The organism is Streptomyces viridifaciens (genome assembly GCF_001888885.2).
Lineage (GTDB): Bacteria > Actinomycetota > Actinomycetes > Streptomycetales > Streptomycetaceae > Kitasatospora > Kitasatospora aureofaciens.
Window position 1 is genome coordinate 56,551 of record NZ_CP090842.1, and the last position, 53,067, is coordinate 109,617.

General features: G+C 74.7%; 64 protein-coding genes and 2 pseudogenes (2 of these 66 cut by a window edge). 39 read left to right on the forward strand and 27 right to left on the reverse strand.

Features of this window, described 5'->3' with window-relative positions; genetic code table 11:
* From BOQ63_RS42995 to BOQ63_RS43010, 4 genes and pseudogenes are all read left to right on the forward strand, one after another.
* Positions 1-214: pseudogene (locus BOQ63_RS42995) on the forward strand (ATP-binding protein); its annotated part reaches 14 nt to the left of the window's first position; the annotation flags it as partial.
* Positions 215-296: 82 nt separating this feature from the next.
* Complete coding sequence (locus BOQ63_RS43000; protein WP_499504987.1) at positions 297-659, forward strand: hypothetical protein; 363 nt, start codon at positions 297-299, stop codon at positions 657-659.
* A 139-nt stretch (positions 660-798) separates the two neighbouring features.
* Complete coding sequence (locus BOQ63_RS43005) at positions 799-2,193, forward strand: uracil-xanthine permease family protein (protein WP_072656152.1); 1,395 nt, start codon at positions 799-801, stop codon at positions 2,191-2,193.
* 134 nt (positions 2,194-2,327) lie between these two features.
* On the forward strand, positions 2,328-3,059 hold the full coding sequence (locus BOQ63_RS43010) for a heparin lyase I family protein (protein WP_046386180.1): 732 nt from the start codon (positions 2,328-2,330) through the stop codon (positions 3,057-3,059).
* 65 nt (positions 3,060-3,124) lie between these two features.
* Here BOQ63_RS43010 and BOQ63_RS43015 read toward each other — a convergent pair whose 3' ends face one another.
* Both BOQ63_RS43015 and BOQ63_RS43020 read right to left on the reverse strand, forming a co-directional pair.
* Entirely contained in the window at positions 3,125-3,337 is a 213-nt protein-coding gene (locus tag BOQ63_RS43015) for a DUF397 domain-containing protein (RefSeq protein ID WP_030290097.1), read from the reverse strand.
* On the reverse strand, positions 3,334-4,332 hold the full coding sequence (locus BOQ63_RS43020; RefSeq protein ID WP_308436529.1) for a helix-turn-helix domain-containing protein: 999 nt from the start codon (positions 4,330-4,332) through the stop codon (positions 3,334-3,336). Before BOQ63_RS43020 ends, BOQ63_RS43015 begins: the two co-directional genes overlap by 4 nt.
* On the opposite strand from BOQ63_RS43020, the gene BOQ63_RS43025 reads away from it, so the two are divergent.
* The 4 genes from BOQ63_RS43025 to BOQ63_RS43040 all read left to right on the forward strand — a co-directional run bounded on the left by BOQ63_RS43025 (position 4,306) and on the right by BOQ63_RS43040 (position 7,981).
* Positions 4,306-4,551, forward strand: coding sequence for a hypothetical protein (locus BOQ63_RS43025; protein ID WP_030290094.1), 246 nt, complete (start codon positions 4,306-4,308; stop codon positions 4,549-4,551). The genes BOQ63_RS43020 and BOQ63_RS43025 overlap by 27 nt on opposite strands.
* Positions 4,552-4,588: 37 nt before the next feature.
* The gene (locus tag BOQ63_RS43030) at positions 4,589-5,095 is read left to right on the forward strand and encodes an NUDIX domain-containing protein (protein WP_072656151.1); all 507 of its coding nucleotides are present in this window, start codon (positions 4,589-4,591) and stop codon (positions 5,093-5,095) included.
* A gap of 89 nt (positions 5,096-5,184) precedes the next feature.
* On the forward strand, positions 5,185-6,033 hold the full coding sequence (locus tag BOQ63_RS43035; RefSeq protein WP_072656150.1) for a LamG-like jellyroll fold domain-containing protein: 849 nt from the start codon (positions 5,185-5,187) through the stop codon (positions 6,031-6,033).
* Between the two features lie 550 nt (positions 6,034-6,583).
* Positions 6,584-7,981: an MFS transporter gene (locus BOQ63_RS43040; RefSeq protein WP_046386582.1), complete on the forward strand. Its 1,398-nt coding sequence runs from the start codon at positions 6,584-6,586 to the stop codon at positions 7,979-7,981.
* Positions 7,982-8,045: 64 nt separating this feature from the next.
* On the opposite strand, the gene BOQ63_RS43045 is transcribed toward BOQ63_RS43040, so the two are convergent.
* On the reverse strand, positions 8,046-9,026 hold the full coding sequence (locus BOQ63_RS43045; RefSeq protein WP_141763912.1) for a hypothetical protein: 981 nt from the start codon (positions 9,024-9,026) through the stop codon (positions 8,046-8,048).
* A gap of 196 nt (positions 9,027-9,222) precedes the next feature.
* Here BOQ63_RS43045 and BOQ63_RS43050 point away from each other — a divergent pair, with 196 nt between their 5' ends.
* Positions 9,223-11,976 (forward strand): ATP-binding protein, encoded by a 2,754-nt coding sequence (locus tag BOQ63_RS43050; RefSeq protein ID WP_454129607.1) that lies wholly within the window; start codon positions 9,223-9,225, stop codon positions 11,974-11,976.
* Positions 11,977-12,022: 46 nt separating this feature from the next.
* Here the strand turns inward: BOQ63_RS43050 and BOQ63_RS43055 are convergent, their stop codons facing one another.
* The gene (locus tag BOQ63_RS43055; protein ID WP_030290087.1) at positions 12,023-12,457 is read right to left on the reverse strand and encodes a DoxX family protein; all 435 of its coding nucleotides are present in this window, start codon (positions 12,455-12,457) and stop codon (positions 12,023-12,025) included.
* Positions 12,458-12,798: 341 nt separating this feature from the next.
* Here BOQ63_RS43055 and BOQ63_RS43060 point away from each other — a divergent pair, with 341 nt between their 5' ends.
* Complete coding sequence (locus tag BOQ63_RS43060; RefSeq protein ID WP_072656149.1) at positions 12,799-13,902, forward strand: NADH:flavin oxidoreductase/NADH oxidase; 1,104 nt, start codon at positions 12,799-12,801, stop codon at positions 13,900-13,902.
* 272 nt (positions 13,903-14,174) lie between these two features.
* On the opposite strand, the gene BOQ63_RS43065 is transcribed toward BOQ63_RS43060, so the two are convergent.
* From BOQ63_RS43065 to BOQ63_RS43080, 4 genes are all read right to left on the reverse strand, one after another.
* Positions 14,175-15,263 (reverse strand): hypothetical protein, encoded by a 1,089-nt coding sequence (locus tag BOQ63_RS43065; RefSeq protein WP_037831338.1) that lies wholly within the window; start codon positions 15,261-15,263, stop codon positions 14,175-14,177.
* Positions 15,260-16,150 carry a hypothetical protein gene (locus BOQ63_RS43070; protein ID WP_191093524.1) on the reverse strand — a complete coding sequence of 297 codons (891 nt, stop codon included), beginning with the start codon at positions 16,148-16,150 and terminating at the stop codon, positions 15,260-15,262. The genes BOQ63_RS43065 and BOQ63_RS43070 overlap by 4 nt, the downstream gene beginning before the upstream one ends.
* Positions 16,147-17,094 (reverse strand): hypothetical protein, encoded by a 948-nt coding sequence (locus BOQ63_RS43075; RefSeq protein WP_150475712.1) that lies wholly within the window; start codon positions 17,092-17,094, stop codon positions 16,147-16,149. The genes BOQ63_RS43070 and BOQ63_RS43075 overlap by 4 nt, the downstream gene beginning before the upstream one ends.
* 61 nt (positions 17,095-17,155) lie before the next feature.
* Positions 17,156-18,100, reverse strand: a complete 945-nt coding sequence (locus BOQ63_RS43080) for a hypothetical protein (RefSeq protein WP_030557441.1) — start codon at positions 18,098-18,100, stop codon at positions 17,156-17,158.
* Positions 18,101-18,332: 232 nt separating this feature from the next.
* On the opposite strand from BOQ63_RS43080, the gene BOQ63_RS43085 reads away from it, so the two are divergent.
* Both BOQ63_RS43085 and BOQ63_RS43090 read left to right on the forward strand, forming a co-directional pair.
* Positions 18,333-18,869 (forward strand): AAA family ATPase, encoded by a 537-nt coding sequence (locus BOQ63_RS43085; RefSeq protein WP_030557440.1) that lies wholly within the window; start codon positions 18,333-18,335, stop codon positions 18,867-18,869.
* A 142-nt stretch (positions 18,870-19,011) separates the two neighbouring features.
* Positions 19,012-19,434, forward strand: a complete 423-nt coding sequence (locus BOQ63_RS43090; protein WP_030290582.1) for a carboxymuconolactone decarboxylase family protein — start codon at positions 19,012-19,014, stop codon at positions 19,432-19,434.
* A gap of 34 nt (positions 19,435-19,468) precedes the next feature.
* Here the strand turns inward: BOQ63_RS43090 and BOQ63_RS43095 are convergent, their stop codons facing one another.
* On the reverse strand, positions 19,469-19,645 hold the full coding sequence (locus BOQ63_RS43095) for a hypothetical protein (RefSeq protein ID WP_167395865.1): 177 nt from the start codon (positions 19,643-19,645) through the stop codon (positions 19,469-19,471).
* A 76-nt stretch (positions 19,646-19,721) separates the two neighbouring features.
* Positions 19,722-20,663, reverse strand: coding sequence for a GlxA family transcriptional regulator (locus BOQ63_RS43100; protein ID WP_030290581.1), 942 nt, complete (start codon positions 20,661-20,663; stop codon positions 19,722-19,724).
* A 155-nt stretch (positions 20,664-20,818) separates the two neighbouring features.
* Here BOQ63_RS43100 and BOQ63_RS43105 point away from each other — a divergent pair, with 155 nt between their 5' ends.
* Both BOQ63_RS43105 and BOQ63_RS43110 read left to right on the forward strand, forming a co-directional pair.
* Positions 20,819-21,142, forward strand: a complete 324-nt coding sequence (locus tag BOQ63_RS43105) for a cupin domain-containing protein (RefSeq protein ID WP_030290579.1) — start codon at positions 20,819-20,821, stop codon at positions 21,140-21,142.
* A 191-nt stretch (positions 21,143-21,333) separates the two neighbouring features.
* Positions 21,334-22,008 carry a hypothetical protein gene (locus BOQ63_RS43110; protein WP_150475714.1) on the forward strand — a complete coding sequence of 225 codons (675 nt, stop codon included), beginning with the start codon at positions 21,334-21,336 and terminating at the stop codon, positions 22,006-22,008.
* 33 nt (positions 22,009-22,041) lie between these two features.
* Here the strand turns inward: BOQ63_RS43110 and BOQ63_RS43115 are convergent, their stop codons facing one another.
* A complete protein-coding gene (locus tag BOQ63_RS43115) occupies positions 22,042-23,034 on the reverse strand; it encodes a helix-turn-helix transcriptional regulator (protein ID WP_197698034.1) in 993 nt (330 codons plus the stop codon).
* A 211-nt stretch (positions 23,035-23,245) separates the two neighbouring features.
* On the opposite strand from BOQ63_RS43115, the gene BOQ63_RS43120 reads away from it, so the two are divergent.
* Positions 23,246-24,349, forward strand: a complete 1,104-nt coding sequence (locus BOQ63_RS43120) for an alpha/beta hydrolase (RefSeq protein ID WP_030290573.1) — start codon at positions 23,246-23,248, stop codon at positions 24,347-24,349.
* A gap of 42 nt (positions 24,350-24,391) precedes the next feature.
* A complete protein-coding gene (locus tag BOQ63_RS43125) occupies positions 24,392-25,483 on the forward strand; it encodes an RICIN domain-containing protein (RefSeq protein ID WP_030290571.1) in 1,092 nt (363 codons plus the stop codon).
* A gap of 67 nt (positions 25,484-25,550) precedes the next feature.
* Here BOQ63_RS43125 and BOQ63_RS43130 read toward each other — a convergent pair whose 3' ends face one another.
* Both BOQ63_RS43130 and BOQ63_RS43135 read right to left on the reverse strand, forming a co-directional pair.
* Entirely contained in the window at positions 25,551-25,943 is a 393-nt protein-coding gene (locus BOQ63_RS43130) for a hypothetical protein (protein ID WP_143174878.1), read from the reverse strand.
* Positions 25,944-25,948: 5 nt separating this feature from the next.
* Positions 25,949-26,470 (reverse strand): peptidylprolyl isomerase, encoded by a 522-nt coding sequence (locus tag BOQ63_RS43135; protein WP_030290567.1) that lies wholly within the window; start codon positions 26,468-26,470, stop codon positions 25,949-25,951.
* A 101-nt stretch (positions 26,471-26,571) separates the two neighbouring features.
* On the opposite strand from BOQ63_RS43135, the gene BOQ63_RS43140 reads away from it, so the two are divergent.
* Together BOQ63_RS43140 and BOQ63_RS43145 are read left to right on the forward strand one after the other, a co-directional pair.
* Entirely contained in the window at positions 26,572-26,796 is a 225-nt protein-coding gene (locus tag BOQ63_RS43140; RefSeq protein WP_037831553.1) for a hypothetical protein, read from the forward strand.
* Between the two features lie 3 nt (positions 26,797-26,799).
* Entirely contained in the window at positions 26,800-27,150 is a 351-nt protein-coding gene (locus tag BOQ63_RS43145) for a hypothetical protein (RefSeq protein ID WP_051747333.1), read from the forward strand.
* Between the two features lie 210 nt (positions 27,151-27,360).
* On the opposite strand, the gene BOQ63_RS43150 is transcribed toward BOQ63_RS43145, so the two are convergent.
* Positions 27,361-27,738, reverse strand: a complete 378-nt coding sequence (locus BOQ63_RS43150; protein WP_030290563.1) for a nuclear transport factor 2 family protein — start codon at positions 27,736-27,738, stop codon at positions 27,361-27,363.
* Positions 27,739-27,832: 94 nt separating this feature from the next.
* On the opposite strand from BOQ63_RS43150, the gene BOQ63_RS43155 reads away from it, so the two are divergent.
* Positions 27,833-28,780, forward strand: a complete 948-nt coding sequence (locus tag BOQ63_RS43155) for an NAD-dependent epimerase/dehydratase family protein (protein WP_150475716.1) — start codon at positions 27,833-27,835, stop codon at positions 28,778-28,780.
* Between the two features lie 296 nt (positions 28,781-29,076).
* On the opposite strand, the gene BOQ63_RS43160 is transcribed toward BOQ63_RS43155, so the two are convergent.
* Positions 29,077-29,406 carry a DUF1330 domain-containing protein gene (locus tag BOQ63_RS43160; RefSeq protein WP_030290559.1) on the reverse strand — a complete coding sequence of 110 codons (330 nt, stop codon included), beginning with the start codon at positions 29,404-29,406 and terminating at the stop codon, positions 29,077-29,079.
* A gap of 151 nt (positions 29,407-29,557) precedes the next feature.
* Entirely contained in the window at positions 29,558-30,130 is a 573-nt protein-coding gene (locus tag BOQ63_RS43165; protein ID WP_157881791.1) for a hypothetical protein, read from the reverse strand.
* 378 nt (positions 30,131-30,508) lie between these two features.
* Here BOQ63_RS43165 and BOQ63_RS43170 point away from each other — a divergent pair, with 378 nt between their 5' ends.
* Positions 30,509-31,372, forward strand: coding sequence for an alpha/beta fold hydrolase (locus BOQ63_RS43170; protein ID WP_030557431.1), 864 nt, complete (start codon positions 30,509-30,511; stop codon positions 31,370-31,372).
* 75 nt (positions 31,373-31,447) lie between these two features.
* Here the strand turns inward: BOQ63_RS43170 and BOQ63_RS43175 are convergent, their stop codons facing one another.
* Positions 31,448-32,392: an aldo/keto reductase gene (locus BOQ63_RS43175; RefSeq protein WP_072656490.1), complete on the reverse strand. Its 945-nt coding sequence runs from the start codon at positions 32,390-32,392 to the stop codon at positions 31,448-31,450.
* 134 nt (positions 32,393-32,526) lie between these two features.
* The gene (locus tag BOQ63_RS43180) at positions 32,527-32,754 is read right to left on the reverse strand and encodes a hypothetical protein (protein WP_043481481.1); all 228 of its coding nucleotides are present in this window, start codon (positions 32,752-32,754) and stop codon (positions 32,527-32,529) included.
* Positions 32,755-33,168: 414 nt separating this feature from the next.
* Here BOQ63_RS43180 and BOQ63_RS43185 point away from each other — a divergent pair, with 414 nt between their 5' ends.
* From BOQ63_RS43185 to BOQ63_RS43195, 3 genes are all read left to right on the forward strand, one after another.
* A complete protein-coding gene (locus BOQ63_RS43185) occupies positions 33,169-33,702 on the forward strand; it encodes an XRE family transcriptional regulator (RefSeq protein WP_223885855.1) in 534 nt (177 codons plus the stop codon).
* A gap of 176 nt (positions 33,703-33,878) precedes the next feature.
* Positions 33,879-34,442, forward strand: a complete 564-nt coding sequence (locus BOQ63_RS43190) for an ImmA/IrrE family metallo-endopeptidase (RefSeq protein WP_223885856.1) — start codon at positions 33,879-33,881, stop codon at positions 34,440-34,442.
* Positions 34,439-35,749, forward strand: coding sequence for an MAB_1171c family putative transporter (locus BOQ63_RS43195; protein WP_150475718.1), 1,311 nt, complete (start codon positions 34,439-34,441; stop codon positions 35,747-35,749). Before BOQ63_RS43190 ends, BOQ63_RS43195 begins: the two co-directional genes overlap by 4 nt.
* Positions 35,750-35,959: 210 nt before the next feature.
* Here BOQ63_RS43195 and BOQ63_RS43200 read toward each other — a convergent pair whose 3' ends face one another.
* Positions 35,960-36,274: a hypothetical protein gene (locus tag BOQ63_RS43200; RefSeq protein WP_046385794.1), complete on the reverse strand. Its 315-nt coding sequence runs from the start codon at positions 36,272-36,274 to the stop codon at positions 35,960-35,962.
* Between the two features lie 258 nt (positions 36,275-36,532).
* Between BOQ63_RS43200 and BOQ63_RS43205 the strand changes: the two genes are divergently transcribed.
* Entirely contained in the window at positions 36,533-36,991 is a 459-nt protein-coding gene (locus BOQ63_RS43205; protein WP_030290551.1) for a hypothetical protein, read from the forward strand.
* Positions 36,988-37,332, forward strand: a complete 345-nt coding sequence (locus BOQ63_RS43210; protein WP_030290550.1) for a winged helix-turn-helix domain-containing protein — start codon at positions 36,988-36,990, stop codon at positions 37,330-37,332. The genes BOQ63_RS43205 and BOQ63_RS43210 overlap by 4 nt, the downstream gene beginning before the upstream one ends.
* Before the next feature lie 192 nt (positions 37,333-37,524).
* Here the strand turns inward: BOQ63_RS43210 and BOQ63_RS43215 are convergent, their stop codons facing one another.
* The gene (locus tag BOQ63_RS43215; protein WP_072656138.1) at positions 37,525-37,962 is read right to left on the reverse strand and encodes an ATP-binding protein; all 438 of its coding nucleotides are present in this window, start codon (positions 37,960-37,962) and stop codon (positions 37,525-37,527) included.
* A 245-nt stretch (positions 37,963-38,207) separates the two neighbouring features.
* Here BOQ63_RS43215 and BOQ63_RS43220 point away from each other — a divergent pair, with 245 nt between their 5' ends.
* From BOQ63_RS43220 to BOQ63_RS43235, 4 genes are all read left to right on the forward strand, one after another.
* Positions 38,208-39,014, forward strand: a complete 807-nt coding sequence (locus BOQ63_RS43220; protein WP_232543079.1) for a helix-turn-helix domain-containing protein — start codon at positions 38,208-38,210, stop codon at positions 39,012-39,014.
* A gap of 24 nt (positions 39,015-39,038) precedes the next feature.
* On the forward strand, positions 39,039-39,251 hold the full coding sequence (locus BOQ63_RS43225; protein WP_072656137.1) for a DUF397 domain-containing protein: 213 nt from the start codon (positions 39,039-39,041) through the stop codon (positions 39,249-39,251).
* Between the two features lie 248 nt (positions 39,252-39,499).
* Complete coding sequence (locus tag BOQ63_RS43230; RefSeq protein ID WP_030290546.1) at positions 39,500-39,919, forward strand: YciI family protein; 420 nt, start codon at positions 39,500-39,502, stop codon at positions 39,917-39,919.
* The gene (locus tag BOQ63_RS43235; protein WP_191093525.1) at positions 39,919-41,232 is read left to right on the forward strand and encodes an RNA polymerase sigma factor; all 1,314 of its coding nucleotides are present in this window, start codon (positions 39,919-39,921) and stop codon (positions 41,230-41,232) included. Before BOQ63_RS43230 ends, BOQ63_RS43235 begins: the two co-directional genes overlap by 1 nt.
* 95 nt (positions 41,233-41,327) lie before the next feature.
* On the opposite strand, the gene BOQ63_RS43240 is transcribed toward BOQ63_RS43235, so the two are convergent.
* A complete protein-coding gene (locus BOQ63_RS43240) occupies positions 41,328-41,555 on the reverse strand; it encodes a hypothetical protein (protein ID WP_499504986.1) in 228 nt (75 codons plus the stop codon).
* A 31-nt stretch (positions 41,556-41,586) separates the two neighbouring features.
* On the opposite strand from BOQ63_RS43240, the gene BOQ63_RS43245 reads away from it, so the two are divergent.
* Together BOQ63_RS43245 and BOQ63_RS43250 are read left to right on the forward strand one after the other, a co-directional pair.
* Positions 41,587-41,730, forward strand: coding sequence for a hypothetical protein (locus tag BOQ63_RS43245; protein ID WP_223885857.1), 144 nt, complete (start codon positions 41,587-41,589; stop codon positions 41,728-41,730).
* Complete coding sequence (locus tag BOQ63_RS43250) at positions 41,730-42,209, forward strand: hypothetical protein (protein ID WP_223885858.1); 480 nt, start codon at positions 41,730-41,732, stop codon at positions 42,207-42,209. The genes BOQ63_RS43245 and BOQ63_RS43250 overlap by 1 nt, the downstream gene beginning before the upstream one ends.
* Before the next feature lie 6 nt (positions 42,210-42,215).
* Here BOQ63_RS43250 and BOQ63_RS43255 read toward each other — a convergent pair whose 3' ends face one another.
* The 3 genes from BOQ63_RS43255 to BOQ63_RS43265 all read right to left on the reverse strand — a co-directional run bounded on the left by BOQ63_RS43255 (position 42,216) and on the right by BOQ63_RS43265 (position 44,109).
* The gene (locus tag BOQ63_RS43255; RefSeq protein ID WP_167395862.1) at positions 42,216-42,392 is read right to left on the reverse strand and encodes a hypothetical protein; all 177 of its coding nucleotides are present in this window, start codon (positions 42,390-42,392) and stop codon (positions 42,216-42,218) included.
* On the reverse strand, positions 42,389-42,949 hold the full coding sequence (locus BOQ63_RS43260) for a DinB family protein (protein WP_072656136.1): 561 nt from the start codon (positions 42,947-42,949) through the stop codon (positions 42,389-42,391). Before BOQ63_RS43260 ends, BOQ63_RS43255 begins: the two co-directional genes overlap by 4 nt.
* Before the next feature lie 260 nt (positions 42,950-43,209).
* Positions 43,210-44,109 carry a LysR family transcriptional regulator gene (locus BOQ63_RS43265; protein ID WP_030291100.1) on the reverse strand — a complete coding sequence of 300 codons (900 nt, stop codon included), beginning with the start codon at positions 44,107-44,109 and terminating at the stop codon, positions 43,210-43,212.
* A 65-nt stretch (positions 44,110-44,174) separates the two neighbouring features.
* Between BOQ63_RS43265 and BOQ63_RS43270 the strand changes: the two genes are divergently transcribed.
* The 5 genes and pseudogenes from BOQ63_RS43270 (at position 44,175) to BOQ63_RS43290 (ending at position 48,758) form a co-directional block, all read left to right on the forward strand.
* The gene (locus BOQ63_RS43270) at positions 44,175-44,960 is read left to right on the forward strand and encodes an NAD(P)-dependent oxidoreductase (RefSeq protein WP_030291098.1); all 786 of its coding nucleotides are present in this window, start codon (positions 44,175-44,177) and stop codon (positions 44,958-44,960) included.
* Between the two features lie 426 nt (positions 44,961-45,386).
* Positions 45,387-46,244, forward strand: a complete 858-nt coding sequence (locus BOQ63_RS43275; protein WP_050366257.1) for a BPL-N domain-containing protein — start codon at positions 45,387-45,389, stop codon at positions 46,242-46,244.
* Between the two features lie 437 nt (positions 46,245-46,681).
* Positions 46,682-46,765, forward strand: a pseudogene (locus BOQ63_RS43280) (hypothetical protein); the annotation flags it as partial.
* A gap of 83 nt (positions 46,766-46,848) precedes the next feature.
* Entirely contained in the window at positions 46,849-47,895 is a 1,047-nt protein-coding gene (locus BOQ63_RS43285) for an FAD-dependent monooxygenase (protein ID WP_223885859.1), read from the forward strand.
* 71 nt (positions 47,896-47,966) lie between these two features.
* On the forward strand, positions 47,967-48,758 hold the full coding sequence (locus BOQ63_RS43290) for a MerR family transcriptional regulator (protein ID WP_046386319.1): 792 nt from the start codon (positions 47,967-47,969) through the stop codon (positions 48,756-48,758).
* 212 nt (positions 48,759-48,970) lie between these two features.
* Here BOQ63_RS43290 and BOQ63_RS43295 read toward each other — a convergent pair whose 3' ends face one another.
* Together BOQ63_RS43295 and BOQ63_RS43300 are read right to left on the reverse strand one after the other, a co-directional pair.
* Positions 48,971-49,387: a VOC family protein gene (locus BOQ63_RS43295; RefSeq protein WP_030291088.1), complete on the reverse strand. Its 417-nt coding sequence runs from the start codon at positions 49,385-49,387 to the stop codon at positions 48,971-48,973.
* Positions 49,388-49,397: 10 nt separating this feature from the next.
* On the reverse strand, positions 49,398-49,763 hold the full coding sequence (locus BOQ63_RS43300; RefSeq protein ID WP_051747357.1) for a helix-turn-helix transcriptional regulator: 366 nt from the start codon (positions 49,761-49,763) through the stop codon (positions 49,398-49,400).
* A 147-nt stretch (positions 49,764-49,910) separates the two neighbouring features.
* Between BOQ63_RS43300 and BOQ63_RS43305 the strand changes: the two genes are divergently transcribed.
* The 3 genes from BOQ63_RS43305 (at position 49,911) to BOQ63_RS43315 (ending at position 52,520) form a co-directional block, all read left to right on the forward strand.
* Positions 49,911-51,002, forward strand: a complete 1,092-nt coding sequence (locus BOQ63_RS43305) for a PP2C family protein-serine/threonine phosphatase (protein WP_046386318.1) — start codon at positions 49,911-49,913, stop codon at positions 51,000-51,002.
* Positions 51,003-51,070: 68 nt separating this feature from the next.
* Entirely contained in the window at positions 51,071-51,700 is a 630-nt protein-coding gene (locus tag BOQ63_RS43310; protein WP_223885860.1) for a carbonic anhydrase, read from the forward strand.
* Between the two features lie 184 nt (positions 51,701-51,884).
* On the forward strand, positions 51,885-52,520 hold the full coding sequence (locus tag BOQ63_RS43315) for a flavin reductase family protein (protein ID WP_030291080.1): 636 nt from the start codon (positions 51,885-51,887) through the stop codon (positions 52,518-52,520).
* Between the two features lie 90 nt (positions 52,521-52,610).
* Here BOQ63_RS43315 and BOQ63_RS43320 read toward each other — a convergent pair whose 3' ends face one another.
* Positions 52,611-53,067 carry the 3' portion of a hypothetical protein gene (locus BOQ63_RS43320; RefSeq protein WP_223885861.1) on the reverse strand. 155 nt of this gene lie beyond the right edge of the window, so only the last 457 of its 612 coding nucleotides appear in the window; its start codon lies off the right edge, out of view; its stop codon occupies positions 52,611-52,613.

Below are 53,067 nucleotides of genomic sequence, written 5' to 3' on the forward strand. Positions count from 1 at the left end.
TCCGCCCGGAGCGCCGTCGCGGCGGCTGCCGGCAGCGCCGGAGAGCGCCGCGCTGGCCCGCCGGTTCGTGCGGTCGGTGCTGGACGGTGTCACGCCCGAGGTGGCGGACACCGCCGAACTGCTGACCTGCGAGCTGGCGACCAACGCGGTCCTGCACGCGCGCGGCGACTTCGAGGTACGGGCCTGGGCGGGTGAGGACCGGGTCCAGGTGCAGGTCAGCGACGGCTGTCCGGAGCGCGGCCTGGTCCCGCCACGACCACCACCCCTTCGCCTGCACCGGCCGGGGCCTGGCCCTGGTGGAGGAGCTGGCGCCCAGCCACGGCGTCCACAGCGGCGCGGACCGCAAGACCGTCTGGTTCGAGCTGTGGCCCGGTCCGACGGCGCCGCCCACCGTGAAGCGACGGGGCGTCGGACCGGGACTCCCGCGAAGGAGACGACGGCGCTTCGCGCCCACGGGCCAGGGCCGCATTCCCTCCCAGCTGAAACCGGGCGGGGGCGGACCGCCGGTCGGCGAGGGCGGCGGCGTCCTGGTGCGCACCGAGGAGATCCACTCCGGGCCACAGGTCGACGCGGACGCCCCGGCCGCCACCGCGATCCTGCGCCAGGGCCTGGACGCCTGGCTGGGCGACCTCAAGACCGCCGCCGAGCACTGCGACTGACCGGCCGTCACACCTCCCCCGGCCCCGCTCCCCGCGCGAGTGCGCAGGTCAGGAGCGGGTCCAGGTGTGCGCGGGTGGCCGGATGACCATGAGAATGGTGCGGACAGTCCCCCCGAAAGTTCAGAGAAGGAACCCCCACATGGATCTCGGCGTGCGCTGGAAGCTGCACGGTGACGGGCGAACGCCCGCACCGGGAGCGGTCGTCCGCCCCGACGAACGGCTCTCCTGGCCCCGCACGGCAGGGCTCGGCGCCCAGCACGTGGTGGCCATGTTCGGCGCGAGCTTCGTGGCCCCGGTGCTGATGGGGCTGGACCCCAACCTGGCGATCATGATGTCCGGCGTCTCGACCGTGATCTTCCTGCTGGCCACCCGCGGCAAGGTGCCCAGCTACCTCGGCTGCTCGCTGTCCTTCGTCGGGGTCGCCGCGGTGATCCGGGCCCAGGGCGGCACCAGCGCGACGGTCACCGGCGCGGTGCTCGTGGTGGGCGTGGTGCTGTTCCTGGTGGGCCTGGCCGTCCAGTACTTCGGGGCGCGGATCATCCACGCGACGATGCCGCCCATCGTCACCGGCGCCGTGGTCATGCTGATCGGCTTCAACCTGGCCCCGGTGACCGCCTCCACGTACTGGCCGCAGGACCAGTGGACGGCGCTGCTGGTGATGCTGTTCACCGGTCTCGCGGTGGTGTGCCTGCGCGGCTTCTGGTCGCGGGTGGCGATCTTCCTGGGGCTGGTCTTCGGGTACGGGATCTCCTTCGTGTTCGACCGCGTCTTCGGCAAGATCCACTCGGTGGACGGCGGCGGGCACATGACCGACCACTGGCGCCTGGACCTGTCCGGCGTCGGCAAGGCCGACTGGATCGGCCTGCCCGCCTTCCACGGCCCCTCCTTCCAGTGGTCGGCCGTCCTGGTCGCGCTGCCCGTGGTGATCGCGCTGGTCGCCGAGAACGCCGGGCACGTCAAGGCGGTCGGCGAGATGACGGGCGAGAACCTGGACGACAAGCTGGGCACCGCGATCTCGGCGGACGGTGTGGGTTCTGTGCTGTCCACCGCCCTCGGCGGCCCGCCCAACACCACCTACTCCGAGAACATCGGCGTCATGGCCGCCACCCGGGTCTACTCGACGGCGGCGTACTGGGCGGCGGCCGGGTTCGCGCTGCTGTTCGGCATCTGCCCGAAGTTCGGCGCGGTAGTGGCCGCGATCCCGGGCGGGGTGCTCGGCGGGATCACGGTCATCCTGTACGGCATGATCGGCCTGCTCGGCGCGCAGATCTGGATCAAGTCCAAGGTGGACCTGCGCAATCCGCTGAACCTGGTGCCGGCCGCGGCGGGCATCATCATCGGCATCGGCAACGTGACGCTGAAGTTCACCGACACCTTCAGCCTCAGCGGAATCGCGCTCGGCACCCTGGTCGTCATCACCGGCTACCACGCGCTGCGGGCGCTGGCCCCGGCGCACCTCAAGACCCAGGAACCGCTGCTGGACGAGGGCACCTCGTCCTACGACGAGAACGGCGGGCAGCGGCGTACCCCGTAAGGGTGATGTCCTCAAAGACCGGCGGAAGTACCCGAAAGGGTACTTCCGCCGGTCTTTTTTGCCTGGTCAGAGGGGTCGTCAGATGGTCGAATCGCTCCGTACACCCTTCTTGACCGCCCATTGACGGGAGAGGCATGTCCGTTCTGCCCCAGCACCGCAAGCTCACCGTCGGAGCCCTGGCCCTGGCCACCTTCGCGATCTCCTGCAGCTCGGCCGCGGCCAGCAGTTCGGCTGCCACTGGCAAGGTCCTGTGGACCCCGAGCACGGCCAAGGGGCCGTCGTCCTTCGTCGGCGTCCAGTGCGCAGCCCCGAGCAGCTTCGGCGTCGTCAAGGACCCGGTGAAGGGGAGCGTGTGGAAGGCGTTCCAAGCCGCGAACCAGGAACGCTGCGAGACGGTCGGCCCGGACCTGAAGGAGGGCGACACGTTCTACCTGGGCTGGTCGTCCAAGGTGGAGATCGGCGATGACCAGAGCCGGTACGTGTTCCAGCTCAAGTGCTCGCCCAGCGAGGGCACAGCGAACCACCCGATCGAGATCGACCTCACCACCGGGCGGGTGCGGCTGCAGGAGTGGGACACCGAGCACGTGGCGCACCCGCTGTGGACCGCGCCGGTGAAGAACGGCGAGTGGCACGCGTACGCGTTGAAGATCCACCTGGGGCGCAGCGACGGGACGATCGACTTCTGGTTCGACGGCAAGAAGCAGACGTTCAGCGGCGGTTCGGGGACGTTCAAGGGCACGACGTGGGACGGTGACCGCAACTACCTCAAGTGGGGCTCCTACCACCCGAACCCGGGCGATGCGACGAACACCTTCACCAGCCCGGTGATGGCCACCACGTTGGAGACGGCCACCGCCGGCTCGTAACGGAAGAGGAGGACAACGACGGCGACAGGCCCGGACCGCAGGGATTGCGGTCCGGGCCTGTCGCTTTAGAGGTCGCCGAACTCCCCACTGCGGACAGCGGAGACGAACGACTTCCAGGCCTCGGACGGGAAGACCAAGGCGGGCCCCTGAGGGTCCTTCGAGTCGCGAACGGGCATCAGTCCCTGGAAGTCGAACGCCACCTCAACGCACTGTCCGCCGTTGCCGCTGTAGCTGCTCTTGCTCCAGGAAGCACCCGTCAGGTCAACGTTCTCGCTCATGCTGAAGAGTCCCTTCGCGCCTTGCTGATCTTTGCGAGCGATGCCGTCTGCGACAGCGCTTCCACCTGGAGCAGATCGTATTCCCTCGCCCAAGCGGACACGATTGCCCGGTCGTTCTCCAGGTAGCCACGTTGATGCGTCTCGGTGTACCCGAGCGAGGCGCCGTCGCCGAGATCGAGAATCGACATGGACCGCATGAACGGGCGAAGCGCGCCCAACTCGAAGGGCGCGACCTGGACCACATAGTTGGACCGCTGGGCCAACATCTCCAGATGTGCCAGCTGTTGAGACATCACAGCCCCACCACCGCCAACCACGGTCCGTAGACAGCTCTCGTCAAGGATCACATGGATCAGCGGAGCAGGGTCTCTGTTGATTCGTTCTTGTCGATTCAGAAGGAGCCGGACCCGTTCGGCTCCTTGCTCAGCTGTGACACCGCCTCGCGCAACAGCACCGGCCTCCAGGGCCTCAGCGTAACCGCGAGTCTGCACCAGGCCAGGGATGATGCCCAGCTCGAAGAGCCGGATGACCCTGGCCTCCCGTTCCTTGGCTGCGTACTCCGGGTAGCCCGGCAGGAAAGACGACCCTCTGAGACTCCAGTACGTCAGTTCTAGCGTGCCACCGGTAACAAGGACCTTGTCAGCAGCGCGGACCCACTCAAGCGTGGGATTGCGCGTCCCTCTTTCGAGGTTCGAAATCTGACTATCACTCAACTGCGTGCGCTCCCCCAGCTGGGTCTGCGTCAAGCCCGCCGCCTTGCGCAGCCTGCGCAATTGGGCTCCAAACGCCTTGAGAGGCGAAGCCGATGGATCCAGCCGAGACTCACGCACCGTCAGACCTCCACTGCTGCGCGAATTCCACATGAGGAAACTGTCAAGTGGGAAAGCCTTCCGATCGTACCGAGCGAAGCGCCACCATGGCCACACCCGGTAATTCACCGGACGCACAGCGCTACCTGCGGAGACCCCATGCCTGACGCGCAGAACTCCCCTCATCCCTTCCAACTCCACGAAGTCGTCCGGGACTTCAGCTGTCTGGAGAACGGGAAGCCGCGCGAGGGGGTCTTCGTCGAAGTGCTCCTCGGAACGGCGGTTCTCCGACCGCTCGGAGCGACCGGGCCCGAGTGGCGGGTCGCCCCTGCCTTCCTCCAGTCCCTCAACCCCCGGGAGACCGCGCCGGGGACCTGCGGCAAGCCGCGCCGTCGGCCGCTGTAACCAACCCCCTTCGAGCCCCTCCCACCCTGGAGCAGAGTTGAACCGCACCCGCCTCATGAGCCGTCCTCCCGCCCGGCGGTCGGGTCAGCAGGTCTTCGTCCTCCTCGAAGACCCCGACCGGGCGGACGACTTCTTCGTCCTCCTCGTCGACCCCGTCCACCGCGAGGGCCTGCCCCTGCCCGGTGGCAGCGCCGAGCAGGACGAACTCCCCCACCTCGCGGCCCGCCGCCACCTCGAAGCGGAGACCGGGCTCGTCCTGGGCCTGCGCACGGTCCTGACCATCGACCACGCGCCCGCCGCCGAGTTCCCCGAGGGCGTCGACTTCGTCTACGCGGGCGGGATGCGCACGCCCCAGCAGGCCGACACCGTCCGCCGCCACCAGCCGCCGGCCGACATCCGCGGCCTGCACTGGGTGCCCCAGTCCAAGCTGCGCGAGGTCATGGCCGACGACCAGTACCGGCGCGTCGACGACGCCTGGGACGCCTGGGAGCACGGCGCCGGCCTCCCGCTCCTCATCCAGGGCGTCCCGGTCCCGGTGGGCTGACCAGCGTGGCACCAAAAGGATTGACATCGGTTCGTGTGCTCCACGAAGCTTCTGCTCCGTTTCAGATGATCTTCAACCGTGGAGCCGATATGACCGTACGTGGATCCAGACTGCTGGCGGCCGTGGCCGTGACCGGAGTACTTCTGGCCGCCCCGGCCGCCACCGCGGCCGCCGACACGAACCAGCCGCAGCCGATCGACCGCTGGAAGTTCGCCCAGGCCGCCGGCAGCCCGCTGAGCTCGCCGGACGAGGGCTCCGCCCACGCGGCCGCCGTCCTCGGCAACGGCGCCTCGGTCAGCCCGGAGGAGCCCCTCCTCCCGGCCCCCGGCTTCCTGCGGCTCGACGGCGCCACCGGCTACGCCGAGGCCGCCGCCGCTCCCCTGCACGCCGACCGGAGCTTCACCCTCACCGCCTGGGCCAACAGCAGCGACCCCACCCGGGACATGACGGTGCTCTCCCAGGGCACCGGCACCACCAGCTCCGTCGCCCTGCGCTGGCACTACCTGGGCGTCGACCCGTACGGCGGCGGCCCCATGGGCGAGTGGCAGGCCACGGTCGCCGACTCCGACAGCCCCACCGCCGCCCGCACCACCGTCGCCCACACCGCGAACATCTCGGTGCTGGAGAACTGGACCCACCTGGCACTGGTCTACGACGCCGACGCCTCCCGGCTCACCCTGTACGTCGACGGGCAGCGCGAGAACCAGTCCTGCGAGCCCGACGCGAGCGGCTGCACCCCGCACGTCTCCTCCGCCCCGAGCGTGCGCCCCTTCGACGCGGGAGCGGGCCTGGAGTTCGGCCGGGCGCGCACCGACGGCGCCTGGGGCGAGTACTTCGCCGGTTCGCTGGACGACGTCTGGGTGCACCAGGGCGTCCTGAGCGAGACCCGGATCGCCCAGCTCGCCGACTACAACGTCGAGTTGGGCACGCCCGGCTAGCGCCCGGCCCGGGGCCGGCGAAAGCCACTCCTCCAACGGATTCTGGACTTGTGGGTCCATTTTCGGCTGCCTACCGTGCTGGACGTTCCCTCCCGAACGAACCCGCGCAGGAAGGCGGTCACCCCGTGCACGCGATCCGCATCGAGGAGCACGGCGGCCCCGAGGCCATGCGCTGGACCGAGCTGCCCGACCCGGGACGCTTGGTCTGGACCAGGAGTCGAAACTGTGGCTCTCGCCACGCCCGCGGGCGCCCGTCGTGAGAAGGCTCACCTGCGGCGGGGGATCGCGGCGGCAGACGGCGACGACGCCTACGGGCACTGGGCAGGCCTTGGTTCGGCACGGGCGAAGGCCCTGTCCGTTTCGGGACCAAGGTCACCGGTCCGGTTGACCTTGGACCCGGTGGTGGCACGTGTGTACCCGGGCAACCGTGGACGGTCGCCCGGTGTGATCGGGCGGAGGCGCCGTCCAGCGTGGGCGGCGTCGTTCCCTGCCGTCTACCCGGCGCACGGGCGCGAGACGCGGCCGTACGCTCCGGAGGACCCCGAAACCCATGTCCCAGACCATCGACAACGCCCCGTATACCGCCTTCCACCGCCGGCTGGCGCTCGCCTGTTCCGGTGGGCCGCTGCTGGACGGCTACATCCTGAGCATCGTCGGCGTCGCCCTGATCGGGATGCGCCCCGACCTGGGCCTGTCCACCGCGCAGGTCAGCCTGATCGGCGCCGCCGCCCTGGTGGGCATGTTCGTCGGCGGCGCCCTGTTCGGCGTGCTGACCGACAAGATCGGCCGGGAGGTGATGTACACCGCCGACCTGCTGGTGATGGTCGCCTGCTCGGTGCTCTCCTTCTGGGTCGACTCGGTGTGGGCGATCGCCGTGCTGCGCTTCGTGCTCGGCATGGCGGTGGCCGCCGACTACCCGATCGCCACCTCCCTGCTCGCCGAGTGGCTGCCCGCCAAGCACCGCGGGCGGCTGCTCGGCCAGCAGATCGTCGCCTGGTACGCCGGCTCGGTGCTCGCCTACGTGGTGGGCTACCTGTTCCTGGAGCTGGCCGGACCGGGCAGCTGGCGGTGGATGCTGGCCAGTTCGACGGTGCTGTGCGTGGTGTTCCTGGTGATCCGGCGCGGTTCGCCGGAGTCGCCGCGCTGGCTGGCCGCCAACGGGCGGGTGGGCGACGCGGTGCGCGTGGTGGAGAAGCACCTCGGGGTGCGGGTGGACGGCCGCGAGCTGATGCCCGACCCGGCCGAGCGCGCCCGGCGCAGCAGCGGGCTGCGGCTGCTGATGACCCCGCCGTACCGGCGCCGCACGCTGTTCTGCGGCCTGTTCTTCCTGTGCCAGGTCGGCCCGCTGTTCGCGATGCTGACCTTCGGCCCGCAGATCCTGTCCTCCTTCGGCATGCCCGGCGGCACCGTGATGGAGACCCTGGGTACCGGGCTGATCAGCCTGGTCTTCCTGCTGGGCTGCTACCCGGCGCTGCGCCTGGTCGACACCAAGGGCCGGCGCCCCGTCATCGTCTGGTCGTTCGCGCTGATGACCGTTCCGCTGGCGCTGCTGGGCGTGTGGCCCACCGCGCCGGCCGCCGTGGCGCTGACGGCGCTGTGCGCGTACGCGTTCCTGTGCGGCGGGCCGAACGTGCTCGACTGGACCTACCCCAACGAGCTGTTCCCGACCGAGATCCGGGCCACCGCCGTGGGCGTGGCGACCTCGGTGAGCCGGATCGGCGCGGCGGTGGGCACCTACCTGCTGCCGCTGTCGCTGACCGGGCTGGGCACCGGGCCGACCATGCTGATCGCCGCCGGGACGACGGCGCTGGGCCTGCTGGTGTGCGTGCTGTGGGCGGAGGAGACCCGTGGCACGGCGCTGGGCGCCGCCCCGGTCGCCGGCCGTACGGGTACGGCGAAGACGTCGGCCGTCCCGGCGCAGCGCGTGCCGCAGACGGCGCGCGGCTGACGGCCGGCACGTGAAGGCGGCGGCGCCGTCCGGGATGCGTCCCGGGCGGCGCCGTCGTCGTTGCTCACCGGTGGTCGTCCTGGGTGTCGTCGACGCCGTTCAGGCGGTTCAGGACGGCCCGGAAGACCCACCGGTCGAGGTAGCCCGCGTAGAGGGGGTGGGGTGGGAGGGGGTCGTCGCGTTCGACGCCGGGGGGCAGTCGGCCGGTGGCGGGCGCGAGTTCGCGTTCGTCGTGGAAGGCGAGGGCGGCCCAGTACTCGGCGGCCAGCGGCGCGGCGGCCACGCCCGGCGGCGTGGGCCAGGGCTCGCCGGTCTGCGGATGGCGCGGGACCACGGCGATGTCCGGGAGGGGACGGGGCAGTGGTCGGCCCGGTCCGGCCAGGGCCGCGCGCCGGGCCGGGCGGGCCTGCGGGGGCGGGAGTTGGCCGAGGAGTCCGCGGAAGGCCTGGGCGAGCGGGCCGGGGGCGAGGGCGAGGGGCGCGCCGTCGGCGGCGGAGACCAGGTGGGCCAGGGTCACGGCGGCTTCCACGTCCCAGCGGATGCTCCGGCTCCCGTCCGCCTCCACCAGGGCGGCGGCGCGCCACCGGCCGGCGACCGACGCCCAGTCGGCGACTGGGCGGGGCGGACCAGCGGGGACTCGGCGCGCCGCGTCCGGTTCCAGCCAGGTGGCCTGCCACGCGGAGCACTCGTCGATCCGGGCCGCCACCGGGCGGCCGCAGCCCGCGCAGGCGAGGTTCGGTCCGCCGTAGCCGTCGAGGCCGCAGCAGTTGCCTTCGTTGCGCCCGGGGATCAGGCGGGTGCCGGCGGCGTCGCCCGGGGCCAGCAGCACCGACCCCTCGTTCTCGCCCTCGTCGGCGGGGTCGAGCAGGTCGATGCCGAGGGCGTAGGTCCCGGACTCCATCAGGACGGGCATGGCCACGCCGTTGCCGTAGGGGATGCCGGCGTAGACGGGGAACGGGACCCGCGACAGCGGCCCGGTCAGGGCGGTGCCGCACCCCCTGCACTCGAAGACCTCCACGCCCGCCCGCTCCCCCTTCGTCCGCACCGCCGGCAGGCGAGTATCGCGGTCCGGGCGGACACGGGCCAACGGTTTTGCGGGGCGGGTCGGCGTGTCCGTGGCGCGCCGGGCCCGGGCGGCGGGCCGCGTGCGGCTTTGTCAAGCCCGCACCGGAGCGGGCTGATCGGCAGTAACCTCGGCTCTCTGCAACGACGGGCCCGGCAGGGCGAATTGGAGGCGGCGGGTGGCCGAGGGGAAGGCCGGGGGCGGCGAGGGGGCCGGACGGGACGACGGGCCGCTGCACGAGCGCGAGGCCGAACTGCGGTCGGCGGCCGAGGCGATCGAGGCGCTGACCCGGCCGGCCGGTACCGGGGTCGGGGAGCTGCTGCTCTACACCGGAGCGGCCGGACTGGGCAAGACCGCGATGCTGACCGAGGTGCGCCGGGCGGCGAGGCACGCGGGCTGCACGGTGCTGTTCGCCCGGGGCGGCCAGCGGCAGTGCCACGAACCGTTCCACGTGGTGCGCCAGCTGGTGCGGCCGGTGCTGTCGGCCCTGTCCGACGACGAGCGGGCGCGGGTCTTCGGCCCGTGGGAGGACGTCGTCGGCCCCGCAGCCGGCCTGCGGCCGCCCGGCGGGCAGCTCGACCCGCAAGGGGTGCGCGACGGGCTGGACTTCGTCGTGACCCGCCTGGTGCAGCTGCGTTCGCCGCTGGCCGTGCTGGTCGACGACCTGCACTGGGCCGACCCGGAGTCGCTCGGCTGGCTGGCCGGCTTCGCGGTCCGGGCCCGGGAGCTGCCGGCCCTGCTGGTGCTCGCCTGCCGCGACGAGTTCCCCGACGACGCGCTGGCGCTGCAACGCGGCCTCGCCGACCGGGCCGACCGCCGGCACGAACTGCGCCCGCTCCAGCCCGCCTCGGTCGCGCACCTGGTCCGCGCGGCCCTGGGCGCGCAGGCCGAGGACGCCTTCTGCCGCCACGTCTGGGCCGTCACCGCCGGGAACCCGTACGAGACCGCCGCCCTGCTGCGCGAGGTGGCCGACCAGCGCCTCGACCCGGTCGAGGAGAGCACCGGGCTGCTGCGCGAGATCGCCGCCACCGCCCGCGGGATGACGCTGCGGCACTGGCTGGACCGGCTCGGCCCCACCGCGCTGCGTTTCGCCTGGGCGGCGTCCGTCCTGGACACCGACATCCGCCCCGACCTCGCCGCCGCCATCTGTGCCCAGGGGCCCGAGACCGCCGCCCAGTCCGTCCGGGAACTGCGCCGCCACCGGGTGCTGACCGGCACAGCGGCGGGCCGGCTGGAGTTCGTCCACCCGCTGATCGCCACCTCCGTCTACCAGTCGATGACGCCGGCCGCCCGGACCGGGATGCACGGGGTCGCCGCCGTCGAGGTCGAGAACGCCGGCCTCGGCCTGCCGGCGGCCTCCCGGCACATGCTGGAGATCCTGCCCGAAGGGGACGGCGTCATCGTCGACAAGCTGCGCCGGGCGGCCCGCGAGCACCTGGCGATCGGCGCGCCCGAGGCCGCGCAGCGCTGCCTGCGCCGCGCCCTCAGCGAGCCGCCCGCCGACGAGGACCGCGCCTCGGTGCTCTACGAGCTCGGCTGCTCGGCCCTGCTCACCGACCCGGCGACCACGGTCAACCAGCTGCGCCTGGCGCTCGCCGACCCGTACGGGCTGGACCCCGGGCTGCGGGTGGACGCGACCTTCCGCCTCGCCCAGGCCCTCGCCCACAGCAACCGGCTCGGCGAGGCCGCCGCGCTGTGCGCCGAGGAGGCCGCGCGCACCCCGCCCGGGCCGGGACGGCTGCGTCTGGAGGTCGCCCACTTCATGTTCGCCGCGTTCCAGTCCGAGGACGCGGACGGCCCCGGCCGTTCCCGGCGCCTTGCGCAGTTCCACCGGACGCTGGACACGGTCGGCATGGCCTTCACCGACGCCGGCGCGGACGCGGCGGCCCCGGGCGGGGCCGTCTTCGAGCACGACGGTCTGGCCCACGCGGTGGCCGTGCTGCGCTGCTGGGACCTCACGCTGCGCGGCGCCGACCGCGCGCGGGCGCTCGCGCTGGCCGACTCCGCGCTGCCGCAGGGCCGGCTGCCGCACAGCCTCGGCTGGACCAACACCACCTGGGGCTTCGAACTGCCCAGGATCCTGGGCCTCAGTTACCTGTACGCCGACCGCGTCGAGCGGGCGGAGGAGCTGTTCACCGAGGCGGTGCGCGCCTACGAGGTCGCCGGGTGGAGCGGCGGCCACCTGGGCTTCGCCTACCTGCTGACCGGCATGCTGCGGTTCCGCTGCGGCGCGCTCGTCGAAGCGGAGGACTACCTGCGCCGCGCCCTGCGCACGGCCGGGCGGATCGGCCCGGGCACCCCGCTGCACTGGGACGCGGTCGGGGCGCTGGCCGAGACCCTGGCAGCGCGCGGCCGGCTGGAGGAGGCCCTGGAACTCGCGCGCGAGCACGCCTTCGGCCCGCCCTACCCGACGGTGATGGTGCTGCCCGACGCTCCCACGCTGTACGGGCGCCTGCTGCTGGCGGCGGGCGACGCGGCGGGGGCGGCCGAGGTGCTGACGGCCGCCGGGGCGGCCCTGGACGCGCGCGGGTGGCGCAACACGGTGTGGGCGCCGTGGCTGGGGCACCTGGCGCGGGCGGTGGCCCCGTCCGAGCCGCAGCGGGCCCGCGAGCTGGCCGGGGAGGCCGTGCGCCGGGCCCGGCGGTCGGGCACGGACTCGGCCGTCGGCAGCGCGCTGCGCCTGTGCGCCGCGGTGCACGACGGTCCGCGCGCGGCCGAGCTGCTGGCGCAGGCGGTGCGGCACCTGGAGCGCTCGCCGGCCCGCTACGAGCACGCGATGGCACTGGTCGACCTCGGCGGGGCGCCGGTGCCGGCTCCGCAGGCCCGTGCCGCGCTCGCCCGGGGGCTGGAGCTGGCCGTCGAGTGCGGCGCCGACGGCCTGGCGGACCGCGCCCGCGGCCTCCTGGAGGCGGGGGCCGGGGCGGGCGGCTGAGGCCGGGGGCTGCGGCCAAGGGCTGCGGCCGGGGGGCTGGGGGCGGTCAGACGGACAGGGCCGCTCTGCCGGGCACCCGGCGCAGCACCCGGCCCGGGGTCAGGCCGCCGGGCCCGACCGCGGCGATCAGCAGGAAGGCCCAGCAGAACATCACCGCGGGTTCGCCGCCGTTCTGGATGGGCCACAGGCCGTGCTCCTGGTGCACGCCGAAGTAGGCGTAGGCCATCGACCCGGAGCACAGGAGCGCGGCCGGGCGCACCGCCAGGCCCACGAGGACCAGGACGCCGCCGGCCAGCTGGATGGCGGCCGCCCACCAGCCGGGCCACTGCCCGAACCCGGGTGCCTTGCCGTGCGTACCGCCCAGGACGCCGAAGATGGTGGCCGCGCCGTGGCAGGCGAACAGCAGGGAGACCACGATCCGGAACAGCCCCAGGACCAGGGGGCGGGTGCGTTCGGCGAGGGGCGAGGGGTCGACGGTCATCGGAAGCTCCTCGGTCAGGTGGGGGTTGGGGGATGCGCGCCGGTGCCGGGGCCGTGCGGGGCCTCTCCGGCCGCGGTTGACGCGGCGGCGCCAATTCTGACCCCGCGTCACCTCGGGCGGCAGGAGTGGGGAGCTCTGAGGTTCCTCTGAGTTGCGCGGCGGCCGCCGGCGGCGGGGCCGTCCACCGCGCGGGGCCGCCCGCCGGTGGGCCCGCCCGCAAAAATATGCAGCTCTTGCAACTTAATGAGTGCACAACTATTGTCGGAGCGCGTAGATTTCATTCGCAACAAGCTGCGCCCGCCCGCGCCGACGGGCGCCGCGGACCGAGCCGGGAGCCCGACATGAGCACCACCCTCTTCACCCCGTACACCCTGCGGGACGTGACCGTCCCCAACCGGGTCTGGATGCCGCCGATGTGCCAGTACAGCGCCGCCCCGGCCGGGGAGGCGGCCGGGGTGCCCACGGACTGGCACTACACCCATCTGGCGGCGCGGGCCGCGGGCGGCACCGGGCTGATCATCGTGGAGGCCACCGCCGTCAGCCCCGAGGGGCGCATCAGCCCGTACGACCTCGGGCTGTGGAACGACACCCAGCTGGAGGCGTTCCGCCGGATCACCTCCTTCCTCAAGGAGCAGGGCACCGTCCCGGCCGTCCAGCTCGGACACGCCGGGCGCAAGGCCTCCACCGAGCGGCCGTGGGTCGAGCGCGGGCGCGCCCTGGCCCCCGAGGAGGAGCACGGCTGGACCCCGGTCGCGCCCAGCGCCGTGGCCTTCTCCCCCGACCACACCACGCCGGAAGAGCTGACGGCCGATCAGATCCGGGAGATCGTCGGCAAGTTCGCCGACGCCGCCCGGCGCGCGCTGGAGGCCGGCTTCCAGGCCGTCGAACTCCACGGCGCCCACGGCTACCTGATCCACCAGTTCCTCTCCCCGCAGAGCAACCACCGCACCGACGCCTACGGCGGCGACTTCCAGGGCCGCATCCGCTTCGCCCTGGAGGTCGTCGACGCGGTGCGCGCGGTGTGGCCCGAGGAACTGCCGCTGTTCTTCCGCGTCTCGGCCACCGACTGGCTCACCGAGAACCCCGAGGACGGCCGCGAGGGCTGGACCTGCGAGGACACCGTGCGCCTGGCCAAGGAACTCCAGGCGCACGGCGTGGACCTGCTGGACGTCTCCACCGGCGGCCTCGTGCCCGACGCCCGGATCGAGGCCGCGCCCGGCTTCCAGGTGCCCTTCGCCGAGGCGGTGCGCAACGAGGCCGGGCTGCCGGTGGCGGCCGTCGGCCTGATCACCGACCCCGCCCAGGCCCAGGACATCCTCGCCACCGGCCGGGCCGACGCCGTCCTGCTCGGCCGCGAGCTGCTGCGCAACCCGTTCTGGGCCCGCCACGCGGCCGGCGCGCTGGGCGGCGAGGTCCACTCCCCCGTCCAGTACCACCGCGCCTGAGCGCGGACGAGCGCGCCTGAGCGTGGACGAGGGGCGCCGCAGGACAGCCGTCCTGCGACGCCCCTCCACCTTTTCGCTCCCACCGGGTCAACGGCCCCACGGGCCGAGCGGGTTCACGGCCGCAGGAGCCGGATCGCCGGAAGGGAGCACGGGGACCGTTCGGGGGGCGCGCTCCGCACGGACGAGAGCCCGTTGGGGGATATGACGCCCCGCGCACAGGGCCCCGCACCCCCTCCAGGGAAAGGGGTGCGGGGCCCTGGTGGCGGGTCCGGTCAGGCCAGCAGGTCGCACTGGAGGGTGACGACCTGGCGGAACGCCGTGGCCGGCACCCCGCGCGGGTTGGTCATCGTGACCACGGCCACCACGTCGGAGGCCGACACGAACGCCACCCGCGTGGTCGGCACGCCCTTGCCCGCGGTCTCCTGGGAGTCCTTGCGGGTCACCTCGATGCCCGCGACGGTGTCCCAGCCGTCGCCGGAGGCCATCTTCGCGTCGGGGGCGGCCTTGAGCTGCAGGTCCGTGCGCCCGCGGAAGTAGGTTTCCCGGGCCTCGTTCGGGGAGCCGAAGCGCAGCAGCCGGATCCGGGTCGAGGTGCCGTCGGAGGCCGTCCACTCCCGGACGGTCGCCGCGCGGCACACGTTCTGCAGCAGCAGGCCGTGCAGCCTGGCCGGGTTCTGCAGCTCGGAGCCCATCGCCTCGCAGCCCACCCAGTTGGCCGGGGCCGTCGCGCCGGGGGCGGCGGACGCGGCCGGCGCGGCGGTGGCCGAGGCGCTCGCTCCCGGGGTCGCCGGCGCGGTGTCCGAGGGCGCGGCCGACGCGGAAGCCGGGGCCGAGGCGGTGGCGGTGGGCGCGGTGGGCGACGGGAAGACCGGCGGGTTCACCGAGCCGCCGGCCTCCTTGGGGGCGGGCAGCAGCAGGTAGCGCAGGTCCGCCTGGTGCAGGCCCTTGCTGTTGTCCTTCAGGTCCGGCGCGGCCTTGCCCGAGGGCAGCGGAGGCAGCGTCAGGGGCGGGAAGGTGTAGCGGCCGTCGTTGGCGGTGGCCAGACCGGGAATGTCGGTGCGCTCGGGCGCGGTGACCGCCAGCGCGGTGCCGGTGCCCGCGATCGCGAACACCAGGACGGCGCAGCTCCACCGCACCGCGGCCCTGCGGCGCCGGGCGCGGCGGGCGGCCTGCTCCTGCGGGCTCTGCGTCGGCTCGGGCGGCGCGAACGGCGCGGGGGCCTGGCCGGCGTCGGGCTGCGGGTCGTCGATCGTGATGGCGGCCCAAGGGTTGGCGTCGTCCGCGGGGGTGACCGGGGTGACGGCGGTGGCCTGGTCGTGGGGCTCCGGCCCGGGCTGCGGCGCGGTGGCGTGGTCGGTCATGCGGAGGCTCCCGGGCTGGCGAGGCGGTCGAGCTGCAGGGTGAAGAGGCCGACGATCTTGTCCTTGGGCAGCGGTGCCACGCCCTCGACGCTCATGACCACCAGCAGGTCGCCCTCGGCGGCCGAGCACTCCAGGTAGTCGATCGGCGCGGACGGCGGGGCGGGCATCAGGTAGCAGTGCGCCTCGGGGTGGCCCGGGATCTGCGGGCCGGAGCGGAAGATGCCGGTGTCGCCGGTGAACACCGCGGTGTACTCGTTGATCCGCTGCACCTCCTGCTGGTTGAACTGGCGCAGCCGCAGCCCGACCACCAGGTTGTTGCCGTCGTTGCGGTAGGTCCGCACGCCGGTTCCCTTGACGTGCAGCCCCTCCCAGTAGGAGCGCAGCTTGTCGCGCTTGTCCTTGGGGACCTGCTGGAGCTCGGCGTCCAGCTCGTCCGAGATCTGCCCGGCGCCGATCTCGGTGTCGTTGCCGTAGCCGCCCTCGTCGGGGCCGAGTTCGAAGCCGGCCGGGACGGGCAGCAGCAGGTCGCGCAGCGAGCCGAAGTGGCTGCCGTTGGACTTCGCGCCGTACGGCGTGGGGGTGGCCGTCGGGGCGGGGGCGCCGGTGGGGCCGGCGGCCGCGGCCGGGGCGGGGTCGTCGTACCGGGTCTTGATGATGCCGACGCCGATGACCACGCCCACCAGCGCGGCGGCCACCGTCGCCGCGCCCGCGCGCAGCAGGCGGCGGGAGGCGGGGCGGGGCGCGGCGGGGGGCTGCTCGGGGGTGAACCCCGCTGCGGCGTCGGCGGGTTCGGGGGCGGCGGGTTCGGGGGCGGCGGGTTCGGGGGCGGCGGGTTCGGGGGCGGGCGTGGTGGCCGGCGTCGCGGTCACGGAGTCGTCGTCGGTCATGCCAGTCGCTCCCACTGCTGCTTGGCCAGGGCCTTGAGTTCCTCGCCGTCCACCGGCTTCGGGCTGAAGATCTCCACCTTCATCTGCACCGTGCCGCGCTGGGCCTGGGCCTGCCCGTAGTAGTACTGCTCCTCGGTGTCGGACCACTTCCTGGGCGTGAAGTCCATGCTGTAGCCGCCGTTGGCGTCGCCGGCGAAGGGCATCCAGAAGCCGGAGGCGGCCTCGGCCTCGTCGATGTGCTCGGGGGTGTACTGGGTGAGCGAGACGCGGTAGCGGGTGTCGCCCTTCATCCAGTCCACCTCGGCGGCGCGCCGGAAGCCGGAGGAGGCCAGGTCCTTGAAGACCAGGGCCGCGCCGCCCCTGCGCTCGGCGAGTTCGCCGATCGACATCCAGCCCGGCTTGTTCGGGTAGTCGCCCCAGGCGGTGCTGCCGTCGGGGGCGCTGACCAGCAGCTTGGGCAGGTCGCCCTCGATGGCCGGCGGCCCGGGCTGCGCGGCGGCGAGGGCGGCCGGGTCGACCACCTCGGCCGGGTAGGCCGGCAGGGCCACCTGCAGCGGCGGCAGGGGCGTGGGCGGGCGCTGGGCCTGGATCGCGTAGCCGGCGCCGCCACCGGCCAGGACGCCGACGGCCAGCGCGCAGACGGACAGCAGCACCGGGCGGGGGCGGCGCGGGGCGCGCGGGGCCGACTCCGGGCCGGCGGACAGGATGTCGGCGGCGTAGGGGTCCTGGTGCGGCGTCTGCTCGGCCGACGGCGCGGCGGACGGTTCGTCGGACGCCTCGGCGGAGCCGAACGGGACGGGCGGGACGGGCGGCACGGGCGGGACCGGCGGCTCGTCCGGCACCGGCGGGACGGGAGGCGCCGGCGGCACGGGAGGCGCCGGGGGTACCGGCGGCAGCGGCGGTTCGGCCGCCGCGGACGGCGGCTGCTCGGGTTCGGTGGTCACGGAAGTGGCTCCAGACAGGAGGAAGGGAGGACGACGTCGTGGGGCGGGCGCCGGCGCGGGCTCAGCCGCCGGATGCGAGCCACTCGCGCTGGCGCTTCATCAGGTCGTTGAGCAGCGCCTTGTCCGGTGTGCCCTTGACGTCGACGTCGATGGTGTACTGGACGTCACCCTGGCTGGAGACGCCGGTCATCGAGCCGGTGTACGCCTCGTGCTTGGGCGTGCGGCGGAAGCCGTGGGCGTTGGGGTCGCCGTCGATGTCGATCGGCTCCTGCGACTTGATGGTGTAGCCCTGGACGAACCTGCTGGCCGTGTCGGCGGAGCCGAAGTGCAGCAGGGTGACGGTCACTTCGGCCTTGCCGTCGGCCGTGCGGTAGGTGCGGGTCGCCCCGTCCCGGTAGCCGAGCCGGTTGAGGATGGTGTCGATGTCGTCCTGTTTGCCGAAGATCCCGGAGACGTCGTCGCGGGTCATCGGCATCCCGTCCGCGGGCCCGTAGGACTCGCCGCCGGCGGGGATCGGGAGCAGGAAGTAGCGCAGGTCGCCCTCGTGCTTGCCGTTGCTGACCGTGCCCTTGACGGTGCTGGCCGGGGCGGGCTCGCTCGGCACGACGGTCGGCACCGGGACGGCGGAGGGCGTCGCGCTCGCACCGGCGCTCGGCGAGGCGGTGGCGGTGGCGCGGGGCGCGGGCGCGGCGGCCGGACGGCTGTCGGGCTTGCCGACCGCGACGGTCACCGCGGCGCTGGCCGCGGTGACGGCGAGCAGCCCGGCGGTGGCCAGCGCGACGCCGACGGCGCGCGGCAGCCGGCGCGGGGCCGGGGCCTGGTCCGGCGCGGGTACGGGCGCGGGCGCGGGCGCGGGCAGGGGCACGGCAGCCGCTTCCGGCGCGGCTGCGGGCCCGGGCACCTCTACGGGTGCGGGCGTGGGTGCGGCGGCCGGTTCCGTCACCGCGGCAGCCGGCTCCGGCGGCGGATCGGTGAAGGCGGCGCTCTCGTTCTCGGGCGCGGACAAAGGACTCCCCCCAAAGGGAAAACGTGGGATTTCGCACGCGGGCCACCGTCGGATCCCGCTCCCCCAAGCGGCTCTCCGGACCGTCCGTCACGTGTCTCAGCAGGCATTATGAGAGTCCGATGACATTCACGCCAACAAAATCAATCGCCGCACTCCCACCCAATGCTTGACGAACCGGACGCTCCGTGATCCAACCGCAACACCGCCCCGTCGGCGGCACCAGGGTGGCCCGGTGACGGGCAGTCGGGACACGGTGCTGGTGGTGGTGCGGGGGCCGAGCGGGGCTGGCAAGTCCAGCGTCGCCGCCGGACTGCGGGCCGCGTACGGGCGCGGCCTTGCCCTCGTCGGGCAGGACCTGCTGCGGCGCACCGTGCTGCGCGAGCGCGACGTGCCGGGCGGGGCGAACATCGGCCTGATCTCCCTGGTGGCGCGGCACGCGCTGGACAGCGGCTTCCACGTCGTGGTGGAGGGCATCCTCGCCGCCGAGCGCTACGGCCCGATGCTGGCGGACCTGGTCGCCGACCACCGGGGGCGCAGCCACCTGTACTACCTGGACGTCGACTTCGCGGAGACGGTGCGCCGCCACGCCACCCGGTCGCAGGCGGCCGAGTTCTCTCCCGAGGACATGGCCGGCTGGTACCGGGAGCGGGACCTGCTGCCGGGCGGCGCCGAGCGGGTCGTCCCGCAGGACAGCACGCTGGCGGGGACGGTCGCCCGAATCCTCGCCGATACCGCGCTGACCCCGCCCGGGTGGACGCCCCGCCCCTGACGGGGTGTCGTACGGGCGCGGCTTTGGCTCCGGCTTGAGTTGGAGTGCACTCCAAGTCCTACGGTTCATGCCGTGGTCACGACCGCAAGGGCCGGGACCACGGCACGAGCACGAGTACGGGTACGAGGAGAGGACAGGCGCCATGGGTGTTTCCGCGAACGGGGCCGAGCAGCGGCAGGAGCGTTTCGACCGGGGCCTGGAGGTGCTCACCCGGGTCGACGGCGAGGGCGGGCAGCGGGTGATCGACGCGCTGGCCGACATCAATCCCGAGCTGGCCCACCAGGTCGTCGCCTGGGGCTTCGGCGAGATCTACAGCCGCCATGAACTCGCTGCGCGGGACCGCCAGTTGGTGACCCTGGGGATGCTCACCGCGCTGGGCGGCTGCGAGCCGCAGCTGGAGGTGCACATCAACGCCGCCCTCAACGTCGGCCTCACCCCCACCGAGATCACCGAGGCCCTGCTGCACTCCGCCGTCTACTGCGGGTTCCCCAAGGCCCTGAACGCGACCTTCGTCGCCAAGAAGGTCTTCGGCGAGCGCGGCCTGCTCCCGGTCGCGGCGAACTGACGCGGCGCCGGGAGCGGTGCGCGGCCGCCCGGGCTCAGAACCTGGACTCGTAGGCGAAGACGGTCTCGGCGACGGCGTCCTGCAGCGGGGTCAGGCGGTCGACGAGCTGCTGGCGGTCGGTGGAGCGGCCGTCGGCCCACTGGCCGAGGGCGGCCGCCGGTCGGGCGGGGCCGTGCCGCGTCACCCGGTCCAGCGCCGGGTGACGCGACACCTGGGGTCCGGGGGCTTCGACGGGCGGTTCGCCTTCCCCCTGTGTCCACCGGCATCGAACTGCCGGGGCGCGGGCGCTAGTTGAGGCGTTCGCCGAAGGTGCGGCGGTAGGCGCCGGGGGTGGTGCCGAGCGCGGCGTGGAAGCGGCGGCGCAGGTTGACGGCGGAGGCCAGGCCCACCCGGGCGGCGACGGCCTCCACCGGCAGGTCGGTCTGTTCCAGCAGGGCCCGGGCGGCGTCGATGCGCCGGGCCAGCAGCCACTGGCCGGGGCTGGTGCCGAGCTGTTCGGTGAAGCGCCGGGACAGGGTGCGCCCGGACAGTCCGGCGCGGGCGGCCAGGTCGTCCAGGGTCAGCCGCTCCCCCAGCCGTTCCTGGGCCCAGTCCAGCAGCGGCGCCAGCGACTCGTCCGCGCGGGCGGGCGCCGGGGCGGCGGCGTACTGCAGCTGGCTGCCCTCGCGGTGCGGGGGCAGCACCATGTGCCGGGCGACCTGCGCGGCGTAGGCGGCGCCGTGGTCGCGGCGCAGCAGGTGCAGGCACAGGTCGATGCCGGCGCCGGAGCCGGCGCTGGTGGCGACGTCGCCGTGGTCGACGTACAGCACGTCCCGGTCGACCTCCAGGGCCGGGTGCTGGGCGGCGAGTTGGGCGGTGCGGCCCCAGTGGGTGGTGGCGCGGCGTCCGTCGAGCAGTCCGGCCTGGGCGAGGACGAAGGCGCCGGTGCAGATGGAGACGATCCGGGTGCCGCGGGCGTGGGCGGTGCGCAGCGCGTCCAGGACGGGGGCCGGCGCGGGTGAGCCGGGCGGGTGCCAGCCGGGGACGACGACGGTGTCGGCGTGCTCCAGCGCCTCGAGGCCGTCCTCGACCAGCAGGGGGACGCCGAGGGTGGTGGGCAGCGGGCCGGGGGTCTCGGTGCACAGGGCGAACTCGTAGTAGGAGGGCAGTCCGGCGCGTTGGGTGCCGAAGGCCTCTGCGGCGCAGGCGAGTTCGAAGGGTGCCTGGGGTGCGCCGAGCAGGGCCACCACCCGGTGGCGGGGTGCTTCCGCGGGCGCTGTCACGGCTGCTGTCACGGGTGCGTTCCCGGCAGGGGCGGCGGCGGGTGCGTGCATGGCAGGAATGTACCCGAGGATGTCTTTGCGGACACTGGGGCGGCGGGGGTGGGGGCGGCCACAGTGGGGGCATGGACGAGAACGACGCACTGAAGACGACGTTGCTGGTCGACGACGTGGAGCCGGTGGAGGTCGGGCCGGGGATCCTGCGGCGCCGGCTGACCGCCACCGGGTACGCCCGTGCCTGGCTGATCGACTTCGAGCCGGGCAGCCGGTGGCCGGAGGTCGACGTGCACGACACCGAGGAGCGGTACTACGTGCTCAGCGGCGAGGTGATCGAGGGCGAGGAGCGCCATCCGGCGGGCAGTTACGTGGTGTTCGCGCCGGGCAGCCGGCACCGGCCGCGCACCGAGGCGGGCGCGCGGATCCTGGGGATCACCCTGTCCGCCGTCTGACGCGCGGGCCGCCGCGCGCCGGCGCGCGCCGGCGCGCCGGGGCATCGTCACGACCGGCCGCCGCGCGCCGGTCGTGACGATGTCGCGGCCTTGTCACCGTTGTGGGAGGAGGCCTGGTCACGGGGGCCGGGCGGCCCGAGGATCGGGGTCCGGGACGGTGGCGGGGCGCGGGCGCCTGGGGGGCGGGGCTGATGGGGGCGGGAGCGGTTCGGGCGGGAGTGGTCGGGGCGGGGCCGGTGCGCGGCTGCGTGGCGGTGGCCGTGGCGGCGGTGGTGGCGCTGGCGCTCGCGGGCTCGGCGGCGGTGTGGCGGTGGTCGCAGGACGATCCGGTGGGCGGGTGGCTGGGGTGGCTGTGCGCCGGGTCGGCGGCGGTGGCGCTGGCGGCGTCCGCCGTGCTGCGCGGTCGCGATCCGCAGGCGCCCGTGGGGATGGGCACGCGGGCGGTGGGGTTCCTGCTGCTGACGCTGGTCGCGGTGTTCCCGGCCGCGCAGGTCGCCGGCACCGTGCGGGAGCGGCTGGGCCGTCCGCGCAGCACGACGGCCCGGGTGACGGGCTGTCGGGTGAGCGGCCAGGAGCCGGGCGGGGAGGGCAACGGCCTGGGGGCGAAGACGTACGCCTGCACCTTCCGCTGGAGCGTGGAGGGGCGGGAGTTCGGCGCGGAGCGGCCGGAAGGGCCGTACGAGCAGGGCGAGGAGGTCACGGTGTGGCTGGACGAGCGGGGGCGGATGAGCACCGGCCGGCCGAGCCGGGTGTCGGTGCCGCTGTTCGCCGCCCCCGTCCCGTTCGCCGTGTTCGGCGCGGTGTTCCTGGGCCGCTGGGCGGCCCGGGACGCGGTGGGGTGGTGGCGCCGGGCGGCGCGGGAGTGAACCGCCGGGCCGGCTTCGCGTGGTGGCGGGCCGTCACAGCCAGCCGCGGCGGGCGGCCTGGACGCCGGCCTGGAAGCGGGTGGTGGCGCCGAGGTGGGCGAGCAGGGTGGAGACCCGGCGCACCACGGTGCGCCGCCCCAGGCCCAGGCGGCGGGCGATGGCGTCGTCGGTGGCGCCGGAGGCCATCAGGGTGAGGATGCGCCGGTCGCGTTCGTCGATGCGCAGGTCGACCCCGGCCACGGTGGCGGGCACCGCCAGGCGCCACAGCGTCTCGAAGACCGCGGCCAGGGCGTTCAGCAGCCCGGAGGGGCGCACCAGCAGCGAGACGACGCCGTCGCGGCCGTCGGCGGGCAGGGTGACGATGGCCAGGTCCTCGTCCCCGATGGCGAGTTTGAGCGGTGGCTCGTCCAGGGTGCGGGCCTGCTCCCCCGCCTCGACCATCCGCGCCATGTTCGGCCCGGCCACCGGGTCCTCGAAGGCGCAGCCCTGGTAGATCGCCCGGTAGACCACGCCCGCGGCCATCCGGCGGCGCTGCAGTGCCTCCTGGTCGAGGTAGTGGGCGCTGCTGCCGGAGTACGGCGGCACGTCGATCACCCGTACCTGGTGTCGGGCCGCCAGCTGCAGCCGGTTGCTGGCCGCCATCACCTCGGCGCGGTCCTCGACCACTTCCAGCGCGCCGTAGGTGCCCGCGTCGCGCCGGGCGTAGCGGTAGAGCCGTTCGAGTTCGTCCCCGGCCCGGCGGGCGGTGGCCTGGCGCAGGGCGTCGCGCTGGAGCACGGTCTCGACCACCCGGGCGGGCGGCAGGGCCTCCCAGCAGTGGTCGCGGTCGTCGCTGCCGTGGGCGGGGCCGAAGGCCACCGCGGCGCCCTCCTCGGCGAGGTCGCGGAGCACGGCCAGCACGGTGTCCGCGTCCAGGCCCGCCGCCGGGGCCAGCTCCTGGATCCGGGCCCGCGGCCGGGCGACCAGGCAGCGGTAGACGCGGCCGCGTTCGGAGTCCGCGTCCAGCACGTCGTGCACGGTGAGCACCCCCCTTTCGTCGCCTTCCGGCCCCGGCCCCGGGCGAGGCCGGGGGAGGCCGGAGGCCGTGGGAGGCTACCCACGGGTGTGGCGCACATGCGCCAGTGGCCCAGGTGGGCCGCCGGGCGCTCTGGCGGACGGCCCGGGCACCTCGCAAGAGTTGTCAGTGCTCAGACATTCTCTGAGTTCCGGACCAGCCCGCTGAAGGCCGAGGACGCCCATGACCCCTGCCCGGCTCCGGCGCGCCCGAGCGGCCCTCGCCGCCCTGGCCGCCTGCCTGCTCCTGCTCGCCGCGCCCGCTTCCCCGGCCGCGGCCGCCCCGGGCGCCGCGCCCGTCGAGGCGCCCGGCCCGCCGCCGCTGGCCGACGGCTTCGGCCTCACCCAGGTCGGCGCCGCCACCGGCAGCGCCACCAACTTCGTCATCACCGTCACCACCGCGCAGGTCGCCGGGGAGCACACCATCCGCATCCTGCTGCCCGCCGACTACGCCGCCCGGCCGGACAAGCGCTACCCCGTGCTGTACTTCCTGCACGGCGCCTCGGACAACCCGGCCGACCCGGCACTGGCCTACCCCGCCCTGACCGCCGCCCGGTCGATGATCACCGTCATCCCGGACGGCGGCCTGCGCGGCTGGTACACCGACTGGCTCGACCAGGGCACCGCCGCCGGGGCGCAGAACTGGGAGACCTTCCACCTCGGCCAGGTACTCCCGTTCGTCGACGCCAACCTGCGCACCCTTTGCGACCGCGCCCACCGCGCCGTCGGCGGCCTGTCCATGGGCGGCTTCGGCGCCCTGCACTACGCCCAGGACCGCCCCGAACTGTTCGGGCAGGTCCTCACCATGTCCGGCGCCGACGACCTGTCCGCCGACGAGATGATCATCCGCGGCGCCGTCGTCGCCATGCTCACCAACGTCGGCACCGTCCTGTGCGGGCCCAGCGACGGGCGCCCCTGCGCCCTGGACTACGGCCCCACCGTCTCCAGCGACGCCGTCTTCGGCAGCCCGTACCCGGTGTTCAACGCCGACTGGCGCTGGAACGCCGTCGACCCCACCGCCCGGGCCGCCCTGCTCGCGCACACCGGCATCGCCGTCTACACCGGCAACGGCGACGGCAACGCCGGCGACCTGGAGTTCTGGGCGGAGGGCACCGCCAAGCGCCTCAAGGACCGCCTGGACGCGCTCGGCCTGCCCTACCGCTACGTCGACTACGGCAACGGCGCCGGCTGGGGATCCGACTGCCACGGCGGCCACACCCCCGGCTGCTGGGCCCAGGACCTCGCGGACTACGTGCCGCGCCTGGAGGCGGCCTTCGCGGCCGCCTGACACCGCCCGCTCCCCCTCTTTTCTCCTAGGAAAGGACCCTCCGTGCCCTCCACCCCCGCCCCGGCGCGCACCGCGCCCTGGCCGCGGCTGCTGGCGACCGCCCTGGCGCTGTGCTGCGCCCTCCTGGGCCTGAGCGCCGCACCCGCCCTCGCCGCACCGGCCGCGCCGGCCCTGTCCTCCTGCGCCTCGCCGCAGCAGTGCCTGACCATCAAGTCGCTCAGCAACGGGCGCCAACTCGACGTCCAGAACGGCACCATGGGCGACGGCGCGTACATCGTCACCAACTCCGCGCCCGGCTACCACCAGTCCTGGCACCTGAGCGTCGACCCCTCGGACTTCACCTTCACCATCGTCAACAACGACACCGGCAAGTGCATCGACCTGGCCTTCTTCACCCCGGCCCTGCGCCAGCAGACCTGCGCCGGACAGGCCAGCCAGCGCTGGTTCCTGCAGCCGGCGCCGGGCTCGGACGACGCCTTCATGATCCGCCACGCGGGCGACAACACCTGCCTGGACCTGCTGATGGGCGCCAACTACGACGACGCCTGGACCGACCAGTACACCTGCAACGGCACCAACAACCAGCAGTGGTCCACCGGATTCCCGCTCGCCGCCCGCAACCTGGCCGTCGACCACGCCGCCAAGCAGTGCGAGAAGGACACCTCCACCTGCTCCTGGTCCGTGAAGAGCGAGGCCCCCGCGGCGCCGCTGCCGCGCGCCTGCGTCTCCTCGGTCTGGTTCAACAACACCAGCGGCACCGTCCAGCAGTCCTTCTCGGTCACCGACGAGAGCGGCTGGTCCAACACCATCGGAACCAGCCTGACCTCCAGCATCTCCGCAGGCGCCCCGACCGTCCTGACGGCGACCATCACCTCGGCCCTGTCCTTCACCAACGAGTGGCACGGGTCGAGGAGCGTCAACAACGCCGTCGTGGTCTCCGTCCCGCCCCAGCAGTACGGCTGGGTGACGCTGGCCGAGGTCGCCCGCAAGGTCACCGGCAGCTGGACCTTCGACACCCACGGCTTCCCGTGGACCGCCGACGACACCATCACCGTCCCGGTCACCTCGGACCCCAACGCCGGCCCGACCCTCTACATCGCCAACACCAGCCCGACGTTCACCAGCTGCGTCTGACGGAGCGTCGAGACCATGCCGCCGCCCGGTGCCCCGCGCCGGGCGGCGGCCCGGTTTCCGGCTCCGGCTACCGGCCTGCGCCACCGGCCCCGAGGAGGGCGAGCACCTCGCGCACCGCCACCTGCCCGGCCCTGCGGTAGGCGTACTCGCTGGTGTCCACGTCGTGCACCCCGGTGCGGTGCACCACGAGCGCCAACGCCACCATGGCATCCGGCAGTTGCTCCGCCAGCTCGGCGCGCACACCCTCGGCCAGCGCCGCGTGGTAGCGGGCGAGGTCCTCCTGCGAGGCGGCGCCGCCGTACACGGTGGCACCGGCGGCGACCTCCAGGTGCACGCCCTCCTCCCACGGCTCGAAGTCGACCACGGCGTCCGCGAAAGGGCCGCAGCCGCCCTGGAGGACGTAGCGGGCCCGCACCCTGCGCACCGGGCGGGGCGGGAAGGCCTCCCCTGTGGCGGTCACGGCCGTCAAGACCGGGTGATCTCGACCTTGGTGATCACCACGTCCTCGACCGGGCGCTCGCCCTCGGTCGGGGCGGCGGCGATCGCGTCCACCACGGCCTTGGAGGCGGCGTCGGCGACCTGGCCGAAGATGGTGTGCCGGCGGTTGAGGTGGGTGGGCGTGCCCACCGTGATGAAGAACTGCGAACCGTTGGTGCCCGGACCGGAGTTGGCCATGGCCAGCAGGTACGGCTTGGTGAAGAACAGCTCCGGGTGGAACTCGTCCGCGAAGGCGTAGCCCGGACCGCCCGTGCCGGTGCCGGTCGGGTCACCGCCCTGGATCATGAAGCCCTTGACCACCCGGTGGAACGTCGTGCCGTCGTAGTACGGGCCGCTGCCCGGCTCGCCGGTGCGCGGGTCGGTGTACTCCCGGGCCCCCTCGGCGAGTTCGACGAAGTTGCGGACCGTCTTCGGCGCGTGGAACGGGAACAGTTCCAGCCGGATCGGGCCCGCGGTGGTGTGCAGGGTGGCGAACCGGGCGTTGGCCACGGGTGACTCCTTCTTCGTCGGTCGTGTTCGGTACTCGGACGGAAATCCTGGCACATGGCAGGATTCGTGGCCGAACCGGTGAGGGAGAAGAGGAGTCCGTGATGGTCGGAGCGGTGCTGGTCGGGGTGCTGGTACTGGTGCTCGCCGGGTGCGGGTGCGTGGTGTGGGCCGAGCGCGGCGGCCCGCGCTGGGCGCGCGCGGTCGCGGCGCTGACGCTCGCCGCGGGCGACCTGCTGCGCAGCGCGGAGCAGCGCCGGCGGCGGCGGGAACGGCGGGAGCGGTGGCTCCTGGGCAAGGGCGGCAGCGGCGAGAGCAGCGGGGACTGAGCCTTGACGGATGACCAGCACGAGCGGGACGGGCAGGACGAGCGGGACGGGCAGGACGGGCAGGACGGGCGGGACGGGCAGCGGCTGCGCCGCGTCTTCGCGGCTGCGCTGGACGACGCCCTGACCGGGCGCGGGGTGGCGACCTGCCTGGGCCTGGACCAGGAGACCGAGGAGGCCCTGTGGGCGGTGTACGACGCCGGGTACTTCGGGGCCGGGCGGCAGGTGAGCGAGGAGCGGGTGGCGGCCGCCCACCGGGCGTTCGAGGGGCAGTTGGACGGCAGCAACGCGGCGCGGTGGCGCGAGCAGCTCGCGCACCGGTTCCCGAGCGCTGAGAACCGGCACCGAGAACGCTGAGAGCGGGCGCGTCCCGGCCCGCCGTCGTGGGGGCGGCGGGCCGGGACGCGACCGGGTGTCAGCTCTCGGCGGAGCGGCGGCGGGAGAGCGCGACCAGCGCGGCTCCGGCGGCGAGGGCCGCGGCTGCGCCGCCGGCCTCCCAGCCGAGCCCCTCGGTACCGGTGGCGGCCAGCGTGCCCGTGGTGACTCCGGTGGTGCCGGTGGCATGACTCAGGAGGCGGACGGTTCGATCTCCCCCGCGAAGACGATGATCTGGTCGATGAGGCTCCGTCGCAGATGGACGACGTCCGTTCCCGCCAGGCGGGGGCCTCCGTCAGGCGTGGTGAAGACCCACCGGTACCGGGCCCATTCGTCGGGCATGTCCACCGCTGAGCAGCGCACCATCGTGCCGGTCCCCGCCGGGTGGCGTCGGATGTCCAGCACGAACCGCTCGACCGCCGCGATTCCTTCGCTGCGACCCAACGGCCCCCAGAAGACCACGTCCGAGGTCAGGGCCTGCGGGAGAAGGGCAGTCACATAGCTGTCGTCCGAGGCGTTGAACGCGGAGATGAACGTGTCGATCGCCGAGCGTGCGGTCTCTTCCTGCATACCCCAGTAATACCAGCCGTTTCGCGTGCGCTCGCCCCACGAGCCGCCTTCCGGTCACGGTGAACCTCCCGGTCACAGCACTAGGGTGGGGCGGGTGAGCTTTCATCTGGTCGTCGGACACGGGCCCGCCGGGGCCGCCACCGCCCGCCTGCTGGCCGAACAGGGCCACGAGGTCCGGGTCGTCACCCGCGGCGGCCGCCCCGCCGGACCTGCCGTCGAAGGCATCGGGCACCTCGCCCTGGACGCGAGCGACCCCGCCCGCCTGACACAGGCCGCCCGCGGCGCCGTCGCGATCCACGGCTGCGCCGCACCGCCGCTGGCGCAGTGGGCCGCGCAGTGGCCCGCCCTCACCTCCGCGCTGTGCGCGGCGGCCGAGGACAGCGGCGCCGTGCTGGTCATGCTCGGCAACCTGTACGGCTACGGCCCGGTCGAGGGCCCGCTGACCGAGGACCTGCCGCCGGCCGCGACCGGCCCCAAGGGCCGGGTGCGGGCGGCGGGCTGGGAGCAGGCGCGGGCCCTGCACGAGGCCGGGCGGATCCGCGCCGTGGAGGTGCGCGCCTCGGACTTCTTCGGCCCCGGCGTCACCGACGGCGGCCACCTGGCCTCCCGCGCGATGCCGAACCTGCTCAAGGGCCGTCCGGTCGCCGTCCTCGGCGACCCGGACACCCCGCACAGCTGGACCTACCTGCCCGACGTGGCCCGCGCGATGGCCGAACTCGCCACCGAGGAACGCGCCTGGGGCCGCCCCTGGCACGTCCCCACCGCCCCCGCCCTGCCGGTGCGCGCCATGGTCGAACGCCTCGCCGCCGAGGCCGGCACCGGCCCCGTCGCGGTGCGCCGCCTGCCCCCCGTCCTGCTGGGCGCAGCCGGGCTGTTCTCTCCCCTGCTGCGTGAACTGCGCGAGGTCCGCTACCAGTTCGACCGCCCCTTCGTCATGGACTCCTCCGCGTACGAGGCGGCCTTCACCCTCCGGGCGACCCCTCTGGAGCAGCAGCTCGAGGCAACCGTCGGCTGGTGGCGCGAGCGGCTGCGGACGGCCTGAGGCGCGGTGGGCGACGCTCTGAGGCCCGGGGCGGTCGCGGTGGGCGGCAGGACGGCGACCGCCCGCACCCTTCGAGGACGAGCCGGACCCGGCACTGCCGAACAACCCCTGCGCCTGGCTCTCCACCGCGAGCGGGGGCACGCCCGGGCTCGGCCACCGCGGCGCGCACGCCGTGGAAATGGTGTCCGACGGCGACAACACCGTGGAACGGGTGGCGCACGTCAAGGGCCTCGCGGCTCCGATCGCCGAGCAGATCCAGGACGTTGCGCCCTGACGGCCGCTGGGCGCCCCCGGACTCAGTGCTCCTTGAGGGCGTCAGCGCCCCGGTAGCCGGCCGGCACGCCCTCGGCGATGATCACGTCGGCGACCATGTGCCGGGTGCGCAGCGGCAGGATCTCCCGGTAGGCGGGCGAGTCGTACCAGGCGCGGGCCCGCTCGTAGTCGGGGAACTCGATCAGGATCAGACCGAGTGGTCCCCAACTTCCCTCCGGGTTCTCGAACGTGCCGCCGTGGACGACGAAGCGGCCGCCGAAGGGGTCGAGGGTGTCGTCGATGCGCTCCAGGTACTCGACGATGTCGGGGCACATCTCGGCGGAGTGGACCTGGGCGAGGGCGAAGGCGGACATGTGCTGCTCCGTGGTGTCGTGGGGGCGGTCCGGTTGACGTCTTCGACGGTACGGGGCGGCGGGGCCGGGCGAATCAGTCACGCATCAGTAGGGGTGACGTACGGACGGCCCTGATGGTTCGTGTAAAGTCCGCCCAGCTCGAGCGCTTGACCTAAATGAAGTGGAGGAGCGGCGTGCCGGACAGTGCCGGAGACGGGCCGCAGGACGGCAGAACGACGACGCGCAACCGGCGGGCCCTCGCCGTCGCGGCGTGGGCCTGCGCCCTCGGTGTGGCGGGGATCGGCGGGGCGCAGCTGCTGACCGGCTCACCGGGCACCGCCCCGGCGGCGCCGGACGCGGCGGCCACGTCGAGCCCCTCGGCGGCGGCGTCGCCGTCGGCCTCGGCGGCGGCTTCGGTTTCGGTTTCGGTTTCGGCTTCGGCTTCGGCTTCGGCGGTGGAGACGACGACCGCTCCCCCGGCGCCCCTCCCGGCCGAGACCCCCACGGCCGTTCCGGTGGACGACGGGACCGGGGCCGCGCCGGAGCCCTCCGCCACCAGGCACACGCAGGCCCCGGCCCGCCCCCGCGCCACGGCGGCCGCGACGGCGACTGCGACTGCGGCTGCGGCGAGGCAGCCCTCGGGCGACCAGGCGCCGGCCCCCGTCCGCACCGTCCCGCCCCGGCCGGCGCCGCCGACATTCGGGCCGGTGCGGACCAACGCGCCCTGCCCGCCCTTGCAGGCCATCACCTACGCCGGCTGCCGTCCGATCGGCCCGGTCATCACCCTCGGCCCGACCACCCCGCACGGCTGAGCCGGCCGGCCGGGTTCCCGCGGTTTCGCGCGGTGCGCCGTGCGGGGCGGGTCGTCGGGGTAGTGCGGATGATCTTCCGGTGAGTAGGGTGAACCACCGGATCGTGGGCGGTCGTTCGCACGCCGCCCGGGCGGATCCGCGCTTGACCGCTGACGCTTGCCATGCACGTGGACGTCTGTGCGGCGGGCTGGTGCACTGCGAAGCGTTGTCCCGTTTTCCGGCCGCGAGGGTGAGAGGCGGTGCGCGGCGCCGGGACGAGCGGCGCGTGTGCCGGCGGCGCCGCCGGGCACCAGAAAGTGAGTCGTAGACAGATGCAACCGACGTTCGTACTGGTTCACGGAGCTTTCGCGAACTCCTTCTCCTTCGCGCCGCTCCAGGCCGAACTGGGCCTGCTGGGCCACCGCTCCGTCGCGGTCGACCTCCCGGGGCACGGGTTCGCCGCGACGTACCCGGGCGCCTACCAGGCGCCGCAGGACCTCGCGGGGCTCGCCTGCGCGCCCGGGGCCATCAAGGGCGTCACGCTCGCCGACAACGCCGCGCACCTGATCGGGATACTGGAGCGGGCCAAGCGCAACGGTCCGGTCATCCTCGTCTCGCACAGCCGCGGCGGTGTGACGGCCACCGTCGCGGCCAACCGGCGGCCCGACCTGATCGACCGCATCGTCTACGTCTCCTCCTGGTGCCCCGTCGACCTCGACGTCAGCGCCTACTACGCCGAGCCCGAGATGGCCGCCGTCGACGCCCGGGGGCTGGCCTCGGCGATGGTCGGCAATCCCGCCGAACTCGGGCTGCTGCGCTGCAACTTCCGCACGGCCGACCCCGGCGTCCTGGCGTCCTTCAAGGCGGCCTTCCTCGCCGACGGGACGGACGAGGAGTTCATGGTCTTCCTCAACACCTTCCAGCCCGACGAGAACCTCGACGCCGGAACCCCCGACGACCGGGCGCAGGCCGACAGCTGGGGGCGGATCCCCAGGACGTACGTCCGGCTGAGCGAGGACACCAGCGTGCCGCCGGCCATGCAGGACCGGATGATCCGCGAGGGCGACGCGCTGACGCCGCAGAACCCCTACGACGTCCGCACGCTGACCAGCAGCCACCTGAAGTGGCTGGTGGACCCGGCGCCGGCGGCCCGGGTGCTGGCGGAGGTCGCCGCGCTCCTGCCGTCCGGGTCGTGACCGGCGCCGGCTGAGGAGAGCAGAAGGGCCGGCCCGCCGCCCCGGACACCGGGCGCGGCGGGGCCGCCGTCTCCCTCAGGCCCAGGGCAGCGACGAGCGGGTGCGCCAGTAGTCCTCGGCGGGTTCGGCCATCGCGGCCAGCGGGGCGAGGTCCTCGGGGCCGAGGACCACCTCGGCGGCGGCGAGGTTGGAGGTGAGCTGGTCGAGGGTGGCGGCGCCGGACAGGACGACGTCGGCCCAGGGCTGGGCGGCGGCTGCGGCCAGGGCGAGGGCGTCGGGGGCGGTGGCGGTGCGGGCGGCGAGGGTGCGCAGGGCGGCGGTGTCGGGGCCGGTGGCGTTGCGGCCGGCCAGGCGGCCGTTGGCCATGCCCTCCTTGACCACGACCAGCCAGCCGGCCCGTTGGGCCTCGGCGAGGGCGGGGGCGGCGGAGGTCTCCAGCAGGTTCCAGGTGGCCTGGACGGCGGTGAACAGCGGGCGGCCGTCCACGGTGACGGCCAGCGCCCGGCGGATGGCCTCGGCCTGGGCGGGGCCGCTGGTGGACAGGCCCACCCGCACGCCCTCGGCGGCGAGGCCGGCCAGGCGCCGGTGCAGGGCGGGGTCGGTGAGGGCGGGGCTGTCGGCGGTGACCGAGTGGACGAGGTAGACGTCCAGGTGGGGGCCGAGCAGGGCGCGGGTCTCGCGGATCTGGCGGTCGTACACCGCCGTCGAGTGCTCCTTGACCTCGTGCGCGGCGACGCCGCTGGTGCGCCAGTCGGCCGTGTAGGTGTAGCCCCACTTGCTGCCGACCGTCACCTCGGCCGCGGCCTCGGGGTGTTCGGCGAGCCACTGGGCGAGGAACTCCTCGGCGCGGCCGTAGGAGCGGGCGGTGTCGAGGTAGCGCACACCGGCGGCGTACGCGGCCTCGAGCAGGGCGTGGGTGCGTTCGCGCAGGGCCTCGACGGTGCGCTCGGCGGGCAGGTCGTCCGCGCGGCCGAGGGTGATGTAGCCGGGGCGGCCGACCGCCGCGGTGCCCAGTCCCAGGCGCGCGGCCCGCGGGCGCGCGGCGTGCGGACCCGCGGCCTGCGGGCGGGCGTCGGCGTCGGGCGTGGTGGCGGCGGGGTCGGTCGGCACGGCGGGGTCTCCTCGGGCGGGCGCGGGGGTGCTCACCTGGGACTTTAGCCGCCGCCCCGCCCCGGGCCGGTGGCCGGCCGGTCCAGGCGCAGCACGAAGTCGACGTAGTCCAGCGGCTTGCCCGGCCAGTGGCGGTCGCTGCTGGTGAGCAACTGGCTGCGCACGCCGTCGTGTTCGGTGAGCGGCCCGGGGGTGGTGCGCGGGTTGGGCTGCCGGCTGCGGCCGCACGGGCGGTGTTCCAGGGCGAGCGTCCGGCTGTCCTCAGGGGTCAACGGATGCGGGACGCACGGAGGAGCGGACGGACGGCGACCGGGCGGTGACCGGGCGGTTCCGGGGCGTACGCGGGCTCGGTGCGGCCGCCCGGGCCGTACGGGCGGCCCGGGCGGAGAGCGGGTGCGGCGGGAGGGCGCGGAGGCGGGCGGCGGTGGCGGTGCGGGACGCGGGGCGCCGCGCGACGGGGCAACAGCCGCCGCCAGGACGTGGTCTGATGAGACATCAGGTTGGTCGGCGGCGCCCGCGGGCTGCCCGTCCAGGATGTCAGTCGCCGTTACGCGGGTCAACTGGAGTTGATTGCGGGTATCTTCGGATCCATGCCAGCTGATGCCGTTCGGCTATCGTGACCTGGCCGGCCCTGCCCGTCCGTCGAGGTCGCGGCGCGGAGGGCCCGGGTGTGAGGAAGGTGGGGAATGGCGGAGTCGACGGGGGACGGCGTTGAGGTGGAACCCGAGGGCGCTCCACCGGAGCTGAACAGCCCCGGGGACGGCCCCGGGGGCGGGGACGGGGACGAGGGCCTTCCGGCGAGCGCGGAGGCGAGCGGGCTCGCGGCCCGGATCGAGGCGCTGTTCCACACCGTCCGCCGCCCCGACCGCGAGCAGTACACCAACGAGGAGGTGGCCCGGGCCTGCCGCGAGGCGACCGGGGAGTCCTTCTCCACCACCTACCTGTGGCAGCTGCGCACCGGGCGCCGGGACAACCCGACCAAGCGTCACCTGGAGGCGCTGGCCCACTTCTTCCAGGTCCCGCCCGCGTACTTCTTCGACGAGCGGCAGGGCGCCGAGATCGCCAAGGAGCTGGCACTGCTGGGCGCGCTGCGCGACGCGGGCGTGCGCAGCCTGGCGCTGCGGGCGGTGGGCCTGTCGCCGGAGGGGCTGGACACCGTCAGCGAACTGGTCGACGTGATCGCCCGCCGGGACGCGGCGCGCAAACGCCCCTCGTCCTGAGAGCGGGGGTCCGTCGGCCCCGGGCGCTGTCGACCGGGGCCCGGACGGGCTGGGCCCGGGGCCCGGGGCCCGGGGCCTGGGACGTGCGTAGGGGTGGAGCTGGAGGGGAGCTCGGCTTGTGGGGTGACTTATGGGGTGGCCGGGGCTACCGGTCCACGCTGCGGCGATGTCGCCGGATGGCCGAACAGCTGGAGCTGCCGCGCCCGTTCGACCCGGTGGCGCTGCTGGAGCAGCTCGCCGTGCGGCGCGGACGGCCGATCGAGCTGCTGCCGGTGGCGGCCCGTCCGCACGCCCCCTGCGGGCTGCTGGTCTCCACGCTGGAGGCGGACTACATCCTGTACGCCGCGGACACCGGCGCACTGCACCAGCGGCACATCCTGGTGCACGAGATCGCGCACCTGCTGCTCGACCACGCCGGGTCCGCGCCGCTGGCACCGGCCGCCGCGCTGCTGCCCAACCTCTCCCCCGCGCTGGTGCAGCGGGTGCTGGGGCGCACCAGCTACGACGAGCCGCAGGAGCGGGAGGCGGAGCTGCTGGCCTCGCTGATCCTGAACCGGGCGGACCGGGCGGACGCCGCCGGCGGTCCGGGGAAGGCCCCGGCCCACGGTTCGCTGGACGCGCTGGGCCTGCTGCTGAGCAGCGGCCGCGGCCCGCAGCCCGCCGACGGCGAACGGACGGACAGCGGGGAGCCCAAGGGCGGCGAACCGGAGGACGGCGAGCCGAAGGAGGGGCGGCCGTGAGCAACCTGGCCCTCTACCCCGTCGGCCTGTTCTTCGTGCTGAGCGCCGCCCACTTCGCGCGCAGCCGCATCGACTCCCGCGCCACCGCCCGCTACACCTGTTACGGCACCGCGCTGCTGGGCGCCGCCCTGCTGGTGCTCGCCCCGCCGACGATACGGGCGGTGCAGAGCACGGGGGTTGCGGTGCTCGCGGTGCTGGCGATCGTGCTCGGCGACGGGCTGCGCGACGGCGCGGCCGCGGCGATCCGGCTGCTCGCACCGGCACTGCGGGCGGCCGACGCCGCCGCGCACGCCGCACAGGCCGGCAACGCCGAGGCCGCCGGGAACGCCGCCCGCGCCGTGCACCGCCACGAGGTGCGGGGCGGCCTGGCCCTGCTGGGCACGGTGCTGGGGCTGCGGCTGGCGCTGATCACCGCGGCCGCGCCGGGCCTGTCGGGCGAGGACCTGACCGTCGGTCCCGAGCTGTCCGCGCGCCTGGCGCTGGCCGGGTACACCGCCGTGGGCATGCTCCACACCACCGTGTGCCTGGTCGCGCTGCTGCGCGAACTGGTCCGGCGCGCCCGGGCGGCCGGCCCCGGGCGCCTGGGCACCGGGCTGCGGCTGCTGACCGGCGGGCTGGTGGCCGGGCTGCTGTGGAACGCCTGGAGCATGGACGACGTGCTGCGCGCGGCCGCCACCGGCATCCAGGACGGCCCCGAGGACACGCTGTGCGCCGTCCTGGGCGGGCTGTGCGCGGCCCTGATCGCCGCGGGCCTGGGCAGTACGCTGTGGCCGGCCGCGGCCGGGGCGGTACGGGGCTGGGTGCACGCCCACCGCCGCTACCGGGCGCTCACCCCGCTCTGGCGCGACCTGCACACCGTGCTGCCGCAGATCGCCCTCGACCCGGCCCCCCGCCTGCCGCTGCCCCCGCGCGACCCGCAGTTCGCGCTCTACCGGCGGATCATCGAGATCCACGACGCGCGCCTGATCCTGCGCCAGCACTGCGACCCGCGCACCGCCCAGTGGCTCGACCAGGCCACCCGCCGCTTCCCGCCGCCCTGCGACCACGCCGCCGCCACCGCGGAGGCGGCGGCGCTGGCCGCCGCCCTGGAGCTGGCCGCTTCCGGCGCCGTACCGGAAGCCGCCGCACCGGAAGCCGTCCTGTCCGCCGTGCCCGGGACGACCGTCACGGACACCATGGACGGCGAGGCCGAGCACCTCGCCCACCTGGCCCGGGTCTACGCCACCTGCCCCGCCGTCGCCGAGGTCCGCACCCGCGCCCGCGCCGAACGGGCCCGCGCCGCAAGCGCCGCAGGGGCGCTGCGGTGAGCCGCCGTCGACGTCGACGACCCCCGCCTGGAGCCGTAGGGCCGCTGTCGGGCGAAGCCGGGGGCGAGCTCCGCCGGGGGCGAGCTCCGCCGGGCGACAGCGCGCGAACCCTGCCTGCCAGGTACTCACCCAGCCCTAGCCGTCCCGGCGTAGCGCCTGCGCCGTAGCGCCTCGGCCGCGGCTTCAGCGGTGGCGTTGTGCCGCAGCGTCTCAACCGGCCTGCGCGGTCAGCGCCTTGACCAGCGCGACGGCCTCCTTGAGGCTCAGGCCGGGGCGTGCGGTGCGCAGCTCGCGGACGGCCTTGATCTCGGCCGTACGGGGGTCGATGCCGGCCAGCGCCAGGACGTTGCGCGCCCAGTCCACCCCGGCCGCGCCGCCGGCGGGGACGAAGTCCTCCACGATCCGGATCGCGCGGCGCAGGCCCGCCAGTTCGTCCTGGTCGGCGGCGTCCAGGGCGGCCTGCAGGGCTGCCTGGAGGGCTTCGAGGTTGGCCGGCTTGGCGCGGTTGGACAGCGGGTTGAACACGGTGGTTCCTCTTTCTTCCGTTCAGGGTCGTGGTAGCGCATCCGCGGTCCGGCCCCCCGAGTCGCCGGTTCGCCGCCGGCCTGTCCGGCCTGCTCCGGCCCGTTCGGCCTGCTCCGGCTGCGGCGTCGTCGCGGGTCGAGCCCTCGCCTCCCCCCGTGCGCATGCCCGCCACGCTAGTACTTGCCCGGTGGGAAAGTAAATGCCAGGATCGCGGGGCACCGCACAACCGCGCCAGGGAACAACCGAGTTGGAGACCTGATGGCAGTTCACCACGTCGACCCCGCGGATGCCCTCGCCGCCCTGCGCACCGCGCGCCGGGCCCGGGCGGCGGCCCGTCCCCGTCCGCTGCCGGGCTGGTACCCGGCGACGGCCGCCGGGCTGTTCGCGCTGGGGTTCGTCCTGTTCGGTCTGTCGGTCCTGCTGCCGGAACGGCTCTGGCTGCCGGCCGCCGGACTGCAACTGGCCGCGGCTGCGGCCCTGATCGGCCACGTCGTGGTCAGCCACCGGGTCGAGCACCGGCCCGGGATCGTCCCGGCCCTGCCGCGCCCGGGCGCCTGGTTCCCGGCCGCGGCGGCCCACCTGCCGGCGCTGGCCGTGTCCGGGGTGCTGGCCCTGTCGTACGGCCCTGCCGGGTTCCTGCTCGCCCTCGGCCCCACCTGCGGCCTCGCCCACCTGCTGCTGCTGCGCCGCAAGCGGGCGCGGGCGGGCGCCGAGTGAACGCCGAACCGCCCGCCCCGGCGTTCGACGAGCTGATCCACCAGCCCACCCGGCTCACCGTGGTGGCCTTCCTCTCCGGCTGCGCCGAGGCGGAGTTCCGTACCGTACGGGAGAACTGCGGGGTCTCGGAGTCGGCGCTGAGCAAGGTGGTCAGCACCCTGGAGGCCGCCTCCTACGTCAAGGTCCGCCGCGGCTACGTCGGCAAACGCCCCCGCACCTGGCTGCGCCTCAGCCCCGAGGGCCGCCGCGCCCTGGCCGCCCACCTGGCCGAACTGCAACGCATCGCCGCCACCGCCACCGCCCTGGCCGCCACCTTGGACCACCACCCGCCCCAGCCCTGACCCGGGCCGCCTCCGCCCGCTGCGCGGGAAGTCGGCCGGGCCGACTTCCCGCGCGAGAGTCCGGACGATGCCCTCGCTGCTGCGGTCGGCCGAAGCAGCGACGCAGACCCACCCTTCGCTCCGCGCGGGGGGTCCACTGGACAGGGCGGGGCCGTGGACACCACCGCGGCCCCGCCCTGCGGCCTATCGGACTCACGGCTTCACCACGAGTGGCGCGGCTGCGCACTCGCACCACACCACCTTCCCCACACCGCCCGGGCGCGGGAAGTGGCCCCATTGCGTGGCGAGGGCTTCCACGAGGAGCAGCCCGCGCCCGCACCCGGCCGTGGGATCGGGCTGCTGCGGAAGCGGGGGCCGGTCGCTCGCGTCGTGGACCTCGATGCGCAGCCGGATGGCGTCGACGTCGAAGGACACCCGGATCAGCCGGCCCGGCATGCCCGAGTGCAGCACGGCGTTGCCCACCAGCTCCGTGGCGAGCAACTCGCCGACCTCCGAGTAGCGGTCGCCGCCCGGCACAGTGGCGAGCAGCTCGCGCAGCATCCGCCGCGCGAGCAACGGCGAGCGGCAGGATCGCGGGAACCAGCAGCTGCGGACGGCGGTCGGACCGACGGGCGCGTCAGTTTCAGGCATGGCGGAGCCACCTCCGGTGGGGATGCGGATCGGGCAAAGGGATACCCGGCGGTCGATCGCAGAGAGTGTTCACCTCATCGACCGTGAGTAGCATGCGCCCACCGGAAGATCATTCGCAAGATTTCCTGATGGAACATTTTCCGATCTTGATTTCCGAGTAATCTGGCATCAGTTCCGCTTCTTGATGGGGAGTTGATCACATGGGCCAACCGCGGCCCTCGGTCCGTCGTCGCCGCGTAGCAAGCTTGCTCATCCGCCACCGCGAGGCGGCGGACAAGACTCCGGATGAGGCCGCGGCGCGCATCGACTGCCATCGCTCCAAGATCAGTCGGATGGAGAATGCCTGGCTGCCGATCTCCAGCAGCGAGCTGCGAGACCTGCTCACGTTCTACGGCGTGGACGATCCGGCTTATGTGGAGGAAGTGGTCGCGCTCAACCGGCAGGGTTCTGAACGTGGTTGGGCACAGCGGTTCGATATCACGCCACCGTCGTACGTCGACTACATCGATTACGAAGAGAGCGCCAGCCACATCCGCTCGTTCCAGCCGATGATGGTGGCAGGGCTGTTGCAGACGGCGGACTACGCGCGAGCCGTCTACCGGGCATCGCCGTTCGACATCCCTCCGGAGCGGATCGACGAGCTCGTGGCAGTTCGCCTGCAACGGCAGAAGGTGCTGGATCACGCTGAGCCGCCGCGGCTCAGCGTGATCCTGGGAGAAGCCTCGCTTCGAGGGCACGTAGGCGGCGTGCACGTCCTGCGGAAACAGCTGGACCATCTACGGAAGTTGGCCGACCGCCCGAACATCGACCTCCAGGTGCTGCCCTTCACCGCGGGAGCCCATGCCGGAATCATGGGCTCGTTCGTGCTCTTCAGCTTCTCCACAGCCGCTTTCTCCGACGTGGCGTGTGTGGAGCACCAGGCAGGCATGCTCTACATGGAGAAGCCCGAGGAGACGTCTGCCTATACGCTCACGTTCGACTCGTTGCGTTCGAGTGCGTTGAGTGCCTCCGAGAGCCTCGACCTGCTCACTCGGGTCATACGAGAGCTGTAGCGGTATCGACCGGAGGTACTGAAGGTGTCCACTCCCGATCTCAGCGGTGCGAACTGGCGGAAGAGCTCGTTCAGTGGAGAGACCGGGGCCTGCGTCGAAGTGGCGGACGGGTTCCCGGGGTTGCTTCCCGTCCGCGATTCCAAGGACCCGCAGGGGCCGTGCCTCCTCTTCACCCCCGATGCCTGGACGGCCTTCATCACCGCTGTCCGCGCGGGGGAGTTCCGCGTACGGCACTGACCGGCAGCAGATCGGCGCCCCATCCCTCGGCAGCCGCCGACACCACACCTCACGCGCCGCCGTCCCGGAGCCCGCGCACGCAGGAAGTCGGGCCGGTCCGACGTCCTGCGCAGCGACGCGCTTCCTGTCGGGCGAGGGGCGGCGGAAAGGAATATGGTCCGTCTTCGCCCACCGTGTCGATCCGCGGCCGCGCCGTTCGACCTTGGGGTGGAGAGGGTCGGCAGGCGACCCCGTTCGAGGAGGTTGAGATGGCGAAGTACATGCTGATCATGCGGGGCACGGACGAGTCCGTGGCGAAGATGATGGAGACGCCGTTCGAGGAGATGCTGGAGACCGTGGGGCGCTTCAACGAGGAGCTGATCCGGGCGGGCGTGCTGGTGGCGGCCGAGGGGCTGGACGACCCGTCGCAGGGCGCGGTGGTCGACTTCGGCGGTGAGGCCCCGGTGGTCACCGACGGCCCGTACGGGGAGACCAAGGAGCTGTTCGGCGGCTTCTACATCCTCGACGTCGCCTCCAAGGAGGAGGCCGTCGAGTGGGCCAAGCGGATGCCCGCGTTCCCCGGTTCCAAGTGCGAGGTGCGCCGGGTGCCGGGCATCGAGGAGTTCCCGCAGGACAACGAGTGGATCGTCAAGGAGCGGGCCTGGCGCGAGCGCACCGGCCAGCTCTGATGCCCGCGGCAACCGACCTCCCGCCGGGCGGCGAGTCCGCCCGGCGGGCCGTCGAGGCCGTGTGGCGCATCGAGTCCGCACGGATCGTCGGCGCGCTCGCCCGCTACACCGGGGACTTCGCGCTCGCCGAGGACGTCGCGCAGGAGGCGCTGGCGCAGGCCCTGGTCAGCTGGGAGCGCGACGGCCCGCCGGCCAGCCCGGTGGGCTGGCTGCTGGCCACCGCCCGGCGCCGCGCCATCGACGCCTTCCGCCGCGCCTCGGCCCTCGACGAGCGCTACGCCGCACTCGCGGGCCCGCTCGCCGAGGGCGAGTTCAGCGCGGGCGCGGCGGGCGCACCCCAGCAGCCGGACGACCTGCCGTGGGACCCGGACCGCGTCGACGACGACGTCCTCGCCCTGATGTTCACCGCCTGCCACCCCGTGCTCTCCCCCGAGGCCCGGGTGGCGCTGACCCTGCGCGTGGTGGGCGGACTGTCCAGCGAGGAGATCGCCCGCGCGTTCCTGGTGCCGGTGCCCACCGTCCAGGCCCGGATCACCCGGGCGAAGAAGACCATCGCCGCCGCGCACGTCCCCTTCGAGCTGCCCCCGCAGCAGGAGCGGCGCACCCGGCTCGGCGCGGTCCTGAGCGTCCTGTACGTGATCTTCACGGAGGGCTCGACGGCGACCGCCGGCGAGGACCTGCTGCGCCCCGACCTCGCCCACGAGGCCCTACGGCTGGCCCGGATGCTCGCCGCCCTGCTGCCCTGCGAGCCGGAGGTGCACGGGCAGCTCGCCCTGTTCGAGCTCACCGCCGCCCGCTTCCCGGCCCGCACCGGGCCGGACGGGGAGGCGGTGCTCCTGGAGGACCAGGACCGGCGCCGCTGGGACCGCTCCGCGATCCGCCGCGGCCTGGCCGCGCTGGGCCGGGCCGCGAGCCTGGGCCGCGGTCTTGGCCCGTACGGGCTGCAGGCCTCGATCGCCGCCTGCCACGCGGCGGCGCCCTCGGTGGCGCGGACCGACTGGGAGCGCATCGTGCTGCTCTACGAGGCGCTCGGCCGGGTCGCGCCGTCCCCGGTGGTCGAGCTCAACCGGGCGGTGGCCGTCGCGATGGCCGAGGGGCCGCGCCAGGCGCTCGCCCTGGTCGACGACCTGGCCGTCTCCGGCCGGCTGTCCGGCTCGCACCTGCTGCCGGGCGTGCGCGGCGAACTCCTGGCCCGCCTCGGCCGCACCGCCGAGGCCCGGGCCGAACTGGAGCTCGCCGCCCGGCTGTGCCGCAACACCCGCGAGCGCGCCGTGCTGCTGCGCAAGGCGGCCGCACTCGACACCGGGGAGTGATCACCCGGTCACAGGACGGGAGTTGCGCCGGACGCGGACGGCCCCGCGCCGGGCCCGCCCGGCCCCGCAGCCGCAGGGCCGGGCCGCTCAGCCGCTCAGCTCTGGGGGCGGCGGCCGTGGTTGGCCCCGCGCCGGGCCCGGGCCTTCTTCTTGCGGCGGCGCTTGGACGACATGGCGACTCCTCTCGCGGCTCTCACAGCCAGGCCCCCCGGTCTTCCACCGTTCCACACCCCGCCCGCCCCGGCCCGTCGAGGCACCGGCCCGCCCCCGGCCCCCTCGCCCCCCGGCCCCGGCCCCGGCCCCGGCCCCGGCCCCCGGCGCATGGGGACACTGGCACACTGGCACACTGGCCCGATGACGACGGACGAGGAGCTCCTGCGCCACCAGGCAGCCCTGCAGGCGGAAGCCGACGCGGTCCACGCCGACCTGGGCCTGGAAACAGCCGGCTCGGCGCCCTCGGCACGCCGGTGCGGGTGGGCGGTTCGGCGCTGGGGCTGATGGTGCGCCGGGACCTGGACGTCACCGTGGTGTGCCCGCGCCTGGACACCGCCGCCCACGAGCGGGTCGCCGCCCTGGGCGCCCGCCTGGCCGTGCACGAGCGGGTGCGGCAGGTGCGCTTGCGCAACGACACCGGCGCCTGGAACGAGGACCCCGACGCCTACCCGGACGGCCTCTACCTCGGCCCGTCCTACCGCTCCCCCGCCTCCCACTCCCCCTGCCCCCCGGAAGGCCGGGACTGGACGCTCGACCTGTGGTTCGTCGACGACCCCGCCCGCCAGCCCGACCTCGCCCACCTGCGCGAGCTGCCCCCACGGCTGACCCCGCAGGCCCGCACCGCGATCCTGCGCATCAAGCACGCCTGGGCCCACAACCCCGACTACGGCCGCACCGTGCGCGGTTGGGACGTCTACCGCGCCGTCCTGGACGGCGGGGTGCGCACCCCCGAGGAGTTCGAGCGCCACCGCCGCGGCACCTGACCCCCCTCACACCGCCGCGCCCGCCATCTCCCGCACCACGGCGCGCAGCAGCCGGTTGAAGGCGGCGGGCTGCTCCTCGTGCGGCATGTGGCCGGAGCCCTCGATGACGTGCGGGCTGCCGTGCGGGGTGTCCTGGGGGCCGTCGGGGGCCGCCGGGGTGCCCGCCGCCCCGGCGGGCGTCACTGGCCCACCCGGCCGTCCACGCACTCGCGCAGCAGGTCGGCGTGCCCGCAGTGGCGGGCGTACTCCTCGACGCGGTGCACCTGCAGCTCCCGCACCGCGATGCCCTGCCTGCCGAGCCGCTCCCCCAGATCCGTGTGGGCGGCCAACTCGGCGTCCAGTGCCGCCTGTTCGCGCTCCAGGTCGCGCCAGGCGGCCTCGACCACCGCGGGATCGGCCACCGCCTCGTCGAAGTCCGCGTCCCGCGCGCCGTACAGCTTCGCCAGCGGCTCGTCCTCGGTGATCCAGTTCCGCCAGTCCCGCTCCACCCGCGCGAGGTGGCGCACCAGCCCGAGCAGCGACATCGTCGACGGCGGCACCGAGCGCCGGGCCAGCTGCTCGGCGTCCAGGCCCTCGCACTTCATCCGCAGGGTCAGCCGGTAGTTGGCCAGATAGTCCTCGAGGGTGGCGAGTTCGCCGTCCGGGGAGGTGCCTTCGCTGTTGCGCGGATCGTCGGCCGGGTCGGCCCACATGTCGGGGTAAACGGTCGCCTGGGTCCATCGCTCAAGTCGCTCGGTCATACCGGCATGCTCACCCGCCACCGCCCCTTCCCGTCAAAGGGTTTACGGCGGGCGGCGGGCCGTGACCGGGCGCTCTCGCGGGGCACCGGCGGGAAGCGGCCCGGCATCCCGTCGATGCGTGCGCGCCTGAGCCACTGGTGGGAGCCCAGGAGCGGCCCGTGACCGACCTTCACCGGGGGCGGCCGACGGACGGCACCGCCCTCGCCCGCCGGGGCGGGGCCGAGGCCGAAGGGGCACCCGGTCGGGGCCGCCCGGTCAGGTCAGTTTCCCGCCGCGGCCCGCAGGAACCCCGTGAAGGCGGCGACGGCGGGGGCGATCCGCCGGCCGCGGCGGGTGGCGGTGCAGACGTGGCGCACGGGGGTGTCGTCCGGGTGGAGGGGGACCAGGGTGACGTCGGGGCGGGCGGCGCGGGCGGCGAGGGAGGGGATGAGGGTGGGGCCCAGTCCGGCGGCGACCAGGCCGAGTTTGGCGGTCCAGGCGCCGACGGCGTATTCGATGCGGGGCTGGAAGCCGCTGCGGACGCAGGCCGCGAGGAGGGTGGACTCGGGGTGGCGGCTGGCGGCGATCCAGGGTTCGTCGGCGAGTTCGGCCAGCCGCAGGCGGCGCCGGGTGGCGAGGCGGTGCCCGGGGGGCAGGGCGACCAGGACCGGGTCGTCCAGCAGGGGCCGCACGTCGAACTGCTCGGTGTCGTAGGCGGCTTCGGCGTCGCGGGTGTAGGAGGCGACGACGGCGAGGTCGATCGCGCCGTCGGCGAGCCGCTCCAGCAGGTGGGCGGTGAGCCCTTCGGTGGGGGCGATCTCCACCCGCGGGTGGGCGGCACGGAAGGCGGCGAGGGCGCTGGGGACGAGTTCGGCGTTGGCGCTGTCGAAGGCGCCCACCCGGAGGCGCCCGGCGCCCAGTTCGGTGAGGGCGACGAGGTCGCGCCGGGTGGTGTCGAGGCGTTCCAGCAGGGCTTCGGCGTGCGGGAGCAGGGTGCGCCCGTGTTCGGTCAGCCGCACCCCGCGGGCCAGACGGTCGAACAGCTGGGCGCCCAACTCGGCTTCCAGGGTGGCGATCTGACGGGAGACCGCGGACTGGGTGAAACCGAGGCGCTCCCCGGCGGCGGTGAAGGAGCCCAGGTGGGCGACGGTGCGGAAGACGTCCAGCCAAGCCATGTCCATTGCGCATGGATACCATGCCGGACATTCGCTTGTCGCCTGGCTCGGGACTGCCTAGCGTTGCGGCCATGGAAAAGATCGCCTTTCTGGGCCTGGGCCGGATGGGGCAGCCGATGGCCCGTCGCCTGGCCGCCGCCGGCTACCCGCTGACCGTCTGGAACCGCTCCCCGGGCCGCGCCGACGGCCTCACCGAGGCCGCGAGCCCGGCCGAGGCCGTCGCCGGGGCCGACGTCGTCGTCACCATGCTGTCCGACCCGCAGGCCGCGGCCGAGGTCGCCGGGCGGTTCACGCCCGCGCTGGCCCCGGGCACGCTGTGGATCGACATGTCCTCGATCGGCCCGCGGGCCGTCGCCGGGCTGCGCGCCCAACTGCCGGACGGCGTCGCCCTGGTGGACGCCCCGGTGGTCGGCAGCGTCGGCCCTGCGACCACCGGCGACCTGGGCATCCTCGCGGGCGGCGAGGACGCCGACCTGGAGCGCGCCGAACCCGTCCTGGCCCAGCTCGGCCGGGTGCGGCGCTGCGGCGGCCCGGGCGCGGGGGCGGCGCTGAAGGTGGTGGTGATCGGCGGGATCGTGGCCTGCGTCACCGTGCTCTCCGAAGTCCTGGCGGTGGCCGGCGAGTTGGGCGTCCCGCGGGAGGTGGCGCTGGAGGTGCTGTCGGCCGGTCCGCTGGCGGGGGCCCTGGCCCGGGCGCGCAGCGCCGAGTCGGACTTCCCGGTGCGGCTGGCCGCCAAGGACCTCGCCCTGGCGGGCGGGGGCCCGGTGCTGTCGGCGGCCCGGCAGGTGCTGCTGGCGGACCCGTCGATCGCGGACCGGGACCTGTCGGCGGTGGTGGGGGCGCTGCGGGAGGAGTAGCCGGGTTTCCGGACACCTCAGGTCTGCGCGCGGGCGGCGGGCGGCGAGGCGGGTCTGCGCGCAGGGGGCGGGCGTCGAGGGTGGTCGGGGCCGAGCAGGGGGACGCGGTCGGGGACCAGGGCGTCCGGGAGCCGGGCGGCCCCGCCCCGCCCTGGCCGGGCGGATCACGCCGCCCGAGCGCGTGGGCGGGGCGATGGCGCCGCCGGGCAGCGGGCGCATCGCCGGGCAGGGCCCGGCGGTGACCGCCTGCGGGCCGCCGACCGGCGCCCACGGCCCGCCCCGGCTGCCGGGGAGTGCCCGCACCCGTCAACCACCGGTCCCGCGTTCACCCGATCAGGGTGGCCGGTGTGCAAGCGGGGGCAGGCGGCACGTAGCGTCGTAACAGGGTACGAAGCAAGGCCGGGGAGGGCGACAGGAGTGCAGGTCATGAGGGCTGAACGGGTCACCACGGCGCTGGCGCTGGCGCTGGCGGTACTGGTGGCGACGGCCTGCGGGGCACCCCCGTCCGGCAGCGGCAGCGACGACGCCGACCCGACGGGCGGGGCGGCCAGGGTCGGCAAGGCCGCGCAGGATCCCGACGGCCGCCCGCTGGCCCTGGTCTACCGGGGCCCGGCGGCCTGCGACGGCTGCCCCGAGGCCGCGCACGACATGCTGGAGACCGACGGCTTCACGGTGCGCTACATCGGGCCCGACGAACAGGCCCGCTTCGGCCCGGACGCGCTGTCCGGCGCGGCCCTGTACGTGCAGCCGGGCGGCACCAACGGGCAGGAGGTGAGCACCGCGTGGAGCCTGCTGCAGCGCGACCCGGGCTTCTCCCCGGAGCTGGTGCGCTCCTACGTGCGCGGCGGCGGGCACTACCTGGGCCTGTGCATGGGCGGCTACCTGGCGGGCAGCGAACCGGGCTACGGCCTCCTGCCGGGCGACTCCGGCCAGTACATCAGCTCCCGGAACGCCGCCGTCACCGACGAGCAGGACCACCTGCTCGACGTCCTGTGGCGCGGGCAGCCGCAGAAGATGTACTTCCAGGACGGCCCGTACTTCGACGTGGACGGCCCGGGGGCGGAGGTGCTGGCCCGCTACACCAACGGCCGGGCCGCCGCCGTGGTCGCCTCCTACGGCGCCGGGCGGATCGCGGTCAGCGGCCCGCACCCGGAGGCACCCTCGGAGTGGTACCGCGACTACAAGCTGCCCAACGAGTCGCAGACCGGCCTGGCGCTGGGCAAGGACCTGCTGAACACCCTGATGGCCACCGCACCCGCGGCCACCGCCGCACCGGCGCCCTGACCCCCGCCGCCCCCGGCGCCCTGCCCTTTCGTCCATGGACGGACGCCGGGAGCCCCCCGCCGTACGGCTGCGGGCCACCGACAGCGCCGCCGCGTACGACCTCGGCGCGGCCCACGACCCCGGCACGGCGCGGCCGCCGGCCCGGGCCCCGCGGCACGTCCTGCCGGCCTGGCTGATGGGGCGCGCCCCGGCGCCCGGGCCGGGGCTGCCCGCCCCGCCGTTCCTGTACCGAGCCGTACCGCCCCGCCCTGCCAGCCAGCCCGCACTAGTGCACCCGGCCCGGCCCGGCACGCCCCCCGCCTGCGCAGACCCTCCCCCGCTGCCCCCGAGCGCGTTCGACGCCGCCCCGGAACCACCCTGGTGCACTAGTGCAGGATCTCAAGTAACCGTAGAACAAGCCTTGTTGAGCCTCGCGCGTACGGCGTACGGTGGCGGGCGTGGAGAACACCGACATCCTCATCTGCGGCGCCGGCATCGCCGGCCCCGCCCTCGCCCACTGGCTGCGCCGCCACGGCTTTCGCCCCACCGTCGTCGAGCGGGCCCCCGGGCCGCGCCCCGGCGGGCAGGCCGTCGACCTGGCGCCGGACGCACCGTCATCGAGCGCATGGGCCTCATGGAGCGGGCCCGCGCGCTGTGCGTCGAGCAGCGCGGCGTCGCCCTGGTGGACCGCCGCGGCCGGCACACCGCCCGGATGCCCGTCGAGCTGTTCGGGGGCGAGGGCATCGTCTCCGAGATCGAGATCCTGCGCGGCGACCTCGCGGACCTGCTCCGGGAGGCGAGCGAGGGCGTGGAGTACCTGTACGACGACACCGTCACCGCGCTGACCGAGGACGCCGGCGGCGTCACCGTCCGCTTCGAGAACGCGCCGCAGCGCCGCTTCCACCTGGTCGTCGGCGCCGACGGGCTGCACTCGGCGGTACGGCGCCTGGCGTTCGGCCCCGAGCAGGACCACTACCGCCCGCTCGGCGGCTACCACTGCTGGTTCACCGTCCACGACCCGGCGCTCGCCCGCGCCCTGGACGGCTGGTTCCTGATGTACAACGCCCCCGGCGGGCTGGTCGCCGGCGTCCGGCCGGGCCGGCTGCCCGGCGAGGTCAAGGCCTGCCTGGGCTTGCGCTGCGAGCCGCCGGCCGGGGAGCTGCGCGACGCGCACGCCCAGCGGCGCCTGCTCGCCGCGCGTTTCGCCGGCGCCGGCTGGGAGGTGGAGCGCCTGCTCGCCGCCATGGCCACCGCGCAGGACTTCGCCTTCGACTCCTTCGGGCAGATCCACCTCGGGCGCTACAGCCGCGGCCGCACCGCGCTGCTCGGCGACGCCGGCTACAGCCCCAGCCCGCTCACCGGCCTCGGCACCAGCCTGGCCCTGGTCGGCGCCTATCTGCTGGCCGGTGAACTCGCCGCCGCGGCAGGCGACTTCACCACCGCCTACGCCCGCTACGAGGAGCTGATGCGCCCCTACGTGGCGCGCGCCCAGGAGCTGCCGCCCGGCGGCGTGCAGGGCTACGCCCCCGACAGCGCCCTGATGATCCGCCTGCGGGCGGCCTCCATGCGCTGGATGGGCCGCTGGCCGCTGCGCAGCCTCCTGGCCGCCCGGTTCGCCAAGGCCGGCGACATCACCCTGCCCGACTACCCCCTGCCCGCCCGCACCGCCTGAAGGCGTGTCCGTGCGCTGCGGCGCGGCCCCGGGCTTGCACCTCACGCGGCGTGAGGAGGAATGCTCGTGCCATGCCCTCCCGTGAAGAACAGACCCGGTCCGAGGAACGGACCTGGAAGGTCGGCCCGCTCGCCGAGGCCAGCGGCCTGACCGTACGCACCCTGCACCACTGGGACGAGATCGGCCTGCTGCGCCCCTCCCGGCGCACCTCCTGCGGCCACCGCGCCTACACCGAGCAGGACGTCGTGCGCCTCTACCAGGTCCTCGCGCTGCGCCGCCTGGGCCTGGGGCTGGAGACCATCGCGACCTGCCTGGACGCCGGCGTGGACCCGCGGCGGCTGGTGCGCGAGCACCTGGCCGCCACCGAGGCCTCCCTGGCCGCCCTGCACACCCTGCGCGAACGCCTCGCCCGCCTGCAGGACGAACTCGACGCCGAACGCACCCCCGGCACCGCCGAGCTGCTGCGCCTGGTCCAGGCCGTCGGCGCCACCGGTGCGGCGGCCGGCGAGGCCCTGCGCCGCCACCTCGACGAGGACCAGCTGCACGCCCTCGCCGACCACGCCGCCGCCCTGGGCCCGGGCGCCCACTACCTGCTGGAGGTCGAATGGCCCCAGCTCTACCGCCGCGCCGAGGCCCTGCGCACCGCCGGCACCGACCCCGCCGACCCGCGGGTGCGGCGCATCGCGGCGCGCCTGGACGAACTCTCCCGCCTCTTCAGCGGCGGCGACACCACCCTGTCCGCGGCCGTGCGCACCGCCTGGCGCGAGGACCCGGGCGCCCTGTCCGGCGACCCGGCGGCCCCGGCCGACGCCTGGGCCGCGCTGCGCGCCTTCCTGGACCGGGCCCGGCAGGTGTCGCGATGACCGCCCCGGTGATGCCCGACACCTGCGGCCGCGCGTCGCCCTGCTGAGCACCCTGCCGGTGCTGGCCGTGGCCGCCGTCGTGCTGCCCCCGCCGGCCGCGGCCGGCCTGCTCCCGTGGTCGCTGCTGCCCGCCGTGGCCCTGGCCCAGGGCCTCCGGGCGTGGCTGGTCTCGCGCCGCCTGGGCCGCGCCGGCGACGGCGGCGGGCCCGGGGCTACTTCCCGCGCGGCTGGTTGAAGCGCAGCATGTTGCCCGCCGGGTCGCGGAAGGCGCAGTCGCGCACGCCGTAGGGCTGGTCCATCGGCTCCTGGAGGACCTCGGCGCCGGCGGCGCGGATGCGCTCGAAGGTCGCGTCGCAGTCGTCGGTGCGGAAGATGACGCCGCGCAGCAGGCCCTTGGCCAGCAGTTCGGCGGCGGCCCGGCGGTCGTCCTCGCAGGCGTGCGGGTCGGCCAGCGGGGGTTCCAGGACGATCTCCACGCCGGGCTGTTCGGGCGAGCCGACGGTGACCCAGCGCATCCCCTCGAATCCGACGTCGTTGCGCACCTCGAAGCCGAGCACGTCGCGGTAGAAGGCGAGCGCCTTGTCGTGGTCGTCGACGGCGATGAAGCACTGTGCGAGTTCGATGCTCATGCCCGTCACGCTACGGGAACCGGCCTTGGGTGCGCCGCACGGGACGGGTGCGGATCTTGGCGACGCAGGCGGGGATCGGTTCGCCGTCGGCGTGGTCGCGGGCGCGGTAGGCGCTGGGGCTCTCGCCGACCAGTTCGGTGAAGCGGGTGCTGAAGGAGCCCAGCGAGGTGCAGCCGACGGCCATGCACACGTCGGTGACGCTCAGGTCGCCGCGCCGCAGCAGGGCCTTGGCCCGTTCGATCCGGCGGGTCATGAGGTAGCTGTAGGGGGTCTCGCCGTAGGCGGCGCGGAAGCTGCGGGAGAAGTGGCCGGGCGACATCAGGGCGGTGGCGGCCAGCGCGGGCACGTCCAGCGGCTGGTCGTACTCGCGGTCCATCCGGTCGCGGGCGCGGCGCAGCCGGACGAGGTCGTCGAGGGGGACTCGGGTGGGCACGCCCTTCACCTTAGCGAGTGTCCCTGGCGAACTCCCCCGCCCGGCGGCGGCCCGCTCGCGTGGGCCGCGCGGGGCCGACCATCCTGGAGGGTGGCCGCAGACGACGAACCGCTCTCCCCGCGCGCCCCCGGTAACGGGGCGGTGGCCGTCGGGGTGCTGGTGGCCACCGCGCTGGTGCTGCTCGCCCAGGCGGCCAGCGGGACCAGTTCCCGGCTGGTGCTGCTGCTGGTGTTCCTGCCCGCGCTGCTGGCGGGTCTGGGCACGGTGGCGCAGACGGTGGCCGTCTCGGTGTGGGTGAGCGCCGTGGTGGCGGTGTACTCGGCGCTGTACCCGCCCGCGGACCTGCCGGCCCGGCTGGGCACCCTGCTGGGCGTGGTGGCCGCCGAGGCGGCCGTGATCGCCCTGTGCGCGCGGCGGGTGCGGCGCGAGCGCCAGCTGTTCCGGATGCGCCAGAGCGCGGTGGCGCTGCAGCGCCAGCTGCTGCGGCCGCTGCCGGTGCGCACGGCGGAGCTGGACCTGTTCGGGCTGTACCGGCCGGTGGAGGAGGACACCCTGATCGGCGGTGACCTGTACGACGTCGCCGAGACCCCGCACGGCACCCGGGTGCTGGTCGGTGACGTGCAGGGCAAGGGCCTGCGCGCGATCGGCACGGGCTTCGCGGTGCTGAGCGCCTTCCGGGAGGCGGCCTTTAGGGAGGCGGAGCTGACGGCGGTGGCCGACGCCCTGGAGGCGGCGGTCGAGCGCCACAACGCCTACGCCGTGCAGAGCGGGGAGCCGGAGCGCTTCGTCACCGCCACCGTGCTGTGCGTGCGGCGCGGCGGCGACGTACGGGCCGTCAACTGCGGGCACCTCGCGCCGTGCCTGCTGCACCCCGACGGGCGGGTCGAGGCCGTGGGGCTGCCGGCCGGGGTCCCGCTGGGCCTGGCGGCGCTGACCGGTGAGCCGCGGACCATGGAGCGCTTCGCGCTGCCCGAGGGCGGGGTGCTGGTGCTGCTGACCGACGGCATCACCGAGGCCCAGGACGCCTCCGGGGCGTTCTACCCGGCCGAGCAGGGCCTGGCGGAGCTGGCCGGCACCCCGGCCGCCGAGCTGCCGGGGGCGCTGGACGGGTGCGCCCGGCGCTGGAGCGGCGGGCGCAGCCGCGACGACGTCACGGTGCTGGTGCTGCGCCCGGCCCGCTGAGCGCCGCACCGCCCCGGGGGTGGGGGCCCGGCTGCGGCTGCCGTCAGGGGCGTTCTAGGGTGGCTGGCATGATCCCTGCTGCGATGTCCGCTCCGATATCCGACCCCGACGAGGCCCTGCGGGTGCTGCTGGAGGGCAATGCCCGGTTCGTGGCCGGCAGTCCCGAGCACCCCAACCAGGACGCCGGGCGGCGCGCGGCGCTCGCGCCGGGTCAGAAGCCCTTCGCCGTGCTGTTCGGCTGCTCCGACTCCCGGCTGGCCGCCGAGATCATCTTCGACCAGGGCCTGGGCGACCTGTTCGTGGTGCGCACCGCCGGGCACGTGACCGGTGTGGAGGCGCTGGGCAGCGTCGAGTACGGGGTGGCGGTGCTGGACTGCCCGCTGGTGGTGGTGCTCGGGCACGACTCGTGCGGCGCGGTGGCGGCGGCGCTGGATTCCCTGGAGGGCAGGCTGCCCGGCGGCTTCGTGCGGGACGTGGTGGAGCGGGTGACGCCGAGCGTGCTGTCCGCTCGGGCGGCGGGCATCGAGGAGCCGGAGGCGATCGTGGACGAGCACATCCGCCAGACCGTGGACCTGCTGCTGGAGCGCTCCCAGCTGCTGGCCTCGCGGGTGGCCGAGGGGCGGCTCGCGGTGGTGGGGCTGTCGTACCGGCTGCACGACGGCCGGGCCCGTACGGTCGCCGCCCGCGGCATCGGCTGACGGGGCCGAAGCGGCCGGCCGGCGGCGGGCACGGGACCGGCGGGAGGGGCGGGAGGGGCGGGAGGGGCGGGAGCTGGATGTCCGATCCCCGCCAGCGCCGGTGCGCGGGCGGGGGCAGAGTCGGTGGCCGGCGGCGGATCATTCCCGGTCCGCCCGTCTCCCGGTCCAAGGAACGGCTCTTCCCGTGCACAAGGTCACCGATCTCAAGGTCCTCTACTTCGGCACCCCGGTGGTGCTGATCGGCTCGCGCAACGAGGACGGCGGCGCCAACCTGGCGCCGATGTCCTCGGCCTGGTGGCTGGGCCAGTCGTGCGTGCTGGGGCTGGGCAACAGCTCCCAGACCAGCGCCAACCTGCGGCGCGAGGGCGAGTGCGTGCTCAACCTGCCCTGCGCGGCGCAGGTGGACGCCGTCGACGCCCTCGCGCTGCTGACCGCCAACCCGCACATCGCCGAGTACCGGCGCGAGCAGGGCTACCGCCACGAGCGGGACAAGTTCGGCGCCGCCGGGCTGACCGAGCTGCCCGGCGAGCTGGTGCGGGCGCCGCGGGCCGCCGAGTGCCCGGTGCAGCTGGAGTGCCGGGTGGAGGCGGCCACCCCGCTGGCCGGCAACGAGGGGTGCACGGCGTTCGAGGTCACCGTGGTGCGCGCCCACGTGGACGAGGGCCTGATCGTGCCGGGCACCGACCACTACGTGGACCCGGTCGGCTGGGACCCGCTGATCATGAAGTTCTGCGAGTTCTTCGGCGAGGGCCGGCGCCTGAGCCCCTCCCGCCTGGCCGAGGGCTGGCGCATGCCGGGCCGGCTGCCGGCCGCGGTGTGAGGACCGCGCCGCTGGCCGTCGCACGGCCGCCGTGTGACGGCCGCCGTGCGACGGCTGGCGTTTCACAGGTGGCGTTTCACAGGTGGCGTTTCACGGCGCGACGGCCGCTCCGCAGGAGTCGCACACCCGGGTCGCCGGCAGCTCCAGGAAACAGGTCGGGCAGATCGCCGGCGGGCGCGGCGCGGGCGCCGCGGCGACGGTGGTGGTGGTGGTGCTCCGGCGGGTCGCCGCGGTCTTCAGCCGCGGGGCCAGCGCCGGGATGCCGCCGTCGGCGGGCAGGTCGGCGCCGAAGTGGCGGTAGCAGGCCAGCCGGGCGGCGGCGGCGTGCTGCTCGCGGTCCATCTCGTCCGGGATCGGCGGCTGTCCGGCCACCGCCAGCACGTCCTGGTAGCCGGTTCCGACCATGCCGTCGGCGGCGTGCACCACCAGGGAGGTCAGCGGCGGGTCGCCGCGGCGGTGGGCCTCGCGCACCACCAGGGCCAGCACCTTGCCGATCCAGTGCCGCTGGTTGATGCTGGTGCGCACCCCGGAGGCCTGCTGGACGGCC

Coding starts and splice junctions, on each gene's coding strand:
- BOQ63_RS43005 (WP_072656152.1), top strand. CDS start 799: ATGGATCTCGGCGTGCGCTGGAAGCTGCACGGTGACGGGCGAACGCCC.
- BOQ63_RS43010 (WP_046386180.1), top strand. CDS start 2,328: ATGTCCGTTCTGCCCCAGCACCGCAAGCTCACCGTCGGAGCCCTGGCC.
- BOQ63_RS43015 (WP_030290097.1), bottom strand. CDS start 3,337: ATGAGCGAGAACGTTGACCTGACGGGTGCTTCCTGGAGCAAGAGCAGC.
- BOQ63_RS43025 (WP_030290094.1), top strand. CDS start 4,306: ATGCCTGACGCGCAGAACTCCCCTCATCCCTTCCAACTCCACGAAGTC.
- BOQ63_RS43020 (WP_308436529.1), bottom strand. CDS start 4,332: ATGAGGGGAGTTCTGCGCGTCAGGCATGGGGTCTCCGCAGGTAGCGCT.
- BOQ63_RS43035 (WP_072656150.1), top strand. CDS start 5,185: ATGACCGTACGTGGATCCAGACTGCTGGCGGCCGTGGCCGTGACCGGA.
- BOQ63_RS43040 (WP_046386582.1), top strand. CDS start 6,584: ATGTCCCAGACCATCGACAACGCCCCGTATACCGCCTTCCACCGCCGG.
- BOQ63_RS43055 (WP_030290087.1), bottom strand. CDS start 12,457: ATGACCGTCGACCCCTCGCCCCTCGCCGAACGCACCCGCCCCCTGGTC.
- BOQ63_RS43060 (WP_072656149.1), top strand. CDS start 12,799: ATGAGCACCACCCTCTTCACCCCGTACACCCTGCGGGACGTGACCGTC.
- BOQ63_RS43065 (WP_037831338.1), bottom strand. CDS start 15,263: ATGACCGACCACGCCACCGCGCCGCAGCCCGGGCCGGAGCCCCACGAC.
- BOQ63_RS43070 (WP_191093524.1), bottom strand. CDS start 16,150: ATGACCGACGACGACTCCGTGACCGCGACGCCGGCCACCACGCCCGCC.
- BOQ63_RS43090 (WP_030290582.1), top strand. CDS start 19,012: ATGGGTGTTTCCGCGAACGGGGCCGAGCAGCGGCAGGAGCGTTTCGAC.
- BOQ63_RS43105 (WP_030290579.1), top strand. CDS start 20,819: ATGGACGAGAACGACGCACTGAAGACGACGTTGCTGGTCGACGACGTG.
- BOQ63_RS43110 (WP_150475714.1), top strand. CDS start 21,334: ATGGGGGCGGGAGCGGTTCGGGCGGGAGTGGTCGGGGCGGGGCCGGTG.
- BOQ63_RS43120 (WP_030290573.1), top strand. CDS start 23,246: ATGACCCCTGCCCGGCTCCGGCGCGCCCGAGCGGCCCTCGCCGCCCTG.
- BOQ63_RS43140 (WP_037831553.1), top strand. CDS start 26,572: ATGGTCGGAGCGGTGCTGGTCGGGGTGCTGGTACTGGTGCTCGCCGGG.
- BOQ63_RS43150 (WP_030290563.1), bottom strand. CDS start 27,738: ATGCAGGAAGAGACCGCACGCTCGGCGATCGACACGTTCATCTCCGCG.
- BOQ63_RS43160 (WP_030290559.1), bottom strand. CDS start 29,406: ATGTCCGCCTTCGCCCTCGCCCAGGTCCACTCCGCCGAGATGTGCCCC.
- BOQ63_RS43165 (WP_157881791.1), bottom strand. CDS start 30,130: ATGGCCTGCAAGGGCGGGCAGGGCGCGTTGGTCCGCACCGGCCCGAAT.
- BOQ63_RS43170 (WP_030557431.1), top strand. CDS start 30,509: ATGCAACCGACGTTCGTACTGGTTCACGGAGCTTTCGCGAACTCCTTC.
- BOQ63_RS43185 (WP_223885855.1), top strand. CDS start 33,169: ATGGCGGAGTCGACGGGGGACGGCGTTGAGGTGGAACCCGAGGGCGCT.
- BOQ63_RS43190 (WP_223885856.1), top strand. CDS start 33,879: ATGGCCGAACAGCTGGAGCTGCCGCGCCCGTTCGACCCGGTGGCGCTG.
- BOQ63_RS43205 (WP_030290551.1), top strand. CDS start 36,533: ATGGCAGTTCACCACGTCGACCCCGCGGATGCCCTCGCCGCCCTGCGC.
- BOQ63_RS43215 (WP_072656138.1), bottom strand. CDS start 37,962: ATGCCTGAAACTGACGCGCCCGTCGGTCCGACCGCCGTCCGCAGCTGC.
- BOQ63_RS43230 (WP_030290546.1), top strand. CDS start 39,500: ATGGCGAAGTACATGCTGATCATGCGGGGCACGGACGAGTCCGTGGCG.
- BOQ63_RS43235 (WP_191093525.1), top strand. CDS start 39,919: ATGCCCGCGGCAACCGACCTCCCGCCGGGCGGCGAGTCCGCCCGGCGG.
- BOQ63_RS43240 (WP_499504986.1), bottom strand. CDS start 41,555: ATGCGCCGGGGGCCGGGGCCGGGGCCGGGGCCGGGGCCGGGGGGCGAG.
- BOQ63_RS43245 (WP_223885857.1), top strand. CDS start 41,587: ATGACGACGGACGAGGAGCTCCTGCGCCACCAGGCAGCCCTGCAGGCG.
- BOQ63_RS43250 (WP_223885858.1), top strand. CDS start 41,730: ATGGTGCGCCGGGACCTGGACGTCACCGTGGTGTGCCCGCGCCTGGAC.
- BOQ63_RS43260 (WP_072656136.1), bottom strand. CDS start 42,949: ATGACCGAGCGACTTGAGCGATGGACCCAGGCGACCGTTTACCCCGAC.
- BOQ63_RS43265 (WP_030291100.1), bottom strand. CDS start 44,109: ATGGACATGGCTTGGCTGGACGTCTTCCGCACCGTCGCCCACCTGGGC.
- BOQ63_RS43270 (WP_030291098.1), top strand. CDS start 44,175: ATGGAAAAGATCGCCTTTCTGGGCCTGGGCCGGATGGGGCAGCCGATG.
- BOQ63_RS43275 (WP_050366257.1), top strand. CDS start 45,387: ATGAGGGCTGAACGGGTCACCACGGCGCTGGCGCTGGCGCTGGCGGTA.
- BOQ63_RS43285 (WP_223885859.1), top strand. CDS start 46,849: ATGGGCCTCATGGAGCGGGCCCGCGCGCTGTGCGTCGAGCAGCGCGGC.
- BOQ63_RS43290 (WP_046386319.1), top strand. CDS start 47,967: ATGCCCTCCCGTGAAGAACAGACCCGGTCCGAGGAACGGACCTGGAAG.
- BOQ63_RS43295 (WP_030291088.1), bottom strand. CDS start 49,387: ATGAGCATCGAACTCGCACAGTGCTTCATCGCCGTCGACGACCACGAC.
- BOQ63_RS43300 (WP_051747357.1), bottom strand. CDS start 49,763: ATGGACCGCGAGTACGACCAGCCGCTGGACGTGCCCGCGCTGGCCGCC.
- BOQ63_RS43310 (WP_223885860.1), top strand. CDS start 51,071: ATGATCCCTGCTGCGATGTCCGCTCCGATATCCGACCCCGACGAGGCC.